Source organism: Bradyrhizobium manausense (genome assembly GCF_018129685.1).
Lineage (GTDB): Bacteria > Pseudomonadota > Alphaproteobacteria > Rhizobiales > Xanthobacteraceae > Bradyrhizobium > Bradyrhizobium manausense_D.
This window is the reverse complement of record NZ_JAFCLG010000032.1, coordinates 1-46260: the sequence shown is the minus strand read 5'-3', so window position 1 is coordinate 46260 and position 46260 is coordinate 1. Positions and strand designations below refer to the sequence as shown.

The following is a 46260-nucleotide window of genomic DNA, read 5'->3' as shown; positions in this document are numbered from 1 at the left end:
TCTGACGGAGGCCAAGCGGGATGTCGCAAATGGCAAGCGTACCGTTTGAGCTGAAGGGCAAGAGCGTCTACGTCGCCGGCCATCGCGGCATGGTCGGCAGCGCGCTTCTGCGCCGGCTGGCGCGGGAAGATGTCAGGCTCGTCACGACCGAGCGGCGCGAGGTCGATCTCTGCAACCAGGCCCAGGTGTTCGACTGGTTCGCCAGGGTTCGGCCGCAGGTGATCTTCATGGCTGCGGCCAAGGTCGGCGGCATCGTCGCCAACAACACGCTGCGCGCCGAGTTCATCTACGACAACATCGCGATCGCTGCGAACGTGATCCAGGCCGCGCACCTCAATGGCGCCGAGAAGCTGATGTTTCTGGGTTCGTCCTGCATCTATCCAAAACTGGCGCCACAGCCCTTGCGCGAGGACTCGATGCTCACGGGCCCGCTGGAGCCGACCAACGAGCCCTATGCGATTGCGAAGATCGCCGGCATCAAGATGGCGGAGGCCTATCGCAGCCAGTATGGCAGCGATTTCATCAGCGTGATGCCGACCAACCTCTACGGCCCCGGCGACAATTACCACCCCGAGCTGAGCCACGTCGTCGCCGCGCTGATCCGGCGCTTCCACGAAGCGAAACTGTCAGGCGCGAGGAATGTCGTGGTCTGGGGCACCGGCACGCCGCGGCGCGAGTTCCTCTATGTCGACGACATGGCGGATGCCTGCGTGCACCTGATGAAGACCTACTCGGGCACGGATCTCATCAACATCGGGACCGGCCAGGACATCGCCATCGCCGAGTTCGCGCTCATGGTGGCCGAGCTCGTCGGCTATCGCGGCGAGATCTCGTTCGATACCTCGCGCCCCGACGGTACACCGCGCAAGCTGCTCGACGTCAGCAGGCTCGACAAGCTCGGCTGGCGCGCGACGACCTCGCTGCACGACGGCTTGAAGCGCGCCTACGCGGCGTATCAGGCGGAAAGCCAGGCAGACGGCCATAAGCCGCATGCCTGACGGTCGAGGATCGCGTCTGCATATGGCCACCTCTGCAAAACTGATCATCGCGGCCCAGTTCTATCCGCCCGACACGACGACGACGGCAGTCTATGTCGGCAAGATCGCCGAGAGCCTCGCCAGGGATCGGCAGCTCGTTGTGATCTCGGCGACACCAGGCTCGCGCACGATCGGCCGCAAGCCCGAGGTCGTTGAAATCAAGAACTGGAATCCTCGCAAATCGGCGATCGTCCAGCGCGCGGCGGCGATCTGTCTGCTTGCAGTCCGGATGTTCTTCTCGGTCCTGCGGCGGGCAAGGTCGGGCGACATCGTGTTCTGCGTCACGACCCCGTTCACTCTGCCCTACACCGTGCTCCTCGCCGCCAGATTGCGCGGAGCAAAGACCATGCTCTTGATATATGATCTTTACCCGGAAGCGCTCGAGGCGGCCGGCATGGTCCGCTCCAACTCGCTCACGGTCCGCTTCATTCGCTTTGCCAACACGCTCTTGTTCCGGCGGCTTGATGCGATCGTCGTGATCGGTCGCGACGTGCCGCCGCTGATCGGAAAATATAGCGGCGTGACCGCGGAGCAGCTTCGCTACATTCCAAACTGGCCGCTGACCCCGATCGGCTATCGACAGATCGATCCGACGAGCCGATTCCGGGCGCCGGATCCGTCCAGGTTCATCGTCGGCCTGTCCGGCAATCTCGGCTTCACACACGATCCCGCCACGGTGTTCGAAGCGGCCCGCCTGTTGCGAGACCGCAAAGACATTCATTTCATCCTGTCCGGATGGAGCGTGGGCTGGGCCACACTCAATGACCTCTACGCCAAGGATCGTCTCGAGAATGTCACCATCCTGAAGCCTGTTCCCGAAGACGAGCTCGAGGAATTTCTGTCGGCGGCCGATCTCTGGGTCATTCCCTATCGCCGGAACATCGCCGGTGTCTCGATCCCCAGCCGCCTTTACAACATCCTGGCTGTCGGGCGACCTGTCGTGATCACCTCGGAAGCCAATTCCGAAGGCGCGCTCGTGCTCGGAGAAGCGGCAATCGGATGGGTCGTTCCTCCCGAAAATCCAGCCGAGCTCGCGCGCGCCATTCGCGAGGCGGCCGGCGATCGTCAGGCCACGAAGGACAAGGGCGTTCGTGCGGCCGGCATCGCCGAGAAGTATCGCGAAGACATCGCCCTTGCCCGCTATCGCCAGGCCGTGAACGAAGTCGACCAGGCTCCGCGTCGTTGAAGCCTGAGAATGCTCTAGGCTGGAGAAAATAGACAGCAACGATCAGAAGGTATAGCTCTGCTCGACCTGACAGTCTTTGCAGGAGACGCAACCGGAATGAGACCCATCATACTGGCGTTCGCAGCCACCGCGGCGTACCTTCCAGTCGCACTGTACCTTGACGCAACGTACAAGCCATCGCTGAATGCCGACGTGCTGCGCAGACCTTTCACCAAGATTGGCCCAAACGCTTACGTGGCTTATCACAAGATTGCGGGGGCAAAAGGGGATGTCCCCAACGACCCGCGCCGCGCGACCCTTGAGCTGACGGAGAATGGCAAGGCGCTCGGGCCAGCGCACACCTTGCGATCCGAAGTCGCTGCAATGGGCGGCGGCCGGTATATTTTCCTTCAGACAAGCGAGGATCCGCCAGCGCTGGTATTCTCAGCCTCCGACAATTCCGACCCCAATACGAACGGACGCGTCTATCGGGTGACCGATCCAGGCGCCCACGACCCGTACGAAGCGCAACGCCGGCGCTGGCCGTAAACGTACCGGATGTCGGCTGTCTGTTGTATGCATCGGTTGTCGCAGACTGTCGATGTTGTCGAGGGCAAACTGCACATCAACATGTTTGCATGCTCCACTGGCTCTGTTGACGTGAAAAGAACTAGTATGGTTTCAATAGATTGCGCTCGTGGAGGGCCTGGTGGGACGTTCTAACGACGGAACGAGATAACAGGTTCCGTTCATGCTCCACGCGGAGGTCGCGTTCCTTCAATCGATGAAGTGACACATGCCGATGGCGCGGGAAATTCTAACGAGATTGGCGGACGCATGCGGCGCGCTTGCCCCAAGCGATCACGACGCCTATTTATGGCTATGACTACATCAATGCGTTTTGTTCCGCTGCTCTGTTTTGTTCTGTCCGCCTGTTCGATCTGGCCGGACGCATCAGTTGCGCCGCCTGCGGCTCCTCCGGAAAATCCATTGACGGATCATGCACTACGGATGGGAGTAACGCGAGCAGCCAATGGTGCGCATTTTACAGGTCCGCTCGAAGTGTCCAATGTGCGCAAGACTGATCACGGCCCAGGATCATCCTTTGTCTGTATTAGAGAGGTGGCTTCGTCTTCAGGGAAGCAGCAATCACCTTACGCCGTCTTCTTCGACGGCGATAAATACAAGGGGTCGAGACTTCCGGTCATCATAGAGGAGTGCGAACGGCAAACCTACATACCTGTTCAAAGGCTCGAAGAGCAACCTTCCGGTTCTGAGCCGTGTATAGCGGGTTGTCTACCAGGAAAGACATTCTAGTTTGCTGTTTAACTTTGCCCAAACAAGCTCGTCCGCATGGCGCCGCAACGAGTCGATGCCAGCGCCGAAGAGGGCATCTCGGCTAGCGGGGAAACGCTTCCAAAACGTCGCTAAAGCGGAACAACCAGCCGTACTCAAACCCCTGTTGGCGATCGACAAAAACGGCCCTGTCTTTCATTTTTTTGAGAATGGCATTTAAGCACCATTGTCTATTACTCATGTTCTTGCTGATGATTTGAAAGTCAACGGATTGCGCTTTCATCTCCTGCAGCCGGTTCTTCAGATCATCCATTGACTGGCATTTTGCGAAATCGGCCGACACCCAGTTCAAGCCCGGCGCCTGGTAGAAAGGAGCCCAGTAGTCAAACGCGATCGTCACCGGTCTCGCCGCGACGTTTTTTTCGATGTATTGGCCGATCGGATACGCGGTCTCGCCCCATCCCGGCCAGGTCCACCAGATGTAGCGATTCATATCCAACGCTGCGGCATTCTCCAGCGGCCGATCACGCAGCAGGTTCTTATATCGCAGATAGGACGGCGCCGCCGACACCGCAGTCAGCGCCATTAGTAGGGCGACCGCCAGCTGCACAGCTGCGGCCGCCGGAACGGCGATATGGTCGAGCCAGAGCAAAGTTGAATAGACACCGAAGATCGTCAGCAGCAAGCTCACCACAACAAGATACTTCGGTTCGAACGGCAGGTCCGCCAGGGCGTATGCGGCCAGCATTGCCACCGGGAACAGCAGCACCAGAAACAACGGCAACGCATGCCGTTTTGCAACGGATGGGTCTTTTCGCGCAACGAGCACGAACAATGGCGCCGCCCCTGCTATCATCAACAGGGTGATCTCCGGCAAGGTGTAGAAAATCGCACGAACCATGCTCCAGAACACCTTCAGGTGCTGGAGCACGGCGCTGTGATCCATGGTGGTGATCGCGCTGTATGCGATTGGCCTTGCGACATAGATCGACTGTGCGCGCAACGCATCGATATCGATGTCGTTTCCGGCGATCGTCGGATCGAACAGAACATTCGACTGGAACAATATTGCTGATGCGCCAAATGCAAAGACGAGCACCGAGACAGCAGCAAAGAGTACGGTGACGGCCAACGCTGGAGCGCTGGCCGGGACGCGCGCCGGCCATCGCCTTCGGGCCGCCGGCAACCCGAGATAGGCCAGCGCAAGAAGACCGGCGAGGAACACCGCAAGAGACGGTTTGATGTTGACGAAATACAATGGCGCGCTCGCGAAAGCCGAGAGCAGCGCCTTGGGACTCAACCAGATTTTCGGCACCAGCAGCACGAGCGCAATCAGAAAGGTCAGCGCGAAGGTGCAGAGAAACCGCACGGCTGACGCTACCGCCGTCCCGAGTGTTGGCACCACGAAGGGTGTCAACAGCAGTTCAACCCAGCAGATCAGAAGCGTGATCGCGAGCGTCGTATCCTTTTCGAGATAGGCGAGCGCGCAAAACGCCGCAACAATAACGGGGCCGTTGCGCCCGAACGCGCGATATCCAACGTAATGCAAGATGGCGATGACGGCGAACAGCGTCGAAAGAATATCGTACTTCAGAACCTTCGCAATGCCTTTAAGCATAGGAAAATTCATGATGACGAGAAGTGCAAGCAAGAACGCATTCAGGCGCCAGCCGCACGGTGACCAAAGTCGGACAACAAGCGCCGCCAGATAAGTAAGAAACGCCAACGCGACGATGACTTGTATCGTCGCAAACGGCAGCAACGGCGTGTAGTGAATATCCCAGGCGATCAGGTCATTGAGTTGATAGGAATGAGCTAGCGCCTGGTCCAGCCGTTGCGCCGGAAATGCAATCAACAACTGGGAGATCAAAGAGCCGTCACTCAGCTGGATCGACTTCACATCGGAGAGAAACGCGCCCAGGCGTTTCATTGTCGTGATCTGGTCGGCTGTCGGGTATTGCGAAAGCGCAGAGAAATATGTGGCTATTGACAGCAGAATCGCGGCGGCGAGTCCGACGGCCGCGAATATCTGGAAAGCGCCGCGCGAACTTTGCTTTGCAGGCGTTGAAATTGCTGATGACAATGATGCAAGATCCCTAATGGACAACAACACAGTATTCGCCGCACAGCCGAGCGGCAAGCATGGCAAGCCGCGCCCTCGTCGGGGTTGTCTCAAGCAGACGGGGTACGATCGCCGGATCGGTAACGATCCCGTATCTGCTTCCAGAACTCCACATACTTCTCGGCCATGCGTGTCCACGAAAGGGACTGAACCCGCTTCAGCGCCCACTCCCGCAACTCAGCATGACGCTGCCGGTCGGTCAGAAGCAGCGATATCCGCGCAGCCAGTTCCGCGGGCGAGTTCGGGTCCACCAGCGAAAGTTCGTGGGTAAAGAAATCCGTCGAATCGAGGGTTCGGCCCGCGATGGCGGGTGTTCCGCAGGCCATGGCCTCGACCGCGCTCATGCCGAAGCCATATCGCGACGGAAACAAAAACAGATCCAGCTCGGAATAGAACTGCCTCATGTTCTCTTCTGGCACGAAGCCGACAAACTCATACCTGTCCGGCGGAATGTTCTTGCGCGCCAGATCCTTCATCTCTTCCAGTTCATTTCCGCCGCTTGCGATAGCCAGAAACGCGTCCGGATTCTGCCTGGCAACTTCGGCAAAGGCGAGGATCGCGGTATCGAGCCCCTTCGCCCGCTTGGCTTCACCCAAAAACCCGATGCGGAATTTGCGCTTGGGGATTGCGGCGTCACACCAGAACCTGTCGTGGTCGATGCCGAGCGGGATGACACCGATACGATCCGGCTGCACCCCGAACATGTTGACGACCTGTTCGGCCGTCGATGGAAACGGCACGATCAGTCCATCGCTGTGCCGACAGGCGAATTCGATACAGCGGCGCTTGATGGAATATTTCAGATAGTTGTCGTAGCCCCGCGCCAGAAAGGGGATGAGATCGTAGACCCCGGTAACCACGGGGCGCTTGCGCGCCAGGATCGTGAAGACGGCCGACACCGAATAGACGCTGAACCAGACGTCGTGGCGGACGCCGCGCAAGTCCCACAGGAAATTCGCCGCCTGCCGAAGCACGGCGGCTTCGGTGAGAAGCATGCCGCGATCGTGGAAGACATAAGGCTGTCTGATGGCATCGAGGCCGGTCACTAGCTCGGCAATTACCCGCTCGAGGCCGCGCCCAGTATCGCGCCCCATCGACAACGGAAATGCACTGATTCCGACCTGTCTCAACGGAGCCAATTCCGGAGACACGTCGCTGGTCATTCTCCGTGCACTTGGTTCAATCATGGGACGTGGCTCGAGGAGCAATCTGAGCTTCGAGCCCGTTCGGGCGGCCAGTCACCTTTGTCACCGTGCCGTTCTTGATGATCTCGCGGACGGAATAATAGCGCTCAGCGGCTATAGCGTAGTAGATCTTGATCAAGATGTCGGTCAGGATTCCCAGCGACACGAACAGCAGCCCCGCGATGAAGCTGAAGACGGTGAGCAACGGCTCCAGCGTGCTCGATAGTTTCCTGTCGGTGAGGAATAGCCAGACTGTGCGACAGCCGAAGATCGCCGCCACGACGAAGAACAGGACACCGATGCCGCCAAGCAGGTGGATCGGCCTGACCGAATAGCTGCGCCAGAACCAGAGCAGCACCATATCGGCGAACCCCTTGATGGTCCGGACCGCGTTGTATTTCGAGATCCCGCTCCGGCGCGGCCGGTGATTGACGGGCAGCTCTCCGACGGAGAACCCCTGCATTTCGAGCAGCGCCGGGATAAACCGGTGCATCTCGCCGTACAGGCGAACATTGTCGAAACATTCACGGCGGTAGACCTTCAACGAGCAGCCGCTGTCGTGAATCGTGTCGTTGAGGAACAGCTTGCGCAGCAGGTTTGCGCCGCGCGAGACGAAGCGCTTGCCAAACGTATCTTGCCGGTTAACGCGCCAGCCCGAGACCACGTCCAGATTGTTGGCCTCCAGATGCGCGATCAAATTGGGAATGTCGGCGGGATCGTTCTGCCCGTCGCCGTCCATCGTTATGACGTATTCATACTTGGCGGCGTGGCAACCGGCATCGAAGGCAGCGGTCTGTCCAAAGTTGCGTCGAAAGCGGAATACCGTGACGTTCGCCATAGAACCCGCCACGCGCGCGCTCTCATCGGTCGAACCGTCGTCCACCACGATAATCTCGCGCACCCAACCTCGCCCATCGCAGACCGCGTTGATCTCGTCAACGAGCGCCGAGAGGTTGTTCTCCTCATTGAAGACCGCGATCACAACGCTCAGCCGCGGCTCAACGGATCTATCAACGCTGCTCGTCATCTTTGCCCCTCAGAACAGTAGTCAAAATCGAAAGCATCCGGTTCGGCGAAACCAGGATGCTTGCCCGGATCCATGCTCGCATTCTGCAAAAAACCGAAAGCCGAGGCATCGCAACGACGGAAGGCCGCTTGCGCCTCCCGGCTCGTCAATACCAGTCCCCTTGCGGGGATGCCCCCCAAGGGACTTCGCTAGCCCAATCCGGCGAAAGAGGGAAGTGCCGGGCCGGGCCATCAATTGCGAGGCAGCCGTCCGTGGCCGGAACGCATCACTTGGTGGCTTCTCGATCCGCGCTCAGGCGAATTTGCCCCATTGAAACGTCCCTCCTCCGTCCCAAAGCGCCTATAGCCACGGCAATTTCGATTTGCTAGAGGATAGCCGGCATCGTTACGCTTTCCGTACGGATCGGTTCGGTTTGGGCCTAAGTCAGCGTTGCCATGAGTCGATGTACGAAATCGGCTGCAGTGGTTCCGGCGTCCAGCAGTGGGCGGCCATGGATTTGGACTGATATTCAACTGATGACGGAAGCGCTCAATGATTGGCTTCAGCATTTTGGCAGCTTGACGCCGGTTTCCGCGGCGGCAATTTGCCTGCTTTTTTTGTTGACCGCCTTCGTCGTCTTTCCTCGCACCGTGCTGATCATTGCGGTCGGCGTGACGTACGGAGTGGCGGCTGCGCCAATCATTCTGCTGAGCGGGACGGTCGGCGGAATCCTCGCATTCTGTACGTCGCGGTACATTGCTTCGAACTGGTGCCGCAGAATGCTGGAAACGAAGCCGAGGCTCAAGGTTGTCGCGCAAGCGGTAGACGCCGAAGGCTGGCGTATAATCGCTCTGGCGCGCCTCGGAGCGCCCGTTCCCAGCGCATTACAAAACTACCTGTTCGGGCTGACAAATATTGACATCGTAAGTTATTCAATCGCGACCTTCATCTTCAGTGCCCCACAAGTATTCCTGTTTGCATTTCTCGGCGCGACCGGCAGGGCTTCGCTGCTCCACGACAGATCCACCGGCGTGCCGCTTGCGTTTCCGCTACTGGCGATCTTGCTTACCGCAACGATCATTGCCCTCGTTTCACGCCGCGTAAGACTGTTGCTGTTGCGGCTTGAACCGTGACCGTGTCGGAGTGTGGTTGCAGCCCTCCTCGACCGATCGGCCAGTAGATGGGACCTCGTCTCCGGGAAAGTGGTCGTCATAGCCGTTACGTCGTCAGGTATCGTTCCATGAAGTCTTCCACGGTGGAACGAGGGCTGCGGCGGAAAGGTATCTCAAAGACCGGGATTATTTAATGCGAAGGCTCTTGTTGTTCCTGAAATGGATCACGGTCCCGATCATCATAGGGGTCGTGGTCTGGCTCAGCGGCATTCGTGAAATCTACGCCGTCATTCTCCGATCGAGTTTCCGCGTCATCGTAGAAGCCTTCGCGCTGTCCATGCTTGCCGTCGGGCTGACTGCCGCGAAGTGGCGTTTCGTTATCCCGACCATCAAGATGGCAGAACTCTTCAGAACGGCGCTCATCGGACAGTTCTACAGCTTCTTCTTTCTGGGTCAGGCCAGCGGAGAGGCCGCGAAGATCTACCTGATCTCTCGCCAATCCGGCAGTGTCGGCGGCGCAACCGTTTCCGTAATCACCGATCGGCTAACCTCCTTCATCGGAATGTTGTCGGTCTCGGTGGTTGGTTTTGCGTTATCCTCAAGTCAGTATCCGCTGCAGCTACAGCAGATCGCGCTGGCTGGTTTGACGTTGTTGGTCGTCATGTTGATTGCGCTGCGCCACGATGCTTTTTTTCTCCGTGCCGAGCGACTTGCGTCGTGGGTGGAAGGCAGGACATCAGCCTATTCGTCTATCGTCGCGCGTGAACTGCGGACAGCGATTCAACAATGGCACATAGCGACCGCAAACCCCTGGCGCGTCTTGGCCGGAGTGCTGGTCGGCGCGCTGGTGCACATCGTGAATGTTCTGACTTTCATGGTTTTGGCCGCCGGGGTCGGGGTTCGTGTTGATTTCTTCGACTGGTGCTGGATCGGAGGGCTGACGAGCGTTGCCGGACTCATTCCAATCACGATCGGTCAGTTGGCGTCGGGCGGCGCGCTCGTGGCGCTCCTGCGTCTTCAGGACGTTTCAATGGTCGATGCGTTGGCGATCTCGGCCCTCATGATCGCAGTCAATGGTATGCTGGCGATCGTCGGAGCCTTTTTGGAGTGGTATCGTTTGCGTGTTCGAGTTGCAGCGCCGACACAATCCGCGGCAGACGGAATATAGAATCCAACATGATCTTCCGCCCGCAACACGTGCCCGATCGAACAACGGATTCGGACGGAAGGCTCGTCGGCAAGACGGGCGACCGTTTCGCCTTGCCGATCCTGATCATCTGCCTGTTGTTTGCCCTCTGCCAGCTTGCCTTCAACGCGCTCACGCTCGACACCTGGATGGACGAAGGCAAATACCTGATGAAGGGGTATTGGTACCTGACTGGGCAGGTACCGCCTTATTCAGCGATCGATCCGACCTTCTACATGCCGCTGCCGTTCTACAGCGTCGGCGCCATGGAGTGGCTATTCGGCATCGGCTATCTTCCTGGCCGGGCACTGGCGATCTTCTTCGCCATCGCATGTCTGGTGCTGGTTTATCTGACCGGCACGCGCATCGGCCAATCACGCCTGGCGGGCACGGGCGCGGCGGTTCTTGTCGCAGGCTATCCCGTCACGTTAACCTATTTTGCCACGGCGACGCCCTATGCATTGGTGAGTTGCCTGTCGCTGGCACTCATACTGGTGCTGCTTGCCGTGCGCACGCGATGGATCGCGTGGGGTTTGTCGGGCATCATTCTGTGGGCTCTGCTGTTCACGCGCCCGAACATGCTGCCGATCGCCATGCTGCCGGCTGCCTGGGCGCTTCTGATTGAGCCGCGGCGAAAAATCGAATGCCTGGCGGTTGCTGTCGTGACATTCTTAGCCGCTTCTCTTGCGACGTTGTGGGTGTTCGGGAATGGACTATTGGAAGTAGTCCTCGACGTGCCCGGGCTGTCGCAGATTGCTTCCTTGCTGGGCGCGCCGCCCGCGCCAATTTCAAAAATCCTCCCTCTGACCGTTTCTCCTCTCGATCCCGTGCTCTCGCTTAGGGAGGTGCCGACCTACTTTTACCTGTATTTCTTTCGGCCCTACTTTGCCGTATCGGCCATGACACTCGCCGTGGTCGCGCTGCGGATTCTCTCGGCCTGGCGCGGGCCTGGCGAGCGACGGATCAAGCCGATCGATCTCATCCTGGTCTATTTCTGGACTGCGACGTTGCTGCACTATCTGCTATCGTTGTCCTACTGCGTCGATTGCATCATTCCCTACACGAACTACTTCCTGCCGGTCGGAGCGCTCGGCGTAGCGGCTTTACTCGGCGAAATTTCTCGGCTCACGCTTAACTCACGCCCGGTGTTCGCCGCGTTCATCTGCGTATGCGTCATGGCCGTGGTAATGCACGCCTCCCCCTCGTTCCCCACCTTGTTGCGCCCCAAGACCGACTTGGTCCGAACGGCGGCGACAGAGCTGGCGGCGCAATTGCGACCGATCCTTCCTCCGACGGGCCGCGTGCTGGTGCTGAGCGACAGAGTAGAGGCCGCACAAGCGGTTTGGTTGGCGGGCGGCGTCATCGAGGCTCGGTCGCTCTATCTTCCGACCAATTATCGCGAACCGAAGCCCGGAGTAACGCCCGAGGATCGCGCAAAAATAGACGCGATCACCTGGGAAGCCGGGTTCTGGAACGAGGACAATATGCGACGGGCGCTTGATCGCGATTATCGCACGCTGCTGGTCGAGCGACGCGCGAGTTACGGCGATGTGCTTGCCCGCACGGTCCGCGATGGCATTCCGTTCGGCGACGTGGTGGCCAGGCGCTTCAGCCTTGCATCGGTCGCGAAGGTGGGAGATCGCACATTCGAACTGTATCAGCGCCGCGACTGATTCAAGGCGAACCCGGCGCGCGGCCCATCCGCCCTGCAATCGCGAGGTTGGTTGTGCATTTTCGCGCCGTGTGGCAAGGTTGAGGCTACCACAATTCAGGCATGGCCTTAGAGGGACGCGACTTTATGTCCGCACGCCAAGACAATCTCGACCACTACGAAACGATCGCCGATCATTTCGACGAGACCTACAATCGCGAGAATTCCAACCATCTTTATAAGATCGATCAGATCTCGAAGGTGATGTTCGACCACCTGCCCGCGCTCGAATCCTACGACGTGATGGAACTTGGCGGCGGTACCGGCATTCATGCCTACCACTTCCTCGAAGCCAACGCGCATCGCAATATTCGCTACACTTTGTCGGACATCTCGCCCAAGATGCTGGAGAAGGCGAAGATCCGGCTTGCCAAATTCGATGTCGACTACGTGGTCTCGGCTGCGGAAAACATCGCCACCGACAAGACCTTTGATGCGATCTTCTGCAGCGGCGCGATGCATCATTTCGAAGACGCGCGAGCGTCCATTGAATCCATGCGCGACCATTTGAGACCCGGCGGCGCGATCGTGGTGTGCGAGCCGATCGTCTGGAACCCCGTCAACTTCATCAAGGCCGCGAAAGACCGGCTGGAATGGAGCCAGTTTACCGCCACGCGCTCGAACGTTGCGCGCATGCTGCACGAATCCGGCATGAGCCTGAAGGTGAACCGCGTGCTCCATTGGCGTGCGGGCCCCGAATTCGTGAGAATGCTTTGGCCGTATGAAAAACTCGAGGCCTATCCTTTGCTCGATATGGCGGCCGTAATGTATCTGCAGGTCGCTACAAAGCCGCAGGCCTCGCAATCGAGCTGACTGAGCAAATCAGATCGCGACAGCGACCACCGCTGCAGCCCACTTGCGCGCGCTCACGGGCGCGTCGATGTCAGGGAAGCCGGTCAGTGCCATCAGTTGAAATCCGCTGACGCGAAGCATCAATTCAAGCTCCAGCGGGAAGAAGTACCGGACCCGATGGGTTTCCAGTGCCTCATCGAGGACGCGATCGCCCTGCAGGCGCGTGACCTTGACCGTAATCTCGCAACACTGGCGGTCGGGCAAATGAAGACCTGAAGAGAACCTGACAACGCGTACATCGCCAGTCTCGAACTCCCGTGTGTTCTCGCCCGGTGGATCCGTGACCACGGCGGGCCCATACCAGAAATCCGCAATCAGCAAGCCGTTCTGCCGCAGGTTTTTTCGCGCCGCGCCCAGCGCGCCCAGCGCGTCGTCATTGCTAGCCATGTAGCCGATGACGTTGAAATTCATCACGGCCACATCAAACGGCGAGGTGGCCGGGAAATTCCGGATATCCCCGCAAAGAAATTTCGGGTTGGCGCCGAGCTTCATCTGCGTCGCGCGGTCGCGCGCACGCGCGACCATCGATTCGGATTGATCAACACCCGTTACATCAAAGCCGTCGCCTGCGAATATCACGGCATGCCTGCCCGTTCCGCAGCCTAAGTCCAGCATTTTCCTGGCTTCGCCGCGCCCGAACTTGGCGATCAGATTCTCCACCGCCTTGCATTCGGCGGCGTAGTTTTTCTCGGCATAGACCGTATCATAGGTCGCCGCATAGGAATCGTTGAAGACGCCCGTCACGCAAGTACCTCGCGAACCGCGGCGCTGACGCGATCGATCTGCGCCTCGGTCAAGCCAAGTCCGGAGGGAACATACAGGCCGCGGCGCGCGAGTCGCTCCGTCACCGGATAGCTGCTGCCGGCAAAGAGGCCCCGTTCGCGCAGGACCGGTTGCTCGTGCATGCCGAGGAAAAGCGGCCGTGTGTCGATGCCCTTTGCGCGCAAGCGCTTCGCGAACTCGACAGCGTCAAAGGCAACGTCATCGGCAAGTATGAGGCAATACATCCAGTACACGTTCTTTGCCCATTCCCGCTCGACCGGCAGCGTGATCTGCGAAAGATCGGACAGCCGTTCATGATAGGCCTTGGCCATCTTGCGCTTGCGGCGGATATGGTCCTCGACGCGGTCGACCTGAGCCACGCCGATCGCGGCCTGCAGATTGGTCAGGCGGTAATTGTGACCGATTTCGGTGTGATAGAAGCGTCGCTCCGGGCGGAAGCAAAGGTTGCGCAGAGAGCGCAGCCGGTCGGCATAGTGGTCACTGCTGGTGACGACCATCCCGCCTTCGCCCGTGGTGACGATCTTGTTGGCGTAAAAGCTGTAGCAGGCCATGTCACCGAAGCTGCCGACACGGCGGCCCTCGACTTCCGCACCGTGAGCCTCCGCGGCATCTTCGATGATGCGCAGATCGTGCTTGGCGGCAAGCTTCATGACACGGCGCATGTCGACGGGGTGCCCGAACATGTGCACCGGCATGATCGCGCGCGTCCGCGGCGTGATCGCGGCTTCAACCTGGTCAAGATCCATGCACCAGGTTTCAGGGTCGCAATCCACCAGCACCGGCACGCAGTCGGCCTCCAGTATCGCGATGGCGCAGGAGATGATCGTGTAGGAGGGCATGATGACCTCGGAGCCGGGCTCGAGCCTCAATGCCTTCATGGCGACCTGAAGGGCCGTGGTGCCATTGCTTACGGCCACGCCGTGCGCAGCGCCGCAAAACTGTGAAAATTTGCGCTCGAACTCCGGAATGAAGCGTCCTTCCGAAGAAACCCAGCCGGTTTCGACGCACTCGTTGACGAGGGGAGCCGTGTTGTCTCCAATCAGAGGCTCGGAGACCGGAATGAACGGGGCGACTTCCATTAAGCCCTCGGTGCGATTAGGGGGACATCGAGACGAAAAGTATCCTTCTCGTAGTCCTCACCGCCGCGCGGGCCGCGCGTCAGCACCAGAAACGTCGTGTCTTCCAGCGCCTCAAAGGCGTGCCGTTCGTGGGGAACGCTGAGGATGAGATCGTTGGGCCCCATGATCGCCTCAGTTGGCGCCTGGTCCGGCATTTGCGAAACGGCGCGAAGCTTTCCCGACAGGACGTAGAGCCACTGCCACGTCTCCTTGTGATAGTGGTTGGCGCGAACCGCGTCCTTCCGGCTGTGAATGATGGTCGCGTACTCGATCGGCTCCCGCTGCAGCACATCGATGATTTCCCCGCGTTTGTCCGCAAAGGAAATCGGAAGCTTCTTTACATCCATCTCATGACTCCCTGCTGCCGAGACAGCTCCCGGCAGGATTTAGTTGGAACGATGTCAGCCGACGATCCTGGGCGTCGGAATGGGGATGATGAACTTGCCGCCCCGATCAGAAAATTCCTTGAGATTGTTCATGATCTCTTCGGCAAAATTCCAGGCCAGCAGAAGCGCGTAGTCAGGCTGGTGCGTCAGTAACATATCGTCCGGAACGACTTCAATGTTCACGCCCGGCGTGTAACGCCCAATCTTAAGCCTGGACTTCTCGGTGACGAAGTCGAGGAAATCGCTGCCCAGCCCGCAATAATTCAGCAGGGTCATTCCCTTTGCCGGCGCACTCACGGCGACGATCTTGCTACCGCTTTGCTTGAGGCCGGTCAGCATCGCCCGCAGCGCCAGGCGATTGTTGGCGACGCCCTGCGCGAACTTCCGCAAGGTATCGAGTTCGTAGATTTTCTCGCGTTCTTCATTGGCCAGCATTTGTTCGACGATCGGAGCGACCGGGCTGGACGAGACACCGATCCTGCGCACGAACAGGCGGATCGATCCGCCATGGATGTCGCGCAGTTGCACGTCGAATATCTCCATGCCGAACTGCTTGAAGAACCGAACCAGCGGCTTCACCGACAGATAGGACAGGTGTTCGTGATAGATGGTGTCGTACTCGAGGCTGTGCAGCAGTTCAAGGAAATACGGAGCCTCGATGATGAAGGTGCCGCGCTCGGCCAGCAGGATGGAAACGGCCTGCATCAAATCATGCAGATCGCCGACATGAGCGAAGACGTTGGTTCCGGTAATGACCGAGGCCTGCCCCTTGCTGGCAACCACCTTCTTGGCGCTTTCGCTGTTGAAGAACGCGGCGACGGTCTCGATGCCGTTCTTGTTGGCGATCTCCGCGATGTTGGCGGCCGGGTCGACGCCGAGCACTTTGGTGCCCTGCTCCTTGAACATCTGCAGGAGCACGCCGACATTGCTGCCGATATCGACGACGAGATCGTCCTTGGTCAGCCCGAGCAGGCGCGTCGTGGTGCGGGCAAACTCACCCCAATGCCGGCGGCCGGCCGTGGTGGTCGAGGATTCATAGGGATAGTCGTCGCAGTACAGAATCTCGGGCGGCACCACATAGTTGAGCTGGATCAGCCCGCACTCTTCGCAGACCGCGACCTGCAGTGGATAGGAATCCCGGTGCTCGCTGAGCTGGTGCTTGTGCAGGAACTGATCGGCCGGCGGCATCTCTCCCAAGTCGAGAAAGAGCGCGAGACGCTCGCTCGCGCACATGCGGCAATTCTTTACAAACATAGGTCGGCCCATCATTCAGGGGTTGAAGGCAGTCGCCAGTCCGCGACGCCAGCCGGAGTCTGGGCTCTAAGAACACACTTCCACTGTAAAATCGAGAGGGAGAGTGGCTCACACTGTACGTTCGCGGATCGTCCAGATGATGGCGCAGGATGTGCCTCCACCGTTTCAGCGCTGACCGGCGCTTCGCGCGGCCCCCACGGCAGGTTTCGATCTCGTCTTAGAGCAGTTCAAATGCCAAGAACGTTTTGAGAACATCGGAAGATCCGAGGCGCGAGCCATGTTGGGGCGCCAGGTGGTTGTCGGCGAAGACGGCCTGTCGCACACGCGCGGTGAAATGGTATTTAGACACCACAGCCAGCTGTACGTTCGTGACTGGTTGGCGGGGGAACCATCAACTTGCCGCCGACGGGGCCGCGAGTTCGTCGATGATGCGCAAGTCTCGACTTATGCGACTGATCGGACTCCAGCTGACACGCGCTCATCGGGCAATTGCTTGGTTGACCGTTCAACCCTCCGAAGGCAATAACGACCCGGAAGGGACCGTTTGCGATCCGTAACTAAGTCCGCTGCGGAGGCGCATGGCCAGCGTCAGCTTGAGCTGGCGTTGCTCTGCGTGGACTGGGCGTGCGCGAAGTCCTCGCTTGTTTGCCGGCGCTTGCCGCTTTGAGGCATCGACCTGGGTGGCACGACCGCATTGGAGTAGCGAAATGTCTAATTCCGCTCAAGCACTGTACGCGCGCGCCCGGGCAGTTATGCCCGGCGGCACCCAGCTGCTTTCAAAGCGTCCGGAGATGTTCCTGCCCGGTCAGTGGCCGACCTATTTCAAATCGGCCAAGGGCGCCGAGGTCGTCGACCTCGACGGCAAGACCTATCTGGACATGAGCTATTGCGGCATCGGCGCCACCATCCTCGGCTTCGCCGACCCCGACGTTAACGCCGCGGTGAAGAGCGCAATCGACATGGGCTCGATGTCGACCTTGAACTGCGCCGAGGATATCGAGCTCGCCGAGCTCCTGGTCGAGCTGCATCCCTGGGCCGACATGGTGCGGTTCGGGCGCGCCGGCGGCGAGGCCATGGCGATCGCGGTCCGCATCGCGCGCGCGGCGACCGGCCGCGACATGGTGGCGTTCTGCGGCTATCACGGCTGGCACGACTGGTATCTCAGCGCCAATCTTGGCGAGACGACCGCGCTCGACGGCCATCTGCTGCCGGGCCTCGATACCAAGGGTGTGCCGCGTGGTCTCGCCGGGCTGATGCATCCTTTCCATTTCAACAAGCTCGACGAGATCGAGGCGATCGTCGCCGCCCATGGTGAGCGGCTCGCCGCAATCGTGATGGAGCCGGTGCGCTCCAGCGAGCCTGAGCCGGCCTTCATCAAGGGCATCCGCGCGCTCGCCGACCGCTGCGGCGCCGCGCTGATCTTCGACGAGGTGACGTCAGGCTTCCGCATCAATTCCGGCGGCGCGCATCTCGCCTACGGCGTCGATCCCGACATGGCCGTGTTCGCCAAGGCCATCGCCAACGGCTTTCCGATGGCCGCGATCGTCGGCCGCGCCTCGGTGATGGACGCCGCGCAGGAGACCTTCGTCAGCTCGACGGCATGGACCGAGCGCGTCGGCCCGGTCGCGGCCCTTGCCACCTTGCGCAAGCATCGCGAGCAGAACGTCGCGCGGCACCTGATGCGGATCGGCGCGCGTGTCCAGAAGGGCTGGACCGAGGCGTCACAGGCCGCCGGCCTGCCGCTGCACGTCTCCGGCATCTCGCCGCTCGGCCATTTCGCCTTCGACCTGCCCGACGCGCAGGAAGTCCGCACGCTGTTCACGCAAATGATGCTGGACCGCGGCATCCTCGCAACCGGCTCGTTCTACGCGATGTGGTCGCACACCGACGCCCATGTCGACCGTTACCTGGAAACGCTGACCGAGGTATTCCGCGAGTTGCGCACGGCGGTGGACCAAAAGGCCATCAGGCAGTTGCTGCGCGGTCCCGTCGCTCACTCCGGGTTCAAGCGGCTGACCTGATCGATCAGGCCGCCATCCCGAAGATATCGCGCACCACGTTGCGCGACGTCGGCGAGCGTCCAGCATTCGGATAGATGCCGTGCAAGACGCTGTCGGCGGCAAGGGTGCCGCCGTCGATCACGATCGCGCCCGTCGAAACGAAGGAATTGTCGCCCACGGCGGTCTTGCCGATGACGCGGCTGCCGCCATACATCACGATGCCGCACCCGAACGACGGATAGTCGTTGTCGAGGTTCGCGCCCACCGTGCAATTGTGGTAGCAGATGAAATAGTCCGAATAGCTGGCGCGGCCGAGCACGGTGCCCACCGGATGCTGGACCGCAAACACGTCGGGCAGTTCGACCTCGTAGAACGCATCAAGCGCGTGCAGCGCCTTGTTCAATGCGTAGGCCTTGTCCGCGATGGGATGACCGGGCCGTTCGCGAAAGGCAGAATTGGCGAGGTAGTAGAGGAAGATCGCATATTGGTCGGAGTGCCAGTGCGAGAATCGAGCCTCGCCGTTGGCAAAAAACCCTTTGAGCCGCACCCGCGAAAAGCAATGCTCGATCCGGCCGAGCGCAAGTTCGACGAATTTCGGGAGGTCGCCAAGGTCTGCGCCATCGGGAAACAGGTTCTCGAACTGCTTTCGCACATAGAGGGCGAGGTCGGTACGGGCCAGCGAAAGCTGCACGGTGCTAATTCCTGCTCGAGAAGCTGGCGCGCACGTCCAGACCGCGCGAGAACAGATGGCTGCGCAGCTTGATCGGGCTGTGGTCGGTAAAGAGGAACATCGAGGAAATCGCCACCGCGGACGCTCCGGCCTCGAGGGCGTCGATCGCATGCTGGAGCGAACCGCATCCGCCGGAGACGATCAGCGGCACGCTCAAGACGCTTGCCGCCTTGTGGATCAATTCGAGATCGTAACCGCTCATGGTGCCGTCGCGGTCGATCGAGCCGAGCAACACCTCGCCGCAGTGCAGCTCCTCGCAGCGCTGCGCCCATTCGATCGGATCGAGCGCGACATGCTCGCGGCCGCCGTCGATGAAGACGCTGGCATGGTTGGGGCTGATCCTCTTGTAGTCGATCGACACCGTCATGCACTGGTCGCCGAAGGTGCGCGCCGCCTCGCGCAGGAATTCCGGGCGCCGCACGGCTTCCGAATTCACCGACACCTTGTCGGCGCCGGCGCGGAGCAGCATGTTGACGTCGTCGAGCGTCTTGACCCCGCCGCCGACCGTGAAGGGCATGAAGATCTCTTCCGACATCCGCTCGATGATGTCGACGACGCGGCCGCGCGAGGCCGCGCTCGGCACGATGTCGAGCACGATCAACTCGTCGACCCCATAGTCGTTGTAGACTTTCGCCGTCGTCACCGGATTGCCGGCGGCGCGCTCATTCTCGAAGAAGCGGACATATTTGACGAGCCTGCCGTCGCGCAGCAGAAATTTCGGGATCAGGCGCTTCTTCAGCATCGCGAGGACTTCAAGGATTCCAGCGCAGGAAATTGCTCATCAGCTCGATCCCGGTGTCCTGGCTCTTCTCGGGATGGAACTGCGTCGCGGCGACATTGTCCCGCGCGATGACCGCGGTCACCGGCTGGCCGTACTGGGCGAATCCGACCACGTCGCCCGCATCCCTGCAACGCATGGCGAAGGAGTGCACGAAATAGAACGCCAGATTGCTCTCGCGGATATTGGCGAGGATCGGGTGGTCGCGCTCCTTTGCCACCATGTTCCAGCCCATATGCGGGATCTTCAAAGCGGGATCGTTCGGCATCAGCCGCATGACGTCGGCATCGAACCAGCCGAGCCCACGATGCGCCACGCCGTCGTCGGCATGTTCCTCGGACGTGTTGGCGAGCAGCTGCATGCCGAGGCACACCGCAAGGAAAGGCTTGCCCTTCTCGCGGACCTGGCGCTCCAGCATCTCGTCGATGCCACGGGCGCGGATGTTGTTCATCGCGTCGCCGAACGCGCCGACACCGGGGAGGATGACGTGGGACGCATCCGCGATCGTGTCGGCGTCATGGGTCACGACCGGATCGAAGCCGCAATATTCGACGGCGTTCTTCACCGAGCGTACGTTGTTGATGCCGTAATCGACGATCGCTACGCGTGACATCCCCTGCTCCCCGGGCGCGGTCTTCCGCGCCTCTCGCCAAACCTCGCCTATCCCTTGCCGCCGCCGATCTCGACGCCGGGATGGTTCGGCCACGGCACTTTCGTGTTGTTCCACTTGTCCATGTCCGGCATGCGGCGACCCGGCTCGACCGTATTCGGCGAGAACTGCCACGGGCTGACCTCGTGCTTGATCGCTATCCCCAGGAACTGTTCCTCCGTGAGCTGGAGATAGTCGAGGAACAGATCGAGGCTCGGCGGCCGCTTGCCGTCGAACTCGCGCACCAGCGCTTCGCCCTGCTCGCGGGTCATGCGCTTGTTGCGGATGTCGATATTGGCGAGATGGTTGGTCCGGCCCATGCCGCGCTTGATGTACTTCAGGTAGTCGCGCACGCCTTGGAAGAAGCACTCGATCTTCTCGTAATCGTACTCCGGCGGAATACCCTCGACTTCCTGGCCTTTCCATCCGAGTTCGCGCTTGATGATTTCGACGTGCTTCTTGGTGTCCCACTTGATGTAGCTGCCGAGGCAGATCGAGCGGCACTTGATCCGCATCAACTCCTTGCGCGGCGGATAGACGAACGGATAGAGGTCGCGCTTGGCGACGCGCCCGCCCAGAAACTCGTACATGTCGTCGGCGGTGATGCCGAGATTCATCGCGCGGTTGAAACGCTTCTCGTCGACCTCTTCCATTTCGTCGTAGGAATAGAACGACTGGTATTCGGCCAGACTCTCGCCCCAGAACAGCAACGGCGTCTCGTAGCGGATCGCGATCTGCATGGTGTGCGCATAGATGCCGGTATGACAGTGCCAGCAGAAGTCGCCGCGGCGCTTGAGCGACTCCAGCATCAGCTCACGCACCACATGCCAGTTCGGCGTGAAGTTCAGCACGTCGACGCCAAGCTGCTTGAACACGCTGGTGTTGTTCTCTTCGATCAGCGGACGGTAGAACCAGTGGTCGAAGCGCACCACCAGCGGCTTCAGGCCGAGCTTTTTGACGACGTACCAGAGCTGGAAGACGCTGTCCTTGCCGCCCGAATAGGGCACGATGCAGTCGTACAGACCCTTGTCGCGGTATTGCGCAACAAGTTCCATCATCTGGGCGTGTCGCTCGTCCCAATTGATCTGGGTGTCACGGACCTCGATCTGCGCGCAGACGCTGCACGAACCGGTCTCGTCGAACGATGTCGCCTCTGCCGTTTCGGGCAATAAGCACTTGCTACAGCTCAACATTTCGGAGATTCCCGCAACTGCATGATTTGCTGCTGGCTTACCACGCCGTCCACCCCCCGTCGACCGCAATGCACTGGCCCGTGACATAGGCGGCCAGGTCGCTCGCGAGGTAGGCCACAGCGCCCTTCATATCGTCCTCGCGTGCCATGCGGGCAAGCGGCGTCCGGGCCACATAGCGGCTTAAAAACGGCTCCGGCGTGGCCCTGAAGACCCCCCCGGGGGCCACCGCATTGACTCGCACTTTTGGCGCCATCGTGGTCGCCAGCCAGCGCGTCATCTGGATCAGCCCCCCCTTGCTCGCGGCATAGGCGGCCGGGTTCCCGAGCGCCGTTCCTTCGTAGAGCCGCCAGTCGGGCCCGGCGAGGCCGTAGATCGAGGAAATATTGATCACACTGCCATGGCCCGATTTGGCGAGGTCCTCCGCCGCGGCCTGGATCAGCACGAAGGGCGCGGTGAGGTTGACCTCGATCGCCCGGCGCCAGGTCGCATCCGATTGCTGTTCGAACGGGACCGCCCAGCCCTCGAGCCCGCTGGTGCCGACGAAGGCGGCGCAATTGACGATGATGTCGATGCCCCCTAAGGCCTCGCGCACCCGGCGCGGTAGATCCTTGACGGCGTCCCCGTGCTCGAAATCACAATCGAACATCGCAGCCTTGACGGCGTGATCGGCGCCGAGCTTCGCCGCGGCCTCGATGCCCGCGGACGCCGCGATATCGACCAGCGCGATGGCGGCGCCGAGTTCGGCAAGACCCGCCGCGATCGCGCGACCGATGTGACCGGCGCCGCCGGTGACAACGGCGACACGGCCGTTGAGCGACATCATCTCGCGGAGCGAGCGTTCGGTGCTCATCCAAATATCCTCTGGAATTCGTCGGACGCACGCTGCAGATCGTCGAGGCGGCCGACATCGATCCAGTACTCGCGCAGCGGAAACACGACCGAAAGCTTGTCCTTGGCGATGGTCCGCTCGATCAGCGTCGGCATGTCGACGGCCTCGTTGGCATCGAGATGATCCAGCACACCGGGATCGAGCAGATAGACGCCGGCATTGACGAAGAATTTCTGCGTCGGCTTTTCCCGGATGCCAAGCAGCCGATGGTCGTCGAAATCGATCACGCCGAACGGCACGGTCACCGAATGCTCGCGCACACAGACCGTGGAGAACGCCTGGTGCTCGCGATGGTATTTCAGCATCTGCTCGAAATTCACCGTCGTCAGCAGATCGCCATTCATCACGAAGAATGGCTGCGTCGGCCGCTCCGGCAGCAGCGACAGGGCTCCCGCAGTGCCGAGCCGCTCGCTTTCCTGGAGATAGTCGATCTCCACGCCCCAGGCCGAACCGTCGCCGAAATAGTCCCGGATCATATCGGCCTTGTAGTTGACCGAGATGAAGAACTTGCCGAAGCCGGCCTTCACGAAACCGCCGAGCACGGTCTCCAGGATCGGCTTGTCGCCGACGCGGATCAGCGGTTTGGGAATGTCGTCCGTGAGTGGTTTCAGCCGCGAACCGAGGCCGCCGGCCATCAGCACGACCCAATGATCGGATTGCTGCGCGAGCGCAAGGTCGTCGATCAGCTTGACCTCGACCACCCGTCCCTCCGGATCGACCAGCGGAAGCTGGTGGATGGAATGCTTGCGCATGACGTGGAGTGCAGCGGGATTCGAGATGCCGACGGGGGCCGTGACCGGCGAACGGTTCATCACGAGGCTGACCGCGGCGTCCAGGCCCACGCCGCCAAGCAGCGCGCGTCGCACGTCGCCGTCCGTGACGGTGCCGACGATCCTGCCGTCGCGCTCGACGATGGCGAGTTGCAGCGTGCCCTGATCGATCCGCCGCAGCGTCTCGATCAACGGCGTATCTTCACCGACGACGAATGCACCCTTCATGACAAGCTCATCCTATTCGTTGCCGGCGAATCCGCCGGCCGCGATATCCCTTGTAACCACCGCGCCCGCGGCAACGACGGCTCCGGCACCCACCTTGACGCCGCCCAGCACCACCGCGCCGGCGCCGATATGAACGCTCTCGCCAACCGACACGCCCCCGCACAGCACCGCCCCCGGAGCAACATGCGTGTGATCGCCGACGATGCAATCGTGCTCGACCACTGCGCGCGTATTGATCAGGGCGTTCCGCCCGATGCCCGCCGCGGGCTGGATCACGGCACCGGCCATCACTTGCGCGCCGTCGCCAAGCTGTGCGTCGGACGCGATGACGGCGGAAGCATGCGCAATCACCGGAAATCTGTAACCCGGCACGGCGAACCGCTCGAACAAAGCGCGCCGGCCGGACAATCCGGAATTGCGGCGCGAGGCGCGGTTGCCGAGACCATTGGCGAGCTCGATCTCATCAGCGGACATTTTCAGGACGTCGTCGTCCGAGACCGTGATCCGGACGCCGCCGATAACCTCGCCGATGCGCGCGGCGTCGGCCACGGCTATCGGACGTATGCCGCGGCTCAGCAACGCCTCGATGACGACGCGGGCGTGACCGCCGGCGCAAAGCACGATCAGACTCATGGCTCCAGCGCCTCATTGGCCGCGTAGTCGCGCTGGGCTGTCTTGCCGAGATAGCTCCAATATTCGATCGGCGGAATGCCGCTGCCCGGGCGCTTGACGCCAAGATTGCCTTCCGTGAAGCGTTCTCCGGCGCGCACCGGCTGGAGCACGACGAGACTGCGGCGCGCCACCACGCGGTTTGGAATCTCCTCCGGCGCCGGCACCTTGCGACCATCGCCCAGCGCCGCCTCGACGTCGCGGATCGCGGCGATCATTGCCGCCATCTCGTCCGGCTCGATCGAGGCCCGGTGGTCGGGCCCCGGCAAATTGCGATCGAGCGTCAGATGTTTTTCGATCACGGTTGCACCGAGCGCCACCGCAGCCGACGCGATGTGGATACCGCGGCTGTGGTCGGAGAAGCCGACGGGCAGGCCAAACGCATCGTGCAGCGTCGCCATCGCGCGCAGATTGATCGATTGCGGATCAGCCGGATATTCGGTCGTACAATGCAGCAGCGTGACCTTTGCGCGCAACTCCGTCCAGGTCGCACGATCCAGCAGGAGATTTGCGAACTCCGAAGGCGTCGGCCGCGCCGACGCATCGCGCAGATAGCCGAAGGCAACGACGCCGAGCGCCTGCTCCACTTCGGCGAGGGTCCCCATGCCGGTGGACAGAATGATCGGCAGGCGGAAGCGCGCCAGATGCTGCAGCAACGGCGCATTGGTCAGGTCGCCTGAACCGACCTTCAACGTTGAAACCCCGACGTGGCGGACCAGATGCGTGGCGCTGTCTGCGTCGAACGGCGTCGACATGTAGGTGATCCCGGCGGCCGCGCAGGCCGCCGCGATCTGGACCTCGTCGTCGGTGCTGAGCTCGAGCGCGCGCAGCATATCGAGCTGCGACTGCGCCTTGCCGGTGGTCGCCTGCTGATAGCCCGCCTTCGCAGCCTCTGCGGTCGCGAGCTTGTCGGCGCGAAACGACTGAAACTTGACGATGTCAGCCCCCGCCCGCGCCGCGGCCTCCACCAGAGCAATCGCGCGCGCGCGGTCGCCGTTGTGGTTGACGCCAGCTTCAGCAATGATCAGGGTTCGGCGGTGCATGGGGTTTCGTGGCGCGGCGCAGCGAAATCGCCCGCCAATCAAGCGTTTGTCTTAGTCGAGCACGCTGGTAAAAGCAACGCAGTCGGGCGGCTTGCGGCATGTCCCAGGGCCCCGCAGGTGTCCCGCTGGACGACGAATCATGCCGATTCGCAAGGACCCCGAAGCCGGATCATCGAGAGCCAATGACGCAAACGCCTGAGATATTGTTCCTGCTGGTCGGCCGCGGTGGATCGAAGGGTCTGCCCGGCAAGAATCTGCGTGAGATTGGAGGCCTCAGCCTGACCGGTTACAAGGCAATCTCCGCGCGGCAGTCCCGGTACTGCTCGCGCCTGATCGTCTCCAGCGACAGCGCCGAGATCAGGATCGAGGCCGGGCGGCATGGCGCCGAGGTGCTGTTCGAGCGCCCGGCCGAGCTTGCGACCGATACCGCCTCCTCCAACGACGTGGTGCTGCACGCGATGGACTGGATCGAGACGCACGAGAAGCGGCGCTACGACGCGATCATGCTGCTGGAACCCTCCTCGCCCTTCGCCACGCCAGCGCATTTTGACGAGGCCGTCGAACTTTTCGCCGCGCGCAAGGCGAGCCTCGTGGTCGGCATGCGCGAGACCGAGGTCTCGTCGATCTTCGTCGGGACGCTCGGCAAGGACGGCTCCATCGGAGGCATCGTCGAGAAAATGCTGACCACGACGGCGCAGCGACGGCAGGATCAGGTGGTCGAAGTCACCATGAACGGCGCGCTCTACCTGGTCGGCTGGGACGCGATGCGCAAGCATCGCAAGATCTACGCCGATCCGTCAGCGAGTTACGGCATCATGATGGATCGCATGCATTCCATCGAGATCGAGAGTGCGGCCGACCTCGCCTATGCCTCCTACGTCATCGAGCACGGGATGCTCGATGCTTCGCCTTGGCGGCAGCGAACATGAGCGCACGCCGCCGTATCGCTGTCGTCACGGGCTCGCGCGCCGATTACGGATTGCTGCGGGGCATCCTGACGCGGCTAAAGGCGGCCGGCGACGTCGCGCTGAGCGTCATCGCCTGCGGGATGCATCTGGTGCCGCGCTTCGGCGAAACCTGGCGGGTCATCGAGGCTGACGGTTTTCAGATCGCCGCGAAAGTCGATCTCGCGCTCGCCGACGACCGCGCCGAGACCGTGGCGCGCGGCACCGGCATCGGCGTTACCGGATTTGCCGAGGTGCTGCCGAAGCTCGCCCCCGACATCCTCGTCGTGCTGGGTGATCGTTACGAAGTGTTGGCCGCCGCGGTTGCGGCAACTTTGCTCAACATCCCGATCGCCCATATTCATGGCGGTGAGATCACCGCGGGTGCATTCGACGATGCGATCCGGCACGCCATCACGAAGATGGCCTGCTTGCATTTCGTCGCTGCCGAGCCCTATCGCCAGCGCGTGATCCAGATGGGTGAGCCGCCCGATCTCGTCTTCAACGTCGGCGCGCCCGGACTTGATTTCGCAGCCGTTGCACCCAGGCTCAGCCGCGCCGATCTGTTCGCAAGCCTCGGCATCAGCGGACCGGAGCGCTTCCTGCTAGTGACGCTGCACCCGACCACCGCGCAGCCCGAGGCCGACGCAGCCAATCTTGCCGCGACGCTCGGCGCGCTCGCCGAGATCGAGGACCGCAGCATCATCTTCACCGGCGTCAACGCCGATCCTGGATATCGCGCAATCGATGACGCGATCTCGGCTTTTGTCGCGGCGCGACCCGGACGCGCTCACCTTTTTGCCTCGCTCGGCAGTGAACGCTACTGGGCCGCGCTGCGGCTCGCCGATGCCGTGGTTGGCAATTCCTCCAGCGGTATTCTGGAGGCGCCGGCCGTCGGTGTGCCCTCAATCAATATCGGCGATCGCCAGAAGGGCCGGCTGCGCGCCGCCTCGGTCATCGACTGCCCGGCCGATCCGGCTGCCGTTCTTTCAAGCCTCCAACGTGTCCTCGACGGCCGGTTCCAGCCCGATCCGGGCGTTGATCCGCCCTACGGCCGCGGCGGGGCCTCGGAGGCCATTGCCGGAACCCTTCGAAAGATCGAGCTTCGGCGCGCTTTCCCCAAGCATTTCCATGATTTAGCACCCCCACGGCAACCTTCTGGATCGGCCGTATGAGTCCCTTCCATTGTTGCCTGTGCAGCGCCCCAGGCTGTATAGATCGGCACGCTTGAGACGAACGGCGCTCGTTCCGGGAGAACGCGACATGACGACGATCGAATCACTTTCCGACGTGACGCCAGTCACGCGCGCCGTCGAGATTGGCGAACTTCCGATTCCGCCCTATCGCGGCAACACGATTCCTGCGATCGACTACGATGCGCACCCGGCTTACGGTGGCATGTTCCCGAAGCCCACCTTGCGTGAGCGGCTCTATGCGCTGAACGTTTTTGCGCGCACTTTCGCCTTCGTCACCATTCGCCGCATCGTCGATTACGACAACATGCCGCTGCTCACCAAGGAGGCCGGTTTCAGCGGCCTCAATGCGCGGACGGCGCTGCGCTACGTCTCGATGTTCGCAAGCATCCGTGCGAGCCGCGCGATCGGGTGGCTGACCGGAGCGCGTCGTCCTGCGAAGCCGGCGAACCCGGCGCTGCTCGACAAGATCAAGTCCGATGGCATCGTCTGCCTGAACCTCACGCCCGACGAGATCGAACAGATCCGCAGCGTGACCAATCCGGGCTTCGCCAAGCTCGACGAGCGCCGCGCCAACATTCCACCGGAAAAGCGCAAATTCGACGACAACGTCTATTGGTGCACGCGTTCGGCTGATCCGCAGGCGTTCACCACCGTCGAATCCATTTTCAAGCGTTATGGCATCATGGAAGCGGCGAGCGCCTATCTGGGCCGGCCAGCGGGCGTGAAGCACGTCAACGCGCAGATCAACGACCAGGACCTCGCATTCTGGAAGCGGGTATTCCCGGACACCCAGCTTGCCGACCCCTGGGGCAGCTATCTGCACATCGACGCCACCTATGGCATGCTGAAATGTGCGATCTACGTCCATGACATCGGGCCGGACGGCGGCCCATTCTGCTACATCCGCGGCAGCCAGAATGCGAAGATCGGCTGGTTCGAGGGCATGATCCGCCGCACCAACGATTTCTCCGGATTCTCCGGCCGCCGGCCCGATGCGCGCAGGAAGTTCATGGCGCTGCCGGCGTTCCTGCGCAAGAAGGCCGATTTTGGCGGCGACCTGCCCGACAATTCGCCGGAGGTGGCACGCCTGCGCGAGGGCCATTTCGCCGCAACCTCGAACTACGGCAATTGCGTGCTGTTCGACGGCAATGGCATGCATCGCGGCGGCATGGTCAACAAGGGCGAGCGCCGCTGCTTGTTCATCCTGCTCGCGGAGATCTGAGCCGAAGCTGCGCGCCGCCGGGCTACGCGCCGCGCAGCTTGCTTGGACGCTTGAGATATTCTGCGAGTTGGTCGGGAGTGAAATAGGCCGTCTGACTGCGCAGCGGACTGTCCTTGCGCACGAAAGCCAGATCAATCTGGGCCAGCGCGCCGTCGAGCGAGCGCATGTGCCCCTCCAGCACGTCATAAACCGCAAAGCCCGCGTCATCGCAAAAGCGAACGATGTCCGCGAATTGCGGAATGCCGTGCCGCATCGGCATCATTGTGGTTTCGAGGATCATGAGATCGATCTCGTTGATGCGCGTGCCGAGCCCCTTCAACACTTCGATCTCGGCCCCCTGCGTATCAATCTTCAGGAAGACCGGATGCTCCAGCACCTCGGGCAACAGCGTGTCCAGCCGTCTCATCGGCGTCTTGCGCGCCTCGCCGTCGAGTGCCTTGCCCTCAACTTGCGGGAAAATGCTCGAGCCCGAGATATCGTCGTGGACGTTGAAGGTGATCTCGCCATTCTCGGCGCCGGCGGCAACCAGAAAGTATTCGGCATTGAGCCGCTGCTTGAGCTGCTCGAGAATCGGACGGCATTCGGCCACCGGCTCGACCAGAAAATATTTGGCGCGCGGAAACGCGTCGTAGATCGGCGATGTGCCGAAAGCGATGCCGACGTCGATCACCGTCTTCATATCGAAGCCGAGCGACTTCAGATGTTTGAAGAACAGGCCAAAATTCCTGACCGGCGCATTGGTGCGCATCAGGCGCAGGCCGATAGGTTCCAGCGCGTTGTTGATGGCCTGAAACGCGGCCGAGACGAATGCCTTCATGAAACGAGCGCCGGTTGGTTAGAGCCGTGGGGAAGGATCGCGATTGCAAAATGCCTTGACGCATATGGATTTACCACAGTTTGCAATCGACTGGTCGGTTTGGTAGATCAGCCCGGCAAGCCGGTCAAGCGACCGCCCCCGTCGGTAAAGACAGCGACATCAGCATGAAAGTTCTCGTGACCGGAAGCTCCGGCTTCATTGGCCAGGCGCTGGTGCGACGGCTGCGCGCCGAGCATTGCGATGTCGTGGGGCTCGACAAGGTTCCTGCCAAGACCACCGACATCGTATGCGACATCCTCAATGCCGATGGCCTGACAAGAGCGGTGACTGGCGCCGCACCGGACGCCGTCGTCCATCTCGCCGCACGCATCGATCTCGACGAGAAGGCCGACCTGTCCGGCTACACCGCCAACATCGAGGGTGTGGAAAATCTGGTTGAGGCTGTCAGGCGGACGCCGTCCGTTCGGCGGGCGATATGGACGTCCTCGCAGCTCGTCTGCCGCGTCGGCTACGTGCCGACCAGCGACACCGATTACAAGGCCGACACCCTGTACGGAAAGAGCAAGGTGCGGACCGAAGAGATCGTCCGCAGCACGGATGGCGCCGGCCGCGAATGGTGCCTGGCGCGCCCGACCACCGTCTGGGGACCTGGCATGAGCGCGCACTACCAGCGTTTCCTGCACATGATCGAACGCGGTCGCTACTTCCACGTCGGACATGGTCCGCTCTGGAAATCCTACAGTTATATCGAGAACATCGCGTTCCAGTACTGGCGTCTCCTGAACGTGCCAGCAGAGCAGATCCACCGCCGGACGTTCTATCTCGCCGACTACACGCCGATTGATCTGATCGCATGGAGCGACGCATTTCAGCGCGCCTTCGGCTCGCGCCCGATCCCGCATTTGCCGAGCAGCGTTGCTCGAACGCTGGCGCTCTGCGGCGATGCGATCAACGCGATCGGATTGAAGCGGTTTCCATTCAACTCGTTCCGCCTCAACAATGTGCTGACGCAGTATCAGTTCGATCTCGGGCCGACCGAAGCGGTCTGTGGCCCGCTTCCCTGCACCATGGAGGAAGGCGTCGCGGCGACGGTGGCCTGGCTGCGGAACGCCTCCGCGCGTTGAGATCAGACCATCGGCCCCTCAGCCTCGAGCTTGCCGGCGTCCGCCGGTGCCCGCGCAGACAGTTTCACAAAATCAAGCAGCAGTCCGGTCGCCAGCATCGAGATCAGCACCAGCGCCGAATTGGCCAAGCCAAGAGGGCCCTGAACGGGACTGAGAAGAATGCTGGCGAGAACGAATACGAGCAGGAGCCGGGGCGTCATCAGATCGGAATGCCTGCTTCCCGCCGCGCTCCAGCCGGCCACCGCTCCCCAGAGCGCCACGTAGATCACCGCGCCGACAAGACCGAAATCGATGAAAGCCGCGGCCCAGGCGCTCGGGAAGAAGCCGTAGATAACCGCCGCCCGCTGTTCGGACTCCATGGCCGCAACCTGATCGCTGGCCGGGAAGAAAATCCGCAGCAGCGGCGACAACACACCGACTTCGTAGACCCCCCAATGGGGCGTGAATTTGTCGCGAGCCTTCCAGACCATATCGACCGTCCGCACGCCATGGGTCAGATAGAAATAGGTGCTGAGGCCGATCATGGCCGCGCGCGCCGACACACGGCTGGATTCGATCGCCGAGGTGACGTAACCGCGCGGTTCGACGTTCCATGCTTTCAGCATCATCGCCAGCACGGCGTCCGCCGAGCTTGGGCCGGCAACCGGCGGCGGGAGCGCCTGCGCCTCTGCAATCCGTGTGTTCAGCTCCGCAGCTGAGATGAGTTCAGAGGGCTTGGGCTGCGGAGCTTCCTGCGTTGCGGCCGGTCCCTGCTCCACCACAACTGTATCGCGCCTATCCTTCTCCTGCTGCAATTCAGCAATCAAAGGCGACATCCGGATGCAAAAGCTTTGCCGGGTGGACCAGATCGCACTGGAATAGACCGCAAACAATGCCACGACGATGCCGGTCTTGAGCAGAAGATGATGGCCGCGCGGCAGCAGCGTCCGTCCCTGCGCAAGCCGCACCAGCATCGCCATCGCCACCAGAACGAGAACGAACAGGATCGGCATCCGACCCGAGTAGAGCAGCGCGTAGCCGACTGGGCAAACGATGGACAGCTGCGCCGACGCTGCCGCCCATCCATTGATTTCCTCGCCCTTCAGCAGGAAAAGGACCACCGACACGAAGCCGAAGGAGAATGTCGCGTAGCCACCATAGAGCAGCGGCGTGCGCTTGATCTCGACCGTGTCGACGAGTCCCGGCGCGCAGCGCAGCAATTCGGCATAACCGATGTTGCTCACGCCGCTCAGGAGCGTCCGATCGATCGCCAGCAGCGTGATGCCGAGGATGCCGAAAAGCGAGGCGGCGACAATGACGTTGTTGAGCGTCCGGGCGGAGAGTTTCGACGAGACACTCCGGCCTGCAAACAGACGATCGAAGACCAGCTTGCCCGCTTGGTAGAACGAGAGAAAGATCGCCAGCCCAACCGCAATCAGCGTCACCACGGCCGCAGACGGCTGTCCCGGATAGTCGATCGGACCGACAGCGACGGCGAGGAGCGCCCCAAGCCAGATCACGGTCATCAGAATGGCGGGCGAAGCGAGGACGCCGAGCAAGGGGATGCGCCGCTGCTGCAAGTTACCGCTCAAAAGGCACCCGTTCTGCTGGGAACATGAGACTGCCCTGACAAGCTAAGCACGCGCGTATGCTCAGGGATAAAGCATGTCCGGGTCGGTGGGAAGACCGACGGTCTCGGTTGCACCTGGTTCTCTGAAACTTTCCCGCATCCTGTGGAAGGCAAACCCGAACAGGGAGGCGAACAGCGCGGCGCTCGCAACTCCTCCGGCAAGTGCGGCGCCGTAGATGCCGAGCACGGGGATCAGCGCCACGTTCAACGCCGTCGAGACCACCGCCGACCCGAGGTTGCAGATCAGGAGATATCTATCCGAACGCGCGGCATAGAGCGCATAAGACGGGACATCCGCCAACATGCGCAGGAATATCCCGGGCAACATGGCATAGAACACGCCGACATTTGCTGCGTAGGTGGCGAGCCCGAGCAATGTCAGCATCGGCCCCATGGCAAAGGCAGACAGGATCATGGTCGCGGAAGCCAGCGCCAGCATGGACCAGAAGAACGACCGCAGCGACGCGCGGTAGGCGTCCGGGCCCGCCGCATAGCCTGCGATGACTTTCGGCAAAAACTGATGCGATACCGAGCTGCCGAGCGACAGCAAGCCGATCAGGATCGTGGAATAGAATGTGTAGATTCCGAGCGCATCCCGGCCCACGAAGGCGTCGATCACAAAGCGGTCGACATAAGAGATCACCAGCGCCCCCGCCGCCGTCAGCATGAAGGGACGCGCGACAGAGAGGCCGGCACGGATATTCCCGAGATCCGGCCGGTAGCGCCTGAGCTCCCGCCAGGGCAGTTCGGAGAGCGAAAACGCGGAAAAGGCGATCGACAACACCCCGCCCAAAGCCCACGAGATCAGAACCGTCTCGAGCATCCGCGTCGACGGCACCGCGAACATCAGCACGGCGATCACATACACCCAGATTCCACCGCGCAGGAACACGCCGATATAGGCGCGAACCGGCCGCCAGGTGATGATCAGAATTCGCGTCGCCTCCAGCGAAACATGCTCGGTTACGAGGATCAGGATGAACCACGGCGCAAGGCGCGCCGGAAAGGAGCCCGTGGCAATCGCGCCCGCCACCACGATGCCGATCGCGAGCAGCGCCACCGCGCCAAGCGCCATCTGGTCGGCAATGATGCGCGCGCGTTGCTCGGGGCTCGCCGGCACCAGCTCGCGCAGGGTGTAGGAATAGAACTCCAGACCGACCATGAGCAGCGCGAAGGCAAGCGCCGCGGTCAGCAGGCCATATTGTCCCATCTCCGCCGGCGACAACATGCGCGCCAGCAGCAGCGACAGCAGAAAGCGGCTTGCCAGCGTCAGCGCGCGCAGCACCAGCGCCGCGACCGTGCCGGCAACCGCCGGACGCGTCACGAGATCAAGCAGACGAGGTCGCATCGCGCTGTTTCCATCTCCGCCGGACGACGACATCGGTTGCAAGTGCGTTCCCCGCGGGATCGTCAAGCGACGGCCTTGCAGGACTTCATGAATTGCGGCAGGTGCGCGTTCAACGAACGCGCCAGCGGCTCGACTGAAGCCCGCACGGCCTCGTTCTCGGGATCGAACTTGCGCCAGCCGAAATAGTCGCCCTCGACGCTGATCGACGCCAGGTGCCGCATGATTGCGCGACGCGTCGTGGCGAGATCGTCAGGCGGTTGCCATTTTGCAAGCCGCTCGGCGAGACCGTCGATCTCGCTTGTGTCGCGGACATGCAGGAAGTGCTGCTCGGTTGCGTAGTAAGGCTCGGTCGCGACGGAAATCAACCCGGCGAGCGCCGCCTGAAAGCCGATGGTCCCGGTGAACGTGACCGACACCGCGCACTTCCCGATCAGCAGATTCGCAGGCACGTCGTAAGGCACCAGCACCACGGCCGGCAGCTTCGCCAGCCGCTCGAACAGCTCGCGCTGCCGAAACCCGAATTGCAGCGGATGATCCTTGACGAAGATGCGGTAGCCTGCACGGCCGAGCACCTCGCAATAGCGCACCAGGACGTCGTCATGCGCGAGCATGCCCGGCTGCTCGAGCCAGTAGTCCATCGAAGCTTCGGGGAAGAGCTGAAGCCCGAGGAATACCCGGCGCTCGCGCTCGACTTCGGAAAGCCGCTTGTCCCAGCCGTGATCGAGCAACCCGAGCACGGCGACGTCGCGCATGCGCACCTTGTGCTTCAGCCGCTTCAGCGCGTCGAGATAGTGGCAGTTGTAGCGATCGCGCTTGAGGAACCGCCAGATGTTGAAGTAAGCCCCGCGCAGCGCATAGTAGCCGAAGATCCGCCAGAACCTGGCGAGCGAAAAACGCTTGGCGTCTCGCACATAGGCCGGCGCGAAATCTTCCCTGCAGAGCTGGCCGACTGCGGCATCGATGTCCTCCGCAGACGGCTCGCGCAACCAGACCGGCTTTCCCCGGCGCATCAGCATGACCTGATCCGGGATGATCGAGGTCGTCATCTCCAGGAAGTCGATGCCACGCCGCCGCGCGATGCGCTCCATCACGTCCATGACGTAGCGATCGATGGTGAATGTCATGACCAGTCCGGGGGCAAGCTTGTCAAAAGCCTGCTCGATCGCCTGGGCCATGCCGCCGATCATCCTCAGCGCGAGATCGCGATCGAGGCTCCTGAGCACGCGACAGCGCTGGATGATGTCGGCACATCCGTCCTGGCCGAACCGGTCGAGTGCCGCGGCAGCCGCATCGCCCCCGTCGACGAAACGATAGAAATCGTCGACCAGCGAATAGTCGCCGTCATCGCGCAGATCGCTGAGCACGACGGCGTCGGCAAACTCCATGCGCGAGGCCAGGTACTTCCACCAGGCCGTCGTGCTGTGAATCGTGAAGAAAACGATACGGGGCATCAGCGCTCGTTCGCGCTTTCCGCCAGAAACGGACTGCTCGGCAGGTTGAGGCAGCGGGTATTCATGTCCTCGGCGACAGGGAGCGCCGCGCGCGGACAGTCGCGGTACATCGGCAACAGGTGCATCGGCGTCCATAGCGGGCGTGCACGAATGCCGTGGCCGTGCAGGGCCTGCAGCAAGCGGTCGCGCTCGGAGGCGAATTCGCGGTCGAGCACCAGCGTATTGAGCCAATAATTGCTCTCGGACCCCTTCGGCTCGCGATAGATGCGCGCCCAGGGAAAATCGCGGAAGGCATCGAGATAGCGCTGAGCGAGGACACGCTTGGCCGCGACCATTCCCCCCAGCCGCTCCATCTGCGCGCAGCCGAGCGCGGCATTGATGTTGGGCAGGCGGTAGTTGTACGCGATCTCGTCATGCTCGAACGCCCAGGCGTGGGCCTTCTTTGCCGTCGACGTGAAATGCCGGGCGTGGCGGGCATGAGCCTCGTCGTCGGTCACGATCATGCCGCCGCCGCCCGTCGTGACGATCTTGTTGCCATTGAAGCTCAGCACCGCGGAATGGCCGAAAGTGCCGCAGGCCTTGCCGTGCAGGCGCGAGCCCAGCGACTCGGTCGCATCCTCGACGATGACGAGGCCGTAGCGGGCCGCAACCGCGCCGAGCGCAGCCATGTCGACGGGATGCCCGAAAATGTGCACGGGAACGACGGCGCGAAGCCGGCGCCCCGTGTGCCTGTTCACCCAGGCTCCGTTCTGCTGCACGGCGATTGCATCGAGATGGGCCTCGAGCGCACGCGGGTCGAGCCCCAGCGTGTCCCAGGTCGAGTCGACGAAGTGAGGCACCGCGCCGGCATGGCTGATCGCGTTGGCGGTGGCGACGAAGGTGATCGAAGGCAGCAGCACCTCGTCGTCAGGCTCGACGCCCTCCAGCACCAACGCCGCGTGCAGCGCCGCGGTGCCGTTGACGATCGCAACCGCGTGGCGCGAGCCGGTCGCCTCCGCCACCATTTCCTCGAAACGTGTGACGTATTTGCCGGCCGACGACACCCAGTTGGTGTCGATGCAGTCGAGCACCAGCTCGCGCTCGCGATCGCCGAACCGCGGCTCGTGCAGTTCGACCGGACGCGGGGCTGAGCCGAGCACGGCATCGACGGCGTCGAGCACCGGCTTGACGTCAAGCACGGCGGGACGGTTCGGGCTCGCTTGGGCGAAGGACATGCTCATGGTGCTCACAACGTGTAGGTATTGACGCGATAGCGGGCCAGATTGTCCTGCCCGGTGAACCAGGCGATGGTCTGTTCAAGACCCTTGCGAAGGCCGTCGACGCCGCCGAAACGCGGCGACCAGCCCAGCAGCTTCTGCGCCTTGGCGTTGGAGGCCCATAGCCGCTCGACCTCGCTGCGCTCGGGGCGCACGCGAACGTCGTCATGCTCGATCTCGATCTGGACGCCCATCAGCTCGGCGATCAGGTTCGCGGTGTCGCCGACCGAGATCTCGAACCCGCTGCCGATATTAATGACCTCGCCAATGCCGGCCTTGGAGTCGAGTGCCGCCAGGAAGCCGCCGACAGTGTCAGCGACGAAGTTGAAGTCGCGGGTCGGATGGATGCTGCCGAGCTTGATCTTGCGCGCGCCTGCCGCGATCTGGGTGATGATGGTCGGGATCACCGCGCGGGCCGATTGCCGCGGGCCGTACGTGTTGAAGGGCCGCACCAAGGTCACCGGCGTGCCGAATGAGCGCTCGAATGATAACGCAAGCTGGTCGGCGCCGATCTTGGTCGCGGAGTAAGGCGACTGGCCCTGCAGCGGGTGCTCCTCGGTGATCGGAACGAATTGCGCGGTGCCGTAGACCTCGCTGGTCGAGGTATGGATGACCTTTTCGACGCCGAGATCGCGCGCTGCCTGCAGAACGTTGAGGGTGCCGCGGATGTTGGCTTCCACATAGGTGTCGGGCGAGTGATACGAATAGGGAATGGCAATCAGCGCGGCGAGATGCAGCACCGCATCGCATCCCTTCATCGCCGTGCGCACGCCGTTGGGGTCGCAAACATTGCCCGCGAAGACGTCGAACTCCTTGCGGATCTCGGGCGGCGAGGAATCGAGCCAGCCATACGAACCCGCGCTGTTGTAGTGCACGAACGTGCGCACTGCGACATTGCGTCGGACCAGCTCTTCCGCAAGGTGCGATCCGATGAACCCACCCGCACCCGTCAAAAGTACTTTTCGCAAAGTTCCGGTTCCCCTCTGGCCAGGCCGCTCAACCTGCCTGCCGACCTGACACGGCCGCTTCTAAACATTCCCGCCGCCGGAGGCCAGTTTTGAATGCACGGCAGGCCCGCAATGGGCTCGGCCCCCCGGGGCGAAATACAACCCCGCGTGGCGCACAAGCCTTTGAGAAAAATCAACAAATCCCGTGCGCGACAAGCCCGCCGCCTGGGCTATGCAAATTCGCGCACGAGCCGGATCACGCTCTCCTGCTGCGCCGGCGTGATTTCGGCAAAAATCGGCAGCGACAGGATGCTAGTCTGGTCCCGATATGCATGCGGAAATTCCGCCACGGTATGACCGAAGCGCGCATAGGCCTGCAGCAGCGGCAGCGCGGTCGGATAGTTGATTGCTGTCTGCACGCCATTGCCGTTGAGGTGAGCGGCCAGCGCATCGCGTCGCGGATGCCGGATGGTATAGAGGTGATAGACGTGATCGCGACCGGGCGCGACCTGCGGTACGCTCACCCCCTCGATCTGGTTGAGGCCGGAATCGTAGACCGCGGCCGCACGCTGCCGCGCCTCGGTCCAGGCCGCCAGATGCGGAAGCTTTGCCGACAGGATCGCTGCCTGCATGCCGTCGAGCCGGCTGTTGACGCCCTCGATCTCGTGTTGATGCTTCACGAGGCCGCCATGACGCGCGAGCCGTGTCATGTGCTCGGCGAGCCCGGCGTCATTGGTGACGACGGCGCCGGCATCGCCCATCGCGCCGAGATTCTTGCCCGGATAAAACGAGTAGGTTGCGGCCGCGCCGAACGTTCCGACCATCTGCCCCTTGTAGCGGGCCAGATGCGCCTGGGCGCAATCCTCGATCACCCACAAGCCGTGCTTGTTCGCGATTCTCATGATCGCGTCCATGTCGGCAGGCTGACCATAGAGGTGCACCGGGATGATGCCGACGGTGCGCGGCGTGATCGCGGCCTCGATCGCCGCGGGATCGATCGTAAACGTCACGCCATCGGTGTCGCAAAACTTCACGACGGCGCCGGCATGGGTGATCATCGCCGAGGTCGATATCCAGGAATGCGCCGTCGTGATCACCTCATCGCCCGGCTTCACCTTGAGCGCGGCCATCGCCAGATAGAGCGCGTCCGTCCCGTTGGCGCAGGAGACGCAATGCTTGACCGATGCGGCCCTGGCAAAGTCGCGTTCGAACGCATCGACAAACGGGCCGCGGATAAAGGCGTTGTCGCGGATGACGGCCGCAATCGCAGCGTCGATCTCGCCCTTGATGTTCTGGTACTGGAGCTGGAGATCAGCGAAGGGTACTGCCATCAGTCACTTCCGCAAGGTCAATAGGCGCGCAGGATTGCCGGCATAGGTTCCGGCCACGGCGATATCCCTGGTCACCACCGAGCCCGCGCCGATCACGACGTCGTCCACGATCGTGACCGGCATGATCGTGGCATTCGAGCCGATCGACACCCTGTTGCCGATCCTGGTCTCACGCCACAATTCCTTGCGACCGCGCGCCGGACCGCCGCCCGCAAAGGTGTCGTTGATGAACATCACGCCGTGGCCGATGAAGCAGTCCTCGCCTATGCTGACAAGCTCGCAGACGAAACTGTGCGATTGCACGCGTGTGCGGGCGCCGACGACGACATCCTTCTGGATCTCGGTAAACGGCCCGATGAAGCAGCCATCGCCGATCGTGCAACCGTAGAGGTTGCAGGGTTCGACGACCTTGACGCCAATGCCGAAGTTGACGTCCCGTATCCCGACCTGATGGCGCTCCGGGCCGCTCACGAGGCAATGCCCAGACGGCTGCGGCGCGGCACGAAGTGAAGCGGCACCTCCTGCCCGGTCTCGATCGATTCGTAGAGCGCCGAGATCAATTCCAGGCTCTTGCGGCCCTGAAGCCCGTCGACCAAAGCAGCACCGCGGTCAGCGAGACACTCGATCACATGCTGATAATAGGCCTGATGGCCGAAGCCATAGACGTTCGGCGGGTTGACCGAAAACTTTTCGATCACCTCCTTGTCCGACGGCAGCTCGTTGACGAAACGCCAGTGGCGGATGTGGTTCATGGCGAAGCCGCCGACCTCGACCGTTCCCTTCTCACCCAGGATCGAGAGCGAGCCCTCGAGATCAGCCGGACGCACCGCGGTCGTGGCCTCGATGATTCCCAGTGCCCCATTGCGGAACTTCAGCGTTGCAACCGCCGTGTCCTCGGTCTCGATCTTCACCAACGCGGTCGCGCTGCGCGCATGGACGCTGACCACGTCGCCGAAGAACCACTCCAGCATGTCGATGTGATGGCTGGCCTGGTTGGTCAGCACGCCGCCGTCCTGCGCCCAGGTCCCTCGCCAGGCGTCTTGATTGTAATAGGCCTGGTCCCGGCACCACCGCACGCGGACGGTGCCGAGCACGAGCTTTCCAAAGCGGCCGGCATCGAGCGCCTCGCGCGCCTTGACGATCGGCACGTTGAAGCGGTTCTGCTTGACGACGAAGAGCTTGACGCCGGCCTCGTCGCAGGCCCGGATCATGTCGTCGGCGTCCTGCAGCCGCAGCGCCATAGGCTTTTCGACCACCACATGCTTGCCCGCGCGCGCGCAGGCAATCGCATGCTGCGGGTGCATCCCGCTCGGCGTGAGGACCGCGACGGCGTCAATGTCGTCGCGCGCGAGCATCTCGTTGAGATCGGCATACGCGGACACATTGAACCTCGCGGCGATCGCATCCGCCCGCGCACGATCGGAATCGCACACCGCAACCAGGCGAGCGCCTTCGATAATACCGCCGCCGAGGAGCTCGGAGTGGCGTTTGGCGATACGCCCGCATCCGAGCAGGCCGAACCTAACCATGAGACCTCGATCTTTCCCCTCGATGGGCTCGTGACGAAAGGTTCTGAGCGCACCGGTCAGGCTGACCTATATTAACAAAAGCCCGAATAAATCAAGGTTTTAGACCGTCCAATATCCCCATTCGGGCGTGCCTCAGACATTGCTTGGGTTCCTCGAATGGGATATCCGAACCGCCACATGGTGCCCCCCACGGACTTCACGGACCACAGCGCTGCGGACGGATTTCGTTTGCGCGGCAACAATCGCGGCATAGCGCTGCTCATCCTGTGCCACCTGGCCCTGGGCAGCATCTCGCTGATCTGCGTCGCGCGCATCTACCCGATCTACTACATTGTCTTCGACAACGAGCGGCTACCCGCGGCGATTGCCACGGTCGCAGCGTTCGCCGTCGTGACCATCTTGTTCGTCCGCGCCCGCTTCAGCATCGGCTTTTTTGCCGGCTACTACCTCTTCGTCATGGTTGCCGGCTATCTCTGGCTGAACACCTTCACCGAGCTCGATTACAACCATCGCCTGAGCGGCCTTTCGGCTGCAGCCTCCGCCGTGGCATTCCTGTTGCCCGCACTCTACCAGCCAAGCCTGCCGCGATTGCTGACATTGTCCCCGCAGGCTTTCGAGCGGCTATTGGGCTGCATCGTCCTGATCGGGGCCGCCGCGGCGGCGATCGGGGCGTATTACAACTTCAGGCTCGTCTCGCTTGGAGACATCTACACGTATCGCGACGCTTTGACCGCGCCGACGCTGGTGAACTATTTGGTTGGGGTCGCAACGACGGCCCTCTTGCCCTTCGCGTTCGCATGCTACGCGGTGCATGGAAAACTCTGGCGGGCCGGCACGGTCCTCATCCTGCTGTTGCTGTTTTTTCCGGTCACATTGAGCAAGCAGGCTTTCTTTACCCCGGCATGGCTCGTCCTCATGTTCGTGGCGACGCGGTTCATCGGCTTGCGGCTCACCGTCATCCTGTCCCTCCTGCTCCCGACTGCCGCGGGTGTGGTCCTGTTCGCCCTTTACCAGTACGGCCTATTGCCCGAGCGGTTTGCGATGCCGGTCTTCCAACTGGTGAACCTTCGCATGGTGGCCATACCCTCGCTTGCGATGGACTATTACAACGCGTTCTTTTTCACCCACGATCTGACGCACTTCTGTCAGATCAGCTATTTGAAGCCCCTCATGCCTTGCCCCTATCGGGAACCGCTGGCAGTCGTCATTTACAATTGGTTTGGCATCGGCGGCTACATGAACGCCTCGCTCTTCGCCACCGAAGGCATTGCATCGGTCGGCCCGCTGCTTGCCCCGATCTCTGCACTCGTATGCGGCATCGTCATCGCCGTCGCCAACGGCATGTCCGCAGGCGCATCCCAGCGCATTGTTCTCGTATCCGCGGCACTGTTGCCGCAGACCCTGCTGAACGTGCCGTTCACGACTGTGATGCTGACTCATGGAGCCGTCGTGCTGTTTCTCCTGTGGTACGTGATGCCGCGAGACACAAGCGAACGAGCAGATTGACGCGATGCGTGTCCTCATCCTCAACGCCGACTATCCGCGCTTCCTGACCTGGCTGTACCGCCGCACGCCCGATCTTGCCGGCGCGGCTTACGCGACGCAGATGGCGGCGCGCAATGCCAGCCTGTTCGGCGTTGCCGATTTCTACTCGCGCAACTTCGCGGCCGCTGGGCATGTCGCCGCCGACATTCACGTCAACAATCCCTGGATGCGCGCAGCTTGGGCGCGCGAACACGGGCTTGCTTTCGAACAGCCCCCGGAGCCGGGCAACGAGGCGCAACGGCGAGCGATCCCCGGCTCGCTTCAACGCATGATCGCGCCATTCAAGCCGATCCTCAGGCCACTGGCACGAAAAGTGGGCTTGAGCCCACGGCTCGATGCGCAGGCGGAAGAGATCCTGCTTGCGCAGATCGAGGACTTCAAGCCGGACCTCGTCCTGAACCAGGACGTCTTCCATGTCGACGCGCGCCTGGCGCGGCGGATCAAGGGCCTCGGGCGGCCGACACTGATCGGACAGGTCGGCATTGTCCCCTCGCGCGGCGAGGATTGGTCGGCCTATGATCTGATGATCTCGCAGCTTCTCCGGGTCGTTGAGTCCTTCCGCGGCGTTGGCGTCAGGTCCGAGGTGGTTCATCTGGCCTTCGAACCTGAGATCCTCGAGCGTCTTCCGCCCGCGCCCGAGCGCAGCATCGACATCTCCTTCGTCGGGGCGGTGTCGGCGGATCACCAGCAGCGGGTCGCACAGCTTGAAGCGGTGGCGCGGAAATACGACCTGAAGCTCTATGGCAGCGGCCTGCAGAACCTACCCGCATCGTCGCCGCTGCACCGCTGCTATCAAGGCGAGGTCTGGGGCGTGGAGATGTACCAGGCGCTACGGGCCTCGCGCCTGACGCTCAATTCGCACATCGACCAGGCCGGCCGCGAGGCCGGCAACGCGCGGCTGTTCGAGGCGACCGGCGCCGGCACGTTCCTGCTGACCGACTTCAAGGACAACCTTCACACACTGTTCGATATCGGCAGCGAGGTCGCGGCTTGGCACACGGCCGACGACTGTCTCACGCTGATCGATCGCTATCTTGGGAACGAAGACGAGCGCTGCGCAATTGCTGCCGCAGGACAGGCGCGGACACTTTCGACCCATACATTCAGGCGGCGGATCGAGGACATTCTTCGATTTGTGAGCTGAAAGTCGCGAGTCCTCCGCCCTTGACGGTACGAATCAAAATAGCCAAAGTGCCTGCGCTTGATAGACGCCATGTCACTTCAATGGCGCCTTTTTTATTTAAGGGCCCGGATGGCACACGTCGATCATTTCAGATTCGGCGAGCAACCTTACCTAGATCATTCTCTCCAAGTGCGTATCCAGCGGATCAAGTGCCGAACGCTTCAATTCGCGCTGGATCGCACAACCTCAAAGCGTCGAAAGTCAGCTCGAGCATTCGCGTGAATGACATACTCATGGACGAGGAGGATCGCTTGACGAAGTGGTCTGCCTACGAATCACACCGAACGTACCGCGGGTGTCCGTTCAGAGTCGGCACGACGTCGGACTCCGGCGGGTTTCGATCGGCCAGCCGCTGCGCCTTGCTGCCGAAGCCAGAAACACGAGTGGGCGCTGAACGATGAAACGCTATCACATTGGCGTGTTCCTCGAACTTCCGCTCGACGTCGGCGGCGGTTTCCAGCAGTCGCTCACCGACATCATGTGGATGCACGACTGGGGCAGAACCGTCGGCCTGGAGGTCACCGTATTCACGACGCTGCGCGATAACGTTGCGATCCTTGCCGAACTCGGCATCACCAGCGTGTATCTGAAACTCAACTGGCTCGACCGCCTGTTCTTGTTCCTCAAATACCTGGGACCGTTCGATCTCCTGCAATACGGCCTGCGCGCCTGCGCGCCGTTCGAGAAAAAGCTGCGGAACGCCGGCGTCGATATCGTCTACTTCACCACCACCTCCAACTGGAATCTGGTGCTCTACAAGCTGCCCTTCATCATCACGATCTTCGACGGCTGCCACCGTGATAGCCCGGAATTCGACGAAGTACGCGAATTCGCCCAGTTCGAGCGACGGGAAATCGTTTGGCGCAGCGCTTGCACCAAAGCCGCCCTTGTCATCACGAACGCCGAGGAGATCATCGATAAATTATGTTTTCGTTATGCGATGACGCGGGACCGCGCCGTCTGCATTCCTCTTTCGCCATCACCTTACGTCACCCGGGCGAACGCGGACGAGGCAACACGGGAACAGGATTCTGCGATTTTGAGCAGATACGGCCTGGAGCCAGGCTATCTGTTTTACCCTGCACAGTTTTGGTCGCATAAGAACCATGCGACCATCCTGCTCGCCATGCGCCTGCTGAGAGATCAAGGGCACAAGCATAAGCTGGTGCTGTGCGGCTCCGATCCTGGTGCACGATCCACTTTCGAGGCACTTGTCGCCCAGCACAAGCTTGAAGATTCCGTCCGTATCCTTGGCTTCGTCCCCTCCACGGAGCTTGCTGCCCTCTATCGCGCTGCAAATGCCTTGGTGATGGCTACCTATTTTGGTCCGACCAACCTCCCCCCCTTGGAAGCCTGGGCGGTCGGAACGCCCGTCATCTATCCGGAAGCATTGGCGGCGCAAGCCGGCGACGCAGCGATTCTATTCGACTACGATGATCCTGCATCGCTGGCCAGGGCCATCGTCAAGGTCGGCTCGGCCGAGGAGCGCTCCCGGCTCGCCGCCGCCGGCAAGGAGCGGCTCGCCTATTTCGCCGAACGGATCGACGAGGGACATCGCCAGCTGGCCAGGCATCTGATGCGGCTGCGATACCGCCGCTACCCCCAGATCTACTGACGCCCGCGCGAGCGACAAGGACCGTGGGCCGGATGCGCTGAAGCGCGATGAGATTTGGATGAATCGTCATCGCGCTTTGGATTGTTGTTTGCGCATGATCGTTCCGGAAAACCGCTTCGCACTTTTCCGGATCATGCTAGTTCGGCACCGCCGCCAGCACCCGCGCACGCACCCGCTGCATCAGAAGCGGACTGGCCGCGATGGCGGCGACCACGAGCCAGATCGTGCACTCGGCCAGGAAACGCAGCAGCCCTGCTCCCGGCACGATATCCCGGATCGCGGATCCGAGACCCCATCCGCCGAGGATGATCGTGGCCATGGTCGCGACCAGGACCAGCATGTGGCGGACCGGATGGGACAGCGTCTGGCGCACGATCGCGAGCGTCAGGATTCCGAACTGGGTCAGGTCGCTTGCGACGATCGCGATTGCGGCACCGAGCGGACCGAGCCGGGGAATCAGCACCGCCGACAGAACCAGGAAAACGCCTAACTGTACGCCCTTGGTCCGCACCAGAAGGTCTCCGCGATTGCTGTGGTTGGCGAAGCCGAGGGCCATCAGGGAAGGCGCGACGACTGCCGAACCTATCAGCAGCGTGACGGCGAGTGCGGCATCGTCGGGAATGCTGCCATGCGTCCACAATGCAAAGAAGTCCGACCAGAACGGCAACAGCCCGCCAACGATCAGGCTGGCCATCGCGGTGATGAACAGCGATCCGTAGGCATAGAGGCCGCGCAACCGCACCATGTCGCCGATCGCAAAATCGTGGCCGAGCTCCGCGCCGATCGGCAATGTCATCTGGATGCAGATGCCGCGCAGGAAGCTCGAGATCACGCGGATCAAGCCCCATTGCGCCACCGCCACGCGATCGGCAACCATCGCGCTCACCAGCAGCATCGGCGCATTGGCGAGTGCGATCTCCGTCAGATTGGCAACGGCGAATGGCAGCGCAAGACGGAATTGCCCGGCAGTCCATCGAAACGACGCGACCGCGCGTCTACGCTTCAGGAATGGCAGCTGGCGCGGGGCGTCGTAGACGACCAGGAACAGCGCGAACAGGATCTGCGTGGCGACGAAGGTGACGGCGACCGCAAGCAGGCTGCCGAGCCATGCGACCGCGATGAGCTGCCCGATTTGTCCGACCAGCAGCGCGACATTCTGCGACCACACCGCGCGGCTGTATTTGCCGCGCACGCGATAGAGCCCGGAGACGAGGTTGGCCGGAAGAGCGAGCAGCGTGCCGACGGTCATGACGATCATCGCGACGTCGAAGCCCTGCGTGTCGTGAAATCCGAGGACTGCCGCCGGCGGAAACAGCTCGGTAGCCGCAATCAGCAGGACGCCGAGCCCGACGACGATCGCCAAATAGAGCCGCATCATGCGCGCGTAGAAAGTCGCCGTACGTCCGTCGCAATCGACGCAGGCCTTGAACGCGAGAAAGCGGTTGATGGCGCGAAGCTGCAGGCCGGCATCGGCGACGACGACGAGGCTTCCGGCCGCATAGAGCGCGAGCCAGGCCGCGAGCAGATCGCCGGTCCAGAAATGCAAAAACGCCGGAATCAAAACGAGCTGCTGGGTCAGGCCAAGCAGCATCTGGACCACATTCGCAGACCAGCCATGAATGAGGCGGCGAAGGCGGCCGGTGGCGTTCATGCGGCGCTCAAGCTGCATATCAACGATAAATCAAAGACATAGCTTGGCCACCCGTTGGTCATCACAGGTGGATAGGGGCAACAACCACGTCTGCAGACCATCAACCCAACATCGGCCCCCAAGAGAGGTCAGACTATAATGAAGTGTCCTGTCGGGTCGACAAAATGAAATCCCGGATCGGCGTGGTCTGTACTGCCGCCGGTCAGGTCCTGCGCCGGGGAGGATGCGGCAACAACAGAGATTTGCGTAACATTGTGATTGTTGTTGGCCTCGTTGCTCTCCGAAATCGCATTATTGTAGTCGGCGAGTCCGCCGATGTAATACGTGCCGG

Annotated in this window: 41 protein-coding genes; 15 read left to right on the top strand and 26 right to left on the bottom strand. The window is 61.8% G+C overall.

What is annotated here, in order from left to right; translation table 11 throughout:
• Positions 1 to 29 precede the first annotated feature (29 nt).
• The 3 genes from fcl to JQ621_RS33775 all read left to right on the top strand — a co-directional run bounded on the left by fcl (position 30) and on the right by JQ621_RS33775 (position 2751).
• Entirely contained in the window at positions 30 to 998 is a 969-nt protein-coding gene (gene fcl / locus JQ621_RS33785) for a GDP-L-fucose synthase (protein WP_409334265.1), read from the top strand.
• Between the two features lie 22 nt (positions 999 to 1020).
• The gene (locus tag JQ621_RS33780) at positions 1021 to 2223 is read left to right on the top strand and encodes a glycosyltransferase family 4 protein (protein WP_212241400.1); all 1203 of its coding nucleotides are present in this window, start codon (positions 1021 to 1023) and stop codon (positions 2221 to 2223) included.
• A gap of 96 nt (positions 2224 to 2319) precedes the next feature.
• Positions 2320 to 2751, top strand: a complete 432-nt coding sequence (locus JQ621_RS33775; protein ID WP_212241399.1) for a hypothetical protein — start codon at positions 2320 to 2322, stop codon at positions 2749 to 2751.
• Between the two features lie 850 nt (positions 2752 to 3601).
• Here JQ621_RS33775 and JQ621_RS33770 read toward each other — a convergent pair.
• The 3 genes from JQ621_RS33770 to JQ621_RS33760 all read right to left on the bottom strand — a co-directional run bounded on the left by JQ621_RS33770 (position 3602) and on the right by JQ621_RS33760 (position 7831).
• On the bottom strand, positions 3602 to 5581 hold the full coding sequence (locus tag JQ621_RS33770; protein WP_212241398.1) for a hypothetical protein: 1980 nt from the start codon (positions 5579 to 5581) through the stop codon (positions 3602 to 3604).
• A gap of 89 nt (positions 5582 to 5670) precedes the next feature.
• A complete protein-coding gene (locus JQ621_RS33765) occupies positions 5671 to 6783 on the bottom strand; it encodes a glycosyltransferase family 4 protein (RefSeq protein ID WP_212241397.1) in 1113 nt (370 codons plus the stop codon).
• 16 nt (positions 6784 to 6799) lie between these two features.
• Positions 6800 to 7831: a glycosyltransferase family 2 protein gene (locus tag JQ621_RS33760; RefSeq protein ID WP_212241395.1), complete on the bottom strand. Its 1032-nt coding sequence runs from the start codon at positions 7829 to 7831 to the stop codon at positions 6800 to 6802.
• Between the two features lie 515 nt (positions 7832 to 8346).
• On the opposite strand from JQ621_RS33760, the gene JQ621_RS33755 reads away from it, so the two are divergent.
• The 4 genes from JQ621_RS33755 (at position 8347) to JQ621_RS33740 (ending at position 12632) form a co-directional block, all read left to right on the top strand.
• A complete protein-coding gene (locus JQ621_RS33755; protein WP_212241394.1) occupies positions 8347 to 8943 on the top strand; it encodes a TVP38/TMEM64 family protein in 597 nt (198 codons plus the stop codon).
• A gap of 172 nt (positions 8944 to 9115) precedes the next feature.
• The gene (locus JQ621_RS33750) at positions 9116 to 10090 is read left to right on the top strand and encodes a lysylphosphatidylglycerol synthase transmembrane domain-containing protein (protein WP_212241393.1); all 975 of its coding nucleotides are present in this window, start codon (positions 9116 to 9118) and stop codon (positions 10088 to 10090) included.
• An 8-nt stretch (positions 10091 to 10098) separates the two neighbouring features.
• Positions 10099 to 11781 (top strand): dolichyl-phosphate-mannose--protein mannosyltransferase, encoded by a 1683-nt coding sequence (locus JQ621_RS33745; protein WP_212241392.1) that lies wholly within the window; start codon positions 10099 to 10101, stop codon positions 11779 to 11781.
• A gap of 125 nt (positions 11782 to 11906) precedes the next feature.
• The gene (locus tag JQ621_RS33740) at positions 11907 to 12632 is read left to right on the top strand and encodes a class I SAM-dependent methyltransferase (RefSeq protein WP_212241391.1); all 726 of its coding nucleotides are present in this window, start codon (positions 11907 to 11909) and stop codon (positions 12630 to 12632) included.
• Positions 12633 to 12641: 9 nt separating this feature from the next.
• On the opposite strand, the gene JQ621_RS33735 is transcribed toward JQ621_RS33740, so the two are convergent.
• From JQ621_RS33735 to JQ621_RS33720, 4 genes are read right to left on the bottom strand one after another with little or no spacing between them, the layout of a single operon-like run.
• Positions 12642 to 13415 carry a class I SAM-dependent DNA methyltransferase gene (locus tag JQ621_RS33735; RefSeq protein ID WP_212241390.1) on the bottom strand — a complete coding sequence of 258 codons (774 nt, stop codon included), beginning with the start codon at positions 13413 to 13415 and terminating at the stop codon, positions 12642 to 12644.
• The gene (locus JQ621_RS33730; protein WP_212241389.1) at positions 13412 to 14533 is read right to left on the bottom strand and encodes a DegT/DnrJ/EryC1/StrS family aminotransferase; all 1122 of its coding nucleotides are present in this window, start codon (positions 14531 to 14533) and stop codon (positions 13412 to 13414) included. Before JQ621_RS33730 ends, JQ621_RS33735 begins: the two co-directional genes overlap by 4 nt.
• Positions 14533 to 14919 (bottom strand): cupin domain-containing protein, encoded by a 387-nt coding sequence (locus JQ621_RS33725; RefSeq protein WP_212241387.1) that lies wholly within the window; start codon positions 14917 to 14919, stop codon positions 14533 to 14535. Before JQ621_RS33725 ends, JQ621_RS33730 begins: the two co-directional genes overlap by 1 nt.
• A gap of 54 nt (positions 14920 to 14973) precedes the next feature.
• A complete protein-coding gene (locus tag JQ621_RS33720; protein ID WP_283813228.1) occupies positions 14974 to 16191 on the bottom strand; it encodes a class I SAM-dependent methyltransferase in 1218 nt (405 codons plus the stop codon).
• Positions 16192 to 16919: 728 nt separating this feature from the next.
• Between JQ621_RS33720 and JQ621_RS33715 the strand changes: the two genes are divergently transcribed.
• Positions 16920 to 18233, top strand: a complete 1314-nt coding sequence (locus tag JQ621_RS33715; RefSeq protein WP_212241383.1) for an aminotransferase class III-fold pyridoxal phosphate-dependent enzyme — start codon at positions 16920 to 16922, stop codon at positions 18231 to 18233.
• A gap of 4 nt (positions 18234 to 18237) precedes the next feature.
• Here JQ621_RS33715 and JQ621_RS33710 read toward each other — a convergent pair whose 3' ends face one another.
• The 8 genes from JQ621_RS33710 to neuB are packed head-to-tail and all read right to left on the bottom strand — an operon-like array spanning position 18238 to position 25161.
• A complete protein-coding gene (locus JQ621_RS33710; protein ID WP_212241382.1) occupies positions 18238 to 18903 on the bottom strand; it encodes an LbetaH domain-containing protein in 666 nt (221 codons plus the stop codon).
• A gap of 4 nt (positions 18904 to 18907) precedes the next feature.
• Positions 18908 to 19684, bottom strand: a complete 777-nt coding sequence (locus JQ621_RS33705) for an imidazole glycerol phosphate synthase cyclase subunit (RefSeq protein ID WP_212241381.1) — start codon at positions 19682 to 19684, stop codon at positions 18908 to 18910.
• Between the two features lie 10 nt (positions 19685 to 19694).
• Positions 19695 to 20333, bottom strand: a complete 639-nt coding sequence (hisH, locus tag JQ621_RS33700) for an imidazole glycerol phosphate synthase subunit HisH (protein ID WP_212241380.1) — start codon at positions 20331 to 20333, stop codon at positions 19695 to 19697.
• A gap of 47 nt (positions 20334 to 20380) precedes the next feature.
• Complete coding sequence (locus JQ621_RS33695; protein ID WP_212241379.1) at positions 20381 to 21562, bottom strand: N-acetyl sugar amidotransferase; 1182 nt, start codon at positions 21560 to 21562, stop codon at positions 20381 to 20383.
• Between the two features lie 37 nt (positions 21563 to 21599).
• A complete protein-coding gene (locus JQ621_RS33690) occupies positions 21600 to 22412 on the bottom strand; it encodes an SDR family oxidoreductase (protein ID WP_212241378.1) in 813 nt (270 codons plus the stop codon).
• Positions 22409 to 23449, bottom strand: coding sequence for a nucleotidyltransferase family protein (locus tag JQ621_RS33685; protein ID WP_212241377.1), 1041 nt, complete (start codon positions 23447 to 23449; stop codon positions 22409 to 22411). Before JQ621_RS33685 ends, JQ621_RS33690 begins: the two co-directional genes overlap by 4 nt.
• A gap of 12 nt (positions 23450 to 23461) precedes the next feature.
• Entirely contained in the window at positions 23462 to 24082 is a 621-nt protein-coding gene (locus tag JQ621_RS33680; protein ID WP_212241376.1) for a NeuD/PglB/VioB family sugar acetyltransferase, read from the bottom strand.
• On the bottom strand, positions 24079 to 25161 hold the full coding sequence (gene neuB / locus JQ621_RS33675) for an N-acetylneuraminate synthase (protein ID WP_212241375.1): 1083 nt from the start codon (positions 25159 to 25161) through the stop codon (positions 24079 to 24081). The genes JQ621_RS33680 and neuB overlap by 4 nt, the downstream gene beginning before the upstream one ends.
• 182 nt (positions 25162 to 25343) lie before the next feature.
• On the opposite strand from neuB, the gene JQ621_RS33670 reads away from it, so the two are divergent.
• The 3 genes from JQ621_RS33670 (at position 25344) to JQ621_RS33660 (ending at position 28523) form a co-directional block, all read left to right on the top strand.
• A complete protein-coding gene (locus JQ621_RS33670; RefSeq protein WP_212241374.1) occupies positions 25344 to 26090 on the top strand; it encodes an acylneuraminate cytidylyltransferase family protein in 747 nt (248 codons plus the stop codon).
• Entirely contained in the window at positions 26087 to 27280 is a 1194-nt protein-coding gene (gene neuC / locus JQ621_RS33665; protein ID WP_212241373.1) for a UDP-N-acetylglucosamine 2-epimerase, read from the top strand. The genes JQ621_RS33670 and neuC overlap by 4 nt, the downstream gene beginning before the upstream one ends.
• An 88-nt stretch (positions 27281 to 27368) precedes the next feature.
• A complete protein-coding gene (locus JQ621_RS33660; protein WP_212241372.1) occupies positions 27369 to 28523 on the top strand; it encodes a phytanoyl-CoA dioxygenase family protein in 1155 nt (384 codons plus the stop codon).
• Between the two features lie 22 nt (positions 28524 to 28545).
• On the opposite strand, the gene JQ621_RS33655 is transcribed toward JQ621_RS33660, so the two are convergent.
• Complete coding sequence (locus tag JQ621_RS33655; RefSeq protein WP_212241370.1) at positions 28546 to 29340, bottom strand: FkbM family methyltransferase; 795 nt, start codon at positions 29338 to 29340, stop codon at positions 28546 to 28548.
• Positions 29341 to 29504: 164 nt separating this feature from the next.
• On the opposite strand from JQ621_RS33655, the gene JQ621_RS33650 reads away from it, so the two are divergent.
• Entirely contained in the window at positions 29505 to 30464 is a 960-nt protein-coding gene (locus tag JQ621_RS33650; protein WP_212241368.1) for an NAD-dependent epimerase/dehydratase family protein, read from the top strand.
• Between the two features lie 2 nt (positions 30465 to 30466).
• Here the strand turns inward: JQ621_RS33650 and JQ621_RS33645 are convergent, their stop codons facing one another.
• The 8 genes from JQ621_RS33645 to JQ621_RS33610 form a co-directional block, all read right to left on the bottom strand.
• A complete protein-coding gene (locus tag JQ621_RS33645; RefSeq protein WP_212241367.1) occupies positions 30467 to 32023 on the bottom strand; it encodes a hypothetical protein in 1557 nt (518 codons plus the stop codon).
• Between the two features lie 72 nt (positions 32024 to 32095).
• Positions 32096 to 33421, bottom strand: a complete 1326-nt coding sequence (locus JQ621_RS33640; protein WP_212241366.1) for an oligosaccharide flippase family protein — start codon at positions 33419 to 33421, stop codon at positions 32096 to 32098.
• A 62-nt stretch (positions 33422 to 33483) separates the two neighbouring features.
• On the bottom strand, positions 33484 to 34872 hold the full coding sequence (locus JQ621_RS33635) for a hypothetical protein (protein WP_212241365.1): 1389 nt from the start codon (positions 34870 to 34872) through the stop codon (positions 33484 to 33486).
• Entirely contained in the window at positions 34872 to 36086 is a 1215-nt protein-coding gene (locus JQ621_RS33630; protein ID WP_249125737.1) for a LegC family aminotransferase, read from the bottom strand. The genes JQ621_RS33635 and JQ621_RS33630 overlap by 1 nt, the downstream gene beginning before the upstream one ends.
• A gap of 11 nt (positions 36087 to 36097) precedes the next feature.
• Positions 36098 to 37096 carry an NAD-dependent 4,6-dehydratase LegB gene (locus JQ621_RS33625; protein WP_212241363.1) on the bottom strand — a complete coding sequence of 333 codons (999 nt, stop codon included), beginning with the start codon at positions 37094 to 37096 and terminating at the stop codon, positions 36098 to 36100.
• Between the two features lie 209 nt (positions 37097 to 37305).
• Positions 37306 to 38406 carry a DegT/DnrJ/EryC1/StrS family aminotransferase gene (locus JQ621_RS33620; protein ID WP_212241362.1) on the bottom strand — a complete coding sequence of 367 codons (1101 nt, stop codon included), beginning with the start codon at positions 38404 to 38406 and terminating at the stop codon, positions 37306 to 37308.
• Positions 38407 to 38409: 3 nt separating this feature from the next.
• Positions 38410 to 38877 carry an acyltransferase gene (locus JQ621_RS33615; protein ID WP_212241361.1) on the bottom strand — a complete coding sequence of 156 codons (468 nt, stop codon included), beginning with the start codon at positions 38875 to 38877 and terminating at the stop codon, positions 38410 to 38412.
• Positions 38874 to 39935 carry a Gfo/Idh/MocA family protein gene (locus JQ621_RS33610; RefSeq protein WP_212241359.1) on the bottom strand — a complete coding sequence of 354 codons (1062 nt, stop codon included), beginning with the start codon at positions 39933 to 39935 and terminating at the stop codon, positions 38874 to 38876. The genes JQ621_RS33615 and JQ621_RS33610 overlap by 4 nt, the downstream gene beginning before the upstream one ends.
• Before the next feature lie 156 nt (positions 39936 to 40091).
• On the opposite strand from JQ621_RS33610, the gene JQ621_RS33605 reads away from it, so the two are divergent.
• The 3 genes from JQ621_RS33605 (at position 40092) to JQ621_RS33595 (ending at position 44278) form a co-directional block, all read left to right on the top strand.
• A complete protein-coding gene (locus tag JQ621_RS33605; protein WP_249125736.1) occupies positions 40092 to 41441 on the top strand; it encodes a hypothetical protein in 1350 nt (449 codons plus the stop codon).
• Positions 41442 to 41445: 4 nt separating this feature from the next.
• Positions 41446 to 42624, top strand: a complete 1179-nt coding sequence (locus JQ621_RS33600; protein ID WP_212241357.1) for a CgeB family protein — start codon at positions 41446 to 41448, stop codon at positions 42622 to 42624.
• Positions 42625 to 43060: 436 nt separating this feature from the next.
• Entirely contained in the window at positions 43061 to 44278 is a 1218-nt protein-coding gene (locus JQ621_RS33595; RefSeq protein WP_212241355.1) for a glycosyltransferase, read from the top strand.
• A gap of 136 nt (positions 44279 to 44414) precedes the next feature.
• On the opposite strand, the gene JQ621_RS33590 is transcribed toward JQ621_RS33595, so the two are convergent.
• Entirely contained in the window at positions 44415 to 45929 is a 1515-nt protein-coding gene (locus tag JQ621_RS33590) for an MATE family efflux transporter (RefSeq protein WP_212241353.1), read from the bottom strand.
• Positions 45930 to 46057: 128 nt separating this feature from the next.
• The coding region (locus JQ621_RS33585; protein ID WP_212241351.1) for a hypothetical protein at positions 46058 to 46260 on the bottom strand (203 nt) is incomplete at its 5' end.

Coding starts and splice junctions, on each gene's coding strand:
- fcl (WP_409334265.1), top strand. CDS start 30: ATGGCAAGCGTACCGTTTGAGCTGAAGGGCAAGAGCGTCTACGTCGCC.
- JQ621_RS33780 (WP_212241400.1), top strand. CDS start 1,021: ATGGCCACCTCTGCAAAACTGATCATCGCGGCCCAGTTCTATCCGCCC.
- JQ621_RS33775 (WP_212241399.1), top strand. CDS start 2,320: ATGAGACCCATCATACTGGCGTTCGCAGCCACCGCGGCGTACCTTCCA.
- JQ621_RS33765 (WP_212241397.1), bottom strand. CDS start 6,783: ATGACCAGCGACGTGTCTCCGGAATTGGCTCCGTTGAGACAGGTCGGA.
- JQ621_RS33760 (WP_212241395.1), bottom strand. CDS start 7,831: ATGACGAGCAGCGTTGATAGATCCGTTGAGCCGCGGCTGAGCGTTGTG.
- JQ621_RS33755 (WP_212241394.1), top strand. CDS start 8,347: ATGACGGAAGCGCTCAATGATTGGCTTCAGCATTTTGGCAGCTTGACG.
- JQ621_RS33750 (WP_212241393.1), top strand. CDS start 9,116: ATGCGAAGGCTCTTGTTGTTCCTGAAATGGATCACGGTCCCGATCATC.
- JQ621_RS33745 (WP_212241392.1), top strand. CDS start 10,099: ATGATCTTCCGCCCGCAACACGTGCCCGATCGAACAACGGATTCGGAC.
- JQ621_RS33740 (WP_212241391.1), top strand. CDS start 11,907: ATGTCCGCACGCCAAGACAATCTCGACCACTACGAAACGATCGCCGAT.
- JQ621_RS33730 (WP_212241389.1), bottom strand. CDS start 14,533: ATGGAAGTCGCCCCGTTCATTCCGGTCTCCGAGCCTCTGATTGGAGAC.
- JQ621_RS33725 (WP_212241387.1), bottom strand. CDS start 14,919: ATGGATGTAAAGAAGCTTCCGATTTCCTTTGCGGACAAACGCGGGGAA.
- JQ621_RS33720 (WP_283813228.1), bottom strand. CDS start 16,191: ATGTGCGCGAGCGAGCGTCTCGCGCTCTTTCTCGACTTGGGAGAGATG.
- JQ621_RS33715 (WP_212241383.1), top strand. CDS start 16,920: ATGTCTAATTCCGCTCAAGCACTGTACGCGCGCGCCCGGGCAGTTATG.
- JQ621_RS33705 (WP_212241381.1), bottom strand. CDS start 19,684: ATGCTGAAGAAGCGCCTGATCCCGAAATTTCTGCTGCGCGACGGCAGG.
- hisH (WP_212241380.1), bottom strand. CDS start 20,333: ATGTCACGCGTAGCGATCGTCGATTACGGCATCAACAACGTACGCTCG.
- JQ621_RS33695 (WP_212241379.1), bottom strand. CDS start 21,562: ATGTTGAGCTGTAGCAAGTGCTTATTGCCCGAAACGGCAGAGGCGACA.
- JQ621_RS33690 (WP_212241378.1), bottom strand. CDS start 22,412: ATGAGCACCGAACGCTCGCTCCGCGAGATGATGTCGCTCAACGGCCGT.
- JQ621_RS33685 (WP_212241377.1), bottom strand. CDS start 23,449: ATGAAGGGTGCATTCGTCGTCGGTGAAGATACGCCGTTGATCGAGACG.
- JQ621_RS33680 (WP_212241376.1), bottom strand. CDS start 24,082: ATGAGTCTGATCGTGCTTTGCGCCGGCGGTCACGCCCGCGTCGTCATC.
- neuB (WP_212241375.1), bottom strand. CDS start 25,161: ATGCACCGCCGAACCCTGATCATTGCTGAAGCTGGCGTCAACCACAAC.
- JQ621_RS33670 (WP_212241374.1), top strand. CDS start 25,344: ATGACGCAAACGCCTGAGATATTGTTCCTGCTGGTCGGCCGCGGTGGA.
- neuC (WP_212241373.1), top strand. CDS start 26,087: ATGAGCGCACGCCGCCGTATCGCTGTCGTCACGGGCTCGCGCGCCGAT.
- JQ621_RS33660 (WP_212241372.1), top strand. CDS start 27,369: ATGACGACGATCGAATCACTTTCCGACGTGACGCCAGTCACGCGCGCC.
- JQ621_RS33655 (WP_212241370.1), bottom strand. CDS start 29,340: ATGAAGGCATTCGTCTCGGCCGCGTTTCAGGCCATCAACAACGCGCTG.
- JQ621_RS33650 (WP_212241368.1), top strand. CDS start 29,505: ATGAAAGTTCTCGTGACCGGAAGCTCCGGCTTCATTGGCCAGGCGCTG.
- JQ621_RS33640 (WP_212241366.1), bottom strand. CDS start 33,421: ATGCGACCTCGTCTGCTTGATCTCGTGACGCGTCCGGCGGTTGCCGGC.
- JQ621_RS33635 (WP_212241365.1), bottom strand. CDS start 34,872: ATGCCCCGTATCGTTTTCTTCACGATTCACAGCACGACGGCCTGGTGG.
- JQ621_RS33630 (WP_249125737.1), bottom strand. CDS start 36,086: ATGTCCTTCGCCCAAGCGAGCCCGAACCGTCCCGCCGTGCTTGACGTC.
- JQ621_RS33620 (WP_212241362.1), bottom strand. CDS start 38,406: ATGGCAGTACCCTTCGCTGATCTCCAGCTCCAGTACCAGAACATCAAG.
- JQ621_RS33610 (WP_212241359.1), bottom strand. CDS start 39,935: ATGGTTAGGTTCGGCCTGCTCGGATGCGGGCGTATCGCCAAACGCCAC.
- JQ621_RS33605 (WP_249125736.1), top strand. CDS start 40,092: ATGGGATATCCGAACCGCCACATGGTGCCCCCCACGGACTTCACGGAC.
- JQ621_RS33600 (WP_212241357.1), top strand. CDS start 41,446: ATGCGTGTCCTCATCCTCAACGCCGACTATCCGCGCTTCCTGACCTGG.
- JQ621_RS33595 (WP_212241355.1), top strand. CDS start 43,061: ATGAAACGCTATCACATTGGCGTGTTCCTCGAACTTCCGCTCGACGTC.
- JQ621_RS33590 (WP_212241353.1), bottom strand. CDS start 45,929: ATGAACGCCACCGGCCGCCTTCGCCGCCTCATTCATGGCTGGTCTGCG.